Source organism: Micromonospora fulviviridis, assembly GCF_014648395.1.
GTDB classification, from domain to species: Bacteria; Actinomycetota; Actinomycetes; order Mycobacteriales; family Micromonosporaceae; genus Micromonospora; species Micromonospora fulviviridis.
Genome location: NZ_BMRA01000008.1, coordinates 292,138 through 342,266, shown reverse-complemented (window position 1 = coordinate 342,266; position 50,129 = coordinate 292,138). Strand labels below are relative to the sequence as shown.

General features: G+C 75.8%; 29 protein-coding genes (1 of these 29 running past the window's edge). 19 read left to right on the top strand and 10 right to left on the bottom strand.

Annotated features, from left to right (window positions below; genetic code table 11):
* Window positions 1-13 precede the first annotated feature (13 nt).
* From IEY96_RS22620 to IEY96_RS22590, 7 genes are all read left to right on the top strand, one after another.
* Complete coding sequence (locus tag IEY96_RS22620; RefSeq protein WP_229791801.1) at window positions 14-20,686, top strand: non-ribosomal peptide synthase/polyketide synthase; 20,673 nt, start codon at window positions 14-16, stop codon at window positions 20,684-20,686.
* Window positions 20,687-20,715: 29 nt separating this feature from the next.
* Window positions 20,716-21,411: a thioesterase II family protein gene (locus IEY96_RS22615; RefSeq protein WP_189196799.1), complete on the top strand. Its 696-nt coding sequence runs from the start codon at window positions 20,716-20,718 to the stop codon at window positions 21,409-21,411.
* The gene (locus IEY96_RS22610; protein WP_189196798.1) at window positions 21,408-22,265 is read left to right on the top strand and encodes an SDR family oxidoreductase; all 858 of its coding nucleotides are present in this window, start codon (window positions 21,408-21,410) and stop codon (window positions 22,263-22,265) included. The genes IEY96_RS22615 and IEY96_RS22610 overlap by 4 nt, the downstream gene beginning before the upstream one ends.
* 15 nt (window positions 22,266-22,280) lie before the next feature.
* The gene (locus IEY96_RS22605) at window positions 22,281-25,085 is read left to right on the top strand and encodes an amino acid adenylation domain-containing protein (RefSeq protein WP_229791800.1); all 2,805 of its coding nucleotides are present in this window, start codon (window positions 22,281-22,283) and stop codon (window positions 25,083-25,085) included.
* A gap of 75 nt (window positions 25,086-25,160) precedes the next feature.
* Window positions 25,161-25,799 carry a class I SAM-dependent methyltransferase gene (locus tag IEY96_RS22600; protein WP_189196797.1) on the top strand — a complete coding sequence of 213 codons (639 nt, stop codon included), beginning with the start codon at window positions 25,161-25,163 and terminating at the stop codon, window positions 25,797-25,799.
* Between the two features lie 179 nt (window positions 25,800-25,978).
* A complete protein-coding gene (locus tag IEY96_RS22595; RefSeq protein WP_189196796.1) occupies window positions 25,979-26,554 on the top strand; it encodes a hypothetical protein in 576 nt (191 codons plus the stop codon).
* A 191-nt stretch (window positions 26,555-26,745) separates the two neighbouring features.
* On the top strand, window positions 26,746-28,050 hold the full coding sequence (locus IEY96_RS22590) for a glycosyltransferase 87 family protein (protein ID WP_189196795.1): 1,305 nt from the start codon (window positions 26,746-26,748) through the stop codon (window positions 28,048-28,050).
* A gap of 118 nt (window positions 28,051-28,168) precedes the next feature.
* On the opposite strand, the gene IEY96_RS22585 is transcribed toward IEY96_RS22590, so the two are convergent.
* The 4 genes from IEY96_RS22585 to IEY96_RS22570 all read right to left on the bottom strand — a co-directional run bounded on the left by IEY96_RS22585 (window position 28,169) and on the right by IEY96_RS22570 (window position 32,392).
* Window positions 28,169-29,647: a tryptophan 7-halogenase gene (locus IEY96_RS22585; RefSeq protein WP_229791799.1), complete on the bottom strand. Its 1,479-nt coding sequence runs from the start codon at window positions 29,645-29,647 to the stop codon at window positions 28,169-28,171.
* Between the two features lie 278 nt (window positions 29,648-29,925).
* The gene (locus tag IEY96_RS22580) at window positions 29,926-30,582 is read right to left on the bottom strand and encodes a response regulator (protein ID WP_107077565.1); all 657 of its coding nucleotides are present in this window, start codon (window positions 30,580-30,582) and stop codon (window positions 29,926-29,928) included.
* Complete coding sequence (locus tag IEY96_RS22575) at window positions 30,579-31,835, bottom strand: sensor histidine kinase (RefSeq protein ID WP_229791798.1); 1,257 nt, start codon at window positions 31,833-31,835, stop codon at window positions 30,579-30,581. The genes IEY96_RS22580 and IEY96_RS22575 overlap by 4 nt, the downstream gene beginning before the upstream one ends.
* A 2-nt stretch (window positions 31,836-31,837) precedes the next feature.
* On the bottom strand, window positions 31,838-32,392 hold the full coding sequence (locus IEY96_RS22570) for a metal transporter (RefSeq protein WP_189196793.1): 555 nt from the start codon (window positions 32,390-32,392) through the stop codon (window positions 31,838-31,840).
* A gap of 118 nt (window positions 32,393-32,510) precedes the next feature.
* On the opposite strand from IEY96_RS22570, the gene IEY96_RS22565 reads away from it, so the two are divergent.
* Complete coding sequence (locus tag IEY96_RS22565) at window positions 32,511-33,416, top strand: ABC transporter ATP-binding protein (protein ID WP_189196792.1); 906 nt, start codon at window positions 32,511-32,513, stop codon at window positions 33,414-33,416.
* A 51-nt stretch (window positions 33,417-33,467) separates the two neighbouring features.
* Here IEY96_RS22565 and IEY96_RS22560 read toward each other — a convergent pair whose 3' ends face one another.
* Window positions 33,468-35,234, bottom strand: a complete 1,767-nt coding sequence (locus IEY96_RS22560) for a fatty acyl-AMP ligase (RefSeq protein ID WP_189196791.1) — start codon at window positions 35,232-35,234, stop codon at window positions 33,468-33,470.
* An 82-nt stretch (window positions 35,235-35,316) separates the two neighbouring features.
* On the bottom strand, window positions 35,317-35,538 hold the full coding sequence (locus IEY96_RS22555) for an MbtH family protein (protein WP_107077570.1): 222 nt from the start codon (window positions 35,536-35,538) through the stop codon (window positions 35,317-35,319).
* 417 nt (window positions 35,539-35,955) lie between these two features.
* Between IEY96_RS22555 and IEY96_RS22550 the strand changes: the two genes are divergently transcribed.
* On the top strand, window positions 35,956-37,284 hold the full coding sequence (locus IEY96_RS22550) for a cation:proton antiporter (protein ID WP_189196790.1): 1,329 nt from the start codon (window positions 35,956-35,958) through the stop codon (window positions 37,282-37,284).
* 44 nt (window positions 37,285-37,328) lie between these two features.
* On the opposite strand, the gene IEY96_RS22545 is transcribed toward IEY96_RS22550, so the two are convergent.
* Window positions 37,329-37,616, bottom strand: coding sequence for a chorismate mutase (locus IEY96_RS22545; protein WP_189196789.1), 288 nt, complete (start codon window positions 37,614-37,616; stop codon window positions 37,329-37,331).
* 185 nt (window positions 37,617-37,801) lie between these two features.
* Between IEY96_RS22545 and IEY96_RS22540 the strand changes: the two genes are divergently transcribed.
* Both IEY96_RS22540 and IEY96_RS22535 read left to right on the top strand, forming a co-directional pair.
* The gene (locus IEY96_RS22540; RefSeq protein ID WP_229791797.1) at window positions 37,802-39,745 is read left to right on the top strand and encodes an ArnT family glycosyltransferase; all 1,944 of its coding nucleotides are present in this window, start codon (window positions 37,802-37,804) and stop codon (window positions 39,743-39,745) included.
* Window positions 39,746-39,795: 50 nt separating this feature from the next.
* The gene (locus tag IEY96_RS22535; RefSeq protein WP_189196788.1) at window positions 39,796-40,854 is read left to right on the top strand and encodes an alpha-hydroxy acid oxidase; all 1,059 of its coding nucleotides are present in this window, start codon (window positions 39,796-39,798) and stop codon (window positions 40,852-40,854) included.
* Between the two features lie 34 nt (window positions 40,855-40,888).
* Here the strand turns inward: IEY96_RS22535 and IEY96_RS22530 are convergent, their stop codons facing one another.
* Entirely contained in the window at window positions 40,889-41,647 is a 759-nt protein-coding gene (locus tag IEY96_RS22530) for a class I SAM-dependent methyltransferase (protein WP_189196787.1), read from the bottom strand.
* A 247-nt stretch (window positions 41,648-41,894) separates the two neighbouring features.
* Between IEY96_RS22530 and IEY96_RS22525 the strand changes: the two genes are divergently transcribed.
* From IEY96_RS22525 to IEY96_RS22505, 5 genes are all read left to right on the top strand, one after another.
* Window positions 41,895-44,174, top strand: coding sequence for an FAD-dependent monooxygenase (locus tag IEY96_RS22525; RefSeq protein ID WP_189196786.1), 2,280 nt, complete (start codon window positions 41,895-41,897; stop codon window positions 44,172-44,174).
* 23 nt (window positions 44,175-44,197) lie between these two features.
* On the top strand, window positions 44,198-44,491 hold the full coding sequence (locus IEY96_RS22520) for a putative quinol monooxygenase (protein ID WP_229791795.1): 294 nt from the start codon (window positions 44,198-44,200) through the stop codon (window positions 44,489-44,491).
* Window positions 44,488-45,714, top strand: a complete 1,227-nt coding sequence (locus tag IEY96_RS22515) for a cytochrome P450 family protein (protein ID WP_189196784.1) — start codon at window positions 44,488-44,490, stop codon at window positions 45,712-45,714. The genes IEY96_RS22520 and IEY96_RS22515 overlap by 4 nt, the downstream gene beginning before the upstream one ends.
* 39 nt (window positions 45,715-45,753) lie before the next feature.
* Window positions 45,754-46,419, top strand: coding sequence for a TcmI family type II polyketide cyclase (locus IEY96_RS22510; protein ID WP_189196783.1), 666 nt, complete (start codon window positions 45,754-45,756; stop codon window positions 46,417-46,419).
* A 103-nt stretch (window positions 46,420-46,522) separates the two neighbouring features.
* Complete coding sequence (locus tag IEY96_RS22505) at window positions 46,523-47,188, top strand: DUF2238 domain-containing protein (RefSeq protein WP_189196782.1); 666 nt, start codon at window positions 46,523-46,525, stop codon at window positions 47,186-47,188.
* A 9-nt stretch (window positions 47,189-47,197) separates the two neighbouring features.
* Here the strand turns inward: IEY96_RS22505 and IEY96_RS22500 are convergent, their stop codons facing one another.
* On the bottom strand, window positions 47,198-47,365 hold the full coding sequence (locus IEY96_RS22500) for a hypothetical protein (RefSeq protein WP_187399457.1): 168 nt from the start codon (window positions 47,363-47,365) through the stop codon (window positions 47,198-47,200).
* A gap of 233 nt (window positions 47,366-47,598) precedes the next feature.
* On the opposite strand from IEY96_RS22500, the gene IEY96_RS22495 reads away from it, so the two are divergent.
* The gene (locus tag IEY96_RS22495) at window positions 47,599-47,982 is read left to right on the top strand and encodes a DUF1622 domain-containing protein (protein WP_189196781.1); all 384 of its coding nucleotides are present in this window, start codon (window positions 47,599-47,601) and stop codon (window positions 47,980-47,982) included.
* 22 nt (window positions 47,983-48,004) lie between these two features.
* On the top strand, window positions 48,005-48,490 hold the full coding sequence (locus tag IEY96_RS22490) for a macro domain-containing protein (RefSeq protein ID WP_229791794.1): 486 nt from the start codon (window positions 48,005-48,007) through the stop codon (window positions 48,488-48,490).
* A gap of 7 nt (window positions 48,491-48,497) precedes the next feature.
* On the opposite strand, the gene ygiD is transcribed toward IEY96_RS22490, so the two are convergent.
* On the bottom strand, window positions 48,498-49,367 hold the full coding sequence (gene ygiD / locus IEY96_RS22485; protein ID WP_189196779.1) for a 4,5-DOPA-extradiol-dioxygenase: 870 nt from the start codon (window positions 49,365-49,367) through the stop codon (window positions 48,498-48,500).
* Window positions 49,368-49,498: 131 nt separating this feature from the next.
* Between ygiD and IEY96_RS22480 the strand changes: the two genes are divergently transcribed.
* Window positions 49,499-50,129: the beginning of a heavy metal translocating P-type ATPase gene (locus IEY96_RS22480; protein WP_189196778.1), read on the top strand. 1,460 nt of this gene lie beyond the right edge of the window; 631 of the gene's 2,091 nt are visible here — the first part of the coding sequence; its start codon is at window positions 49,499-49,501; its stop codon lies off the right edge, out of view.

The window sequence follows — 50,129 nt, the reverse complement described above, 5'->3', positions numbered from 1 at the left end:
GGACAACACCCGGGTGTACGTCCTGGACGACCGCCTCCAGCCGGTCCCGGTGGGTGTGCCCGGCGAGCTGTACGTGGCCGGGGCCGGCGTCGCCCGGGGCTACCTGGGGCGGCCGGGGTTGACGGGGGAGCGGTTCGTGGCCGACCCGTTCACCGGCGGCCGGATGTACCGCACCGGCGACCAGGTCCGCTGGACCCCAGATGGGGAACTCCTCTTCGTCGGCCGCGCCGACGACCAGGTGAAGATCCGCGGCTACCGGGTCGAGCCCGGCGAGGTCGAGGCCGTGCTGGCCGCGCACCCCGCCGTGGCGCAGGCCGCCGTGCTGGTCCGCGAGGAAACCCCCGGCGACAGGCGCCTCATCGCCTACCTCGTCCCCGCCGAGACCGGCGAGCACGTCACCGACACCGTCCGGGCGCACGTCGAGGAGCGGCTGCCCGCGTACCTGGTGCCGGCCGCGTTCGTCGAACTCGACAGCCTGCCGCTGACCGGCAACGGGAAGCTCGACCGGGCCGCCCTGCCCGCCCCCGACTGGACCGCCGGCGGCACCGGTCGCGCCCCCGCCACCGCCCAGCAGGAACTGCTCTGCCAGGTCTTCGCCGACGTGCTCGACCTGCCCGCCGTCGGGTCGGACGACGACTTCTTCGCCCTCGGCGGGCACTCCCTGCTCGCCACCCGCCTCGTCGGCCGGGTCCGCGCGGTCTTCGGGGTGGAACTGCCCATCCGCGCCCTGTTCGAGGCGCGCACCCCGGCGGCGCTCGCCGACCGGCTCGCCCGGGCCGGCGCCGGCCGCGTCGCGCTGACCGCCCGGCCGCGCCCCGAGCGCGTACCGCTCTCCTTCGCGCAACGCCGGCTCTGGTTCCTCGGCCAGCTCGACGGGCCCAGCGCCACCTACAACATCCCGGTCGCGCTGCGGCTCACCGGCCACCTCGACCGGGCCGCCCTGGACGCCGCGCTCCGCGACGTCCTGGCCCGGCACGAGGTGCTGCGCACCGGGTACGCGGTCGCCGACGGCGAGCCGTACCAGCGGGTGCTGCCCGTCGCGGAGACCGGCTTCCGGGTCGAGGTCGTCGAGGTGGCCGCCGACGAGGTGGCCGCCCGGGTGGCCGGGGCCGCCGCGTACCCGTTCGACCTGGCCGCCGAGCTGCCGCTGCGGGCCACCCTCCTCGCCGTCGCCCCCGACGAGCACGTGCTGGTCCTCGTCGTGCACCACATCGCCGGCGACGGCGCCTCCATGGCCCCACTCGCCGCCGACGTCTCCGCCGCGTACGCCGCCCGGCTCCGCGGCGAGGCACCCGACTGGCCGCCGCTGCCCGTGCAGTACGCCGACTACGCCCTCTGGCAGCGCGAGCTGCTGGGCGCCGAGGACGACCCGGACAGCCTGGCCGCCGCCCAGCTCGACCACTGGCGGCGGGCCCTGGCCGGCGTACCCGAGGAACTGGACCTGCCCGCGGACCGGGCCCGGCCCACCGAGGCCGGCCACCGCGGCCACCTGGTCGACCTGGACGTGCCCGCGGAGCTGCACGACCGGCTGCACCGGCTGGCCCGCCGGCACGGCGTCACCCTCTACATGACCCTCCAGGCCGGACTGGCCGTGCTGCTGTCCCGGCTCGGCGCCGGCACCGACGTGCCGATCGGCGCGGCCGTCGCCGGCCGCACCGACCCGGCGCTCGACGACCTCGTCGGGTTCTTCGTCAACACCCTGGTCATGCGCACCGACCTCACCGGCGACCCGACGGTCGCCGAGGTGCTGGCCCGGGTGCGGGAGAACTCGTTGCAGGCGCTCGCCCACCAGGACGTGCCGTTCGAGCGGCTCGTCGAGGAGCTGGCGCCGGTCCGCTCGCTGGCCCGCCACCCGCTGTTCCAGGTGATGCTCACCCTGCAGAACGCGGACCGGTCCGGCGGTCCCCGCGCCGACCTGCCCGGCCTGACCGCCACCGTGGTGCCGACCGGCGCCGTGCCGGCCAAGTTCGACCTGGACGTCAGCTTCGACGAGACCTACGACGCCGACGGCGCCCCCGCCGGGCTGCGCGGCGCGCTGATCGCCGCCGCCGACCTGTTCGAGCCGGACACCGCCGCCCGCCTCGCCGACCGGCTGGTCCGGATGCTCGACGCGCTCACCCGCGACCCCGGGCGGCGGCTCAGCGCGCTGCCGCTGCTCGACGCCGACGAGCGCCGCCGGATCCTCACGGAGTGGAACGCCGCCCCGGTGCCGGTCCCGGACGTGACCCTGCCCGACCTCTTCGAGGCGCAGGCCGCCCGCACCCCCGACGCGGTCGCGCTCACCGACGGCGACACCCGGCTCACGTACGCCGAACTCGACGCCCGCGCCGACGCGGTGGCCCGCCGGCTCGTCGGGCACGGCGTCGGGCCGGAGTCCCTGGTCGGTGTCGTCATGGCCCGCACCGCCGACCTGGTGGTGGCGCTGCTCGGCGTGCTCAAGGCCGGTGCCGCGTACCTGCCGATCGACCCCGCGTACCCGGCCGAGCGGATCGCCTTCGTGCTCGCCGACGCGGCCGCGGCCTGCGTGCTCACCAGCACCGCGCACACGGCGGTGGTGCCGCCCGGCGGGCCGGTGCTGGTGCTCGACGAGCCCGACCCGGCCGCCGGGGCCGGCGCGGGTCGTGCGGCCCGCATTCGGCCGCTGCGCCCCGAGCACCCGGCGTACGTGATCTACACGTCCGGCTCGACCGGCACCCCGAAGGGCGTGCTGGTGCCGCACCGCGACGTGGTGGCCCTCTTCGCCGCCACCGGTGCCCTGTTCGACTTCCGCGCCGACGACGTGTGGTCCTGGTTCCACTCGTTCGCGTTCGACTTCTCGGTCTGGGAGATCTGGGGCGGCCTGCTGCACGGCGGTCGCGTCGTCGTGGTCCCGTACGCCGTCTCCCGCTCCCCGGAGGAGTTCGCCGACCTCGTCGCGCGCGAGGGCGTGACGATGCTGTCGCAGACCCCGTCGGCCTTCTACCAGCTTCTCGCCGCCGGCCTGCGGCCCGGCGCGCTGCGCGCCGTGGTCTTCGGCGGGGAGGCCCTCGACCCGGCCCGGCTGGCCGGCTGGTGGGCGCGGCACGGGGAGTCCGGGCCGCGGCTGGTCAACATGTACGGCATCACCGAGACCACCGTGCACGTCACCTACCAGGCCCTCGAACCGTCCGACGTGGACGCCGGCAGCGTGATCGGCCGCGGCCTGCCCGGCCTGCGCGTCCACCTGCTCGACGAGTGGCTCAACCCGGTGCCGCCGGGCGTGGTCGGCGAGCTATACGTGGCCGGTGCCCAGCTCGCCCGCGGCTACGTGGGCCGGGCCGGGCTGACCGGCGAGCGCTTCGTGGCCTGCCCGTTCGTGCCCGGGGAGCGGATGTACCGCACCGGCGACCGGGCGCGGTGGACGACGGACGGGCGGCTGGTCTTCGCCGGCCGCGCCGACGACCAGGTGAAGATCCGCGGCTTCCGGATCGAGCCCGGCGAGGTGGCGGCGGTGCTCGCCGAGCATCCCGCCGTCGGGCAGGCCGCCGTGGTGGCCCGCCGGGACACCGGTGACACCCGCCTCGTCGGCTACCTGGTGCCCGCCGAGGGCGCCGAGGAGGCCGACCTGGCCGGGTCGGTCCGCGACTTCGCCGCGGCGCGGCTGCCCGGGTACCTCGTGCCGTCGGCCCTGGTGGTGCTGGCCGCGCTGCCGCTGACTGTCAACGGCAAGCTCGACCGCAAGGCCCTGCCCGCGCCCGACTACGCGGGCGCGGCCGGCGCGGGCCGGGCACCGGCCACCGCGCGGGAGGAGCAGATCTGCCAGGCGTTCGCCGAGGTCCTCGGCATCGACCGGGTCGGCGTCGACGACGACTTCTTCGCCCTCGGCGGCCACTCCCTGCTCGCGGTGTCCCTGGTGGAACGGCTCCGCGAGCGGGGCGTCGGCCTCTCCGTGCGCGCCCTGTTCACCACGCCCACCCCGGCCGGGCTGGCCGCCGTGGCCGGCGGCGGCGCGGTGACCGTCCCGCCGAACCTCATCCCCGACGGCGCCGACGAGATCACCCCGGCCATGCTGCCGCTGGTCGACCTCACCGACGCCGAGGTCGCCACCGTCGTGGCCGCCGTACCCGGCGGCGCGGCCAACGTGGCCGACGTCTACCCCCTGGCCCCGCTCCAGGAGGGCATCTTCTTCCACCACCTGCTCGGCGACGGCGCCGACGTCTACGTCACCCCGACCGTGGTCCGCTTCGACTCCCGGGACCGGCTCGACGCGTTCCTGACCGCCCTTCGACGGGTGGTCGACCGTAACGACGTCTACCGCACCGCGATCGTCCACGAGGGACTGCGCGAACCCGTGCAGGTGGTGCTCCGGCACGCCCCGCTGCCCGTGCGCGAGGTCGCGCTCGACCCGGCCGGCGCCGACCCGGTCGACCAGCTGCTCGCCGCCGCCGGTGACCGGATGGACCTCGGCACCGCACCGCTGCTGCACGTGCACGTGGCCGGCGAGGCGGGCGGCGCCTGGCTCGCCCTGCTCCGCGTCCACCACCTCGTGCAGGACCACACCGCCCTGGACGTGGTCCTCGACCAGCTCCAGGCATTCCTCGACGGGCGCGGCGACGAGCTGCCGCCGCCGGTGCCGTTCCGCGAGTTCGTCGCCCAGGCCCGGCTCGGCCTCTCCCGGGAGGCGCACCAGCGGCACTTCGCCCGCCTCCTCGGCGACGTCACCGAGCCGACCGCCCCGTACGGCCTCACCGACGTGCACGGCGACGGCGCCGCGGCGGTGCACGCCCACGTCCCGGTCGACGACGCGCTCGCCGAGCGGATCCGGGCGGTGGCCCGTACCCACGGGGTCAGCCCCGCCACCGTGTTCCACCTGGCCTGGGCCCGGGTGCTCGGCACCGTCTCCGGCCGGGACGACGTGGTCTTCGGCAGCGTCCTGTTCGGCCGGATGAACGCCGGCGCCGGCGCCGACCGGGTGCCCGGCCTGTTCATCAACACCCTGCCGGTCCGGGTCCGGCTCGCCGGGCACGCCGTCGCCGAGGCGCTCGACGGCCTCCGCGAGCAGCTCGCCGACCTGCTGGTGCACGAGCACGCCCCGCTCGCCCTGGCCCAGGCCGCCAGCGGTCTGCCCGGCGGCAGCCCGGTCTTCACGTCGATCTTCAACTACCGGCACAACCAGGCCCCGGCCGGCGCGGGCGACGGCATGCGCGGCATGCACACCGTCTTCGCCCGCGAGCAGACCAACTACCCGCTCGACGTCGCCGTCGACGTGGACGGGCCGCGCTTCGGGATCACCGCCACCGCCGTGGCGCCGGTCGACCCGGCGCAGGTCTGCGCCATGCTCACCACGGCCCTGACCAACCTGGTCACCGCCCTCGACGAGGCCCCCGGCACGCCGCTGGCCGCCATCGGGGTGCTCGACGCCGACGAGCGGCGCCGGGTGCTGCCCGAGCCGCCGGCCGGTAGCACGCCCACGGCGACCGTGCCGGAGCTGATCGCCGCGCGGGCCGCCGCCGACCCCGGCGCGCTCGCCGTCGTCGGCGACGGCGTCGCGCTGACCTACGCCGAGCTGGACGACCGCTCCGCCCGGCTGGCCCGGGCGCTGCTGGCCCGCGGGCTCGGCGCCGAGTCGGTGGTCGGGCTCTGCCTGCCGCGCGGACCCGAGATGGTGGTGGCCGTCGTCGCCGCCTGGCGGGCCGGCGTCGGGTACGTGCCGCTGGACCCGGAGTACCCCCTCGACCGGCTGGAGTTCATGCTGGCCGACAGCGGCGCCGCCCTCGTGGCCGGCCCCGCCGAGCTGGTCGACCGGCTGCCCGGCCGGCCGGTGCTGCGCCTCGACGACCTCGGCCCGGACGACGCCGGCCGGCCGCTGCCCCGGGTCGCGCCCGAGCAGCTCGCGTACGTCATCTACACGTCCGGGTCGACCGGCCGGCCCAAGGGCGTCGCCGTCGCGCACGCCGCCCTGGCCAGCATGGCGGTGCACTACGGCCCGGTGCTCGGCGCGGCCCCCGGCGTCCGGGTGCTCCAGTTCGCCTCGTTCAGCTTCGACGCCTCGGTGCTCGACGTGGCCGTCACCCTGGTCGCCGGCGGCACCCTGGTGGTCGCCGCGCCCGCCGAGCGCGCCGACACCGCCCAGCTCACCGCCCTGGTCCGCGCGCAGGGCGTCACCGCCACCAGCGTGGTCCCGTCCCTGCTGGCCACCCTCGACCCGGCCGAACTGCCCGACGTGGGGACCATCCTGGTCGGCGCCGAGCCGATCAGCACCGCCCAGGCCCGCGCCTGGTCCGCCGGCCGGAACCTGGTCAACACGTACGGGCCGACCGAGGCGACGGTCATGGTCACCGCCGGTGCGGTCGACGTCGGCCCCGACGGGCGGGTACCCATGGGCGGCCCGGTCACCGGCAACCGCCTCGTCGTGCTCGACGACCGGCTCCAGCCGGTGCCCGTCGGCGTCACCGGCGAGCTGTACGTGGCCGGCCGGCAGCTCGCCCGCGGCTACGTCGGCCGGCCCGCCCTCACCGCCGAACGCTTCGTGGCCTGCCCGTACGCGCCGGGGGAGCGGATGTACCGCACCGGCGACCGGGCCTGGTGGACCGCCGACGGCCAGCTCGTCTTCGCCGGCCGGGCCGACGACCAGGTGAAGATCCGCGGCTTCCGGATCGAGCCGGGCGAGGTGCGGGCCGTGCTGGCCGACCACCCGGCCGTCGCGCAGGCCGCCGTGGTGGTCCGCGAGGACACCCCCGGCGACCCGCGGCTCGTCGCGTACCTGGTGCCCGCCGAGGACGGCGCGCCGATCGCCGACACCGTGCGGGAGCACGCCGCCGAGCGGCTGCCCGCGTATCTCGTGCCGGCCGCGTTCGTGACCCTCGACGCGCTGCCACTGACCGTCAACGGCAAGCTCGACCGGGCCGCCCTGCCCGCCCCCGACCTCGGCGGCCCGGCCGGCCGGGCCCCGGCCGACGCCCGCGAGGAACTGCTCTGCGCCGCCTTCGCCGACGTGCTCGGCCTCGACCGGGTCGCCGTGGACGACGACTTCTTCACCCTCGGCGGGCACTCGCTGCTCGCCACCCGCCTGGTCAGCCGGGTCCGGGCCCTGCTCGGGCTGGAGGTGCCGATCCGGGCGCTGTTCGAGGCGCGTACCCCGGCGGCGCTCGCCGCCCGGCTGCGCGACGCGCGGGCCGGCCGGGTGGCGCTGACCGCCCGGCCCCGGCCGGCGCGGGTGCCGCTCTCCTTCGCGCAGCGCCGGCTGTGGTTCCTCGGCCAGTTGGAGGGACCGAGCGCCACCTACGACATCCCGGTGGCGCTGCGGCTCACCGGCGACCTGGACCGGGCCGCCCTCGACGCGGCGGTGCGGGACGTGCTCGACCGGCACGAGGTGCTGCGCACCGTCTACGAGGTCGCCGACGGCGAGCCGCACCAGCGGGTGCTGGCGGTCGCGGAGACCGGCGTCCGGGTCGAGGTGGTCGAGGTGCGTCCGGCCGAGCTGGCCGCCCGGGTGGCCGAGGCCGCCGCGTATCCGTTCGACCTGGCCGCCGAGGTGCCGCTGCGGGTCACCCTCTTCGCCGTCGCCCCGGACGAGCACGTGCTCGTGCTCGTGGTGCACCACATCGCCGCGGACGGCTGGTCCATGGGCCCGCTGTCCCGCGACGTCGCCACCGCGTACGCGGCCCGCCGCGCCGGCCGGACCCCCGACTGGACCCCGCTGCCCGTGCAGTACGCCGACTACGCGCTCTGGCAGCGCGAGCTGCTCGGCGCCGAGGACGACCCGGACAGCACCGTGGCCCGGCAGGTGGCCCACTGGCGGGCGGTGCTGGCCGGCGCGCCCGAGGAGCTGGAGCTGCCCACCGACCGGCCCCGCCCGGCGCAGCCCTCGTACCGGGGGCACCTCGTCGAGGTCGACGTGCCCGCCGCGCTGCACCGCGACCTGGTCGGGCTGGCCCGCTCGGCCGGGGTGACGGTGTTCATGGCCGTGCAGGCCGCCCTCGCGGTGGTGCTGTCCCGGCTCGGCGCCGGCACCGACGTGCCGATCGGCGCGGCCGTGGCCGGGCGCACCGACCAGGGGCTGGACGACCTCGTCGGGTTCTTCGTGAACACCCTGGTGATGCGCACCGACCTGTCCGGCGACCCGACCGTGACGGAGCTGCTGGCCCGGGTGCGGGAGACCGCCCTGGACGCGTACGCCCACCAGGACGTGCCGTTCGAGCGGCTGGTCGAGGAGCTGGCCCCGGCCCGCTCGCTGGCCCGGCACCCGCTGTTCCAGGTGCTGCTCACCCTCCAGAACCTGGCCACCGGGGGCGGGACCGCGCCCCGGCTGCCCGAGCTGTCCACCGAGTCGTTCCCCACCGACGAGGTGCCGGCCAAGTTCGACCTGGACGTCAGCCTCACCGAGGCGTACGACCCGGACGGCGCGCCGGCCGGGATGAGAGGCACCCTGATCGCCGCCGCCGACCTGTTCGATCGGCACACCGTCGAGCGGGTCGCCGGCTACCTGGTCCGCGTCCTGGCCGGCCTCGCCGCCGACCCCGACGCCCGGCTCAGCACCGTCGACGTGCTCGACCCGGCCGAGCACCGGCGGGTGGTCGAGGAGTGGAACGCCACCGACGCCCCGGTTCCCGCCCGGCCCGTCGCCGACCTGATCCGCGACCGGGCCGCCGCCACCCCGCACGCCCTCGCCCTGCTCGCCGGGGAGACCCGGCTCGACCACGCCGAACTGGCCGCCCGGGTGGACCGGCTCGCCGGGTTCCTCGCCGCCCGGGGCGCCCGCCCCGGCGCGCTCGTCGCGATCTGCCTGGACCGGACCGCCGACCTGGTGGTCGCCCTGCTCGCGGTGCTGCGCACCGGCGCGGCCTACCTGCCGATCGACCCCGGGTACCCGGCCGAGCGGGTCGGCTGGATGCTCGCCGACGCAGCGCCCGCGCTGCTGCTCACCACGGTGCGGGCCCGCGCCGGCAACACCGCCCTCGCCGACGCCGCCGGCGCGCTGCTGCTGGACGACCCGGCCACCGTGGCCGAGCTGGCCGAGGCCGGCCCCGCGCCGGCGGCCGCGCCGCGCCCCGAGCACCCGGCGTACGTCATCTACACCTCCGGCTCCACCGGCCGGCCCAAGGGGGTGGTGGTCCCGCACGGCGCGCTGGCCAACTTCCTCGCCGCCATGGCCGCCACCACCCCGCTCACCCCGGCCGACCGGCTGCTCGCCGTCACCACCGTGGCCTTCGACATCCACGTGCTGGAGCTGTACCTGCCGCTGCTCGCCGGCGCCGCGGTGGTCCTCGCCGACGAGGCCGTGGTCCGCGACCCGGCGGCCGCCGCCGCGCTGATCCGCCGGGCCGGGGTGACCGTCGCCCAGGCCACCCCCGCCTGGTGGCACGCGCTGGCCGCCGGGCACGCCGACGCGCTGGCCGGGCTGCGGGTGCTGGTCGGCGGCGAGGCGCTGCCGCCCGCCCAGGCCGCCGCGCTGACCGCCCGGGCCCGCTCGGTGACCAACCTGTACGGCCCGACCGAGGTCACCGTCTGGGCCACCACCGCCGAGCTGGGCGGCGAGCCGGCCGGCCAGGTGCCGATCGGCCGTCCGCTGTGGAACACCCGGGCGTACGTGCTGGACGCCGCGCTGCGGCCCGTCCCGGTGGGCTGCCCCGGGGAGCTGTACCTGGCCGGCGACCAGGTGGCCCAGGGCTACCACGGCCGCCCCGACCTCACCGCCGAGCGCTTCGTGGCCTGCCCGTACGGGGCCGCCGGGGAGCGGATGTACCGCACCGGCGACGTGGTCCGCTGGCGGGCCGACGGCAGCCTGGCGTTCGTCGGCCGCGCCGACGACCAGGTGAAGATCCGCGGCTTCCGGATCGAGCTGGGCGAGGTCGAGGCCGCGCTGGCCGGGCACCCCGCCGTCGCCCGGGCCACCGCCGTGGTCCGCGAGGACAGCCCTGGCGACCGGCGGCTCGTCGGCTACGTGGTGCCGGCCGGTGCCGCCGGGGTGGACGTCGCCGCGCTGCGCGGGCACCTGGCCGGGCGGCTGCCGGCGTACCTGGTGCCGTCCACCGTGGTGGTGCTCGACGCGCTGCCGCTGACCGCCAACGGCAAGGTGGACCGCCGGGCGCTGCCCGCCCCGGACCACGCCGGCGCGGCCGGGGCCGGCCGGGCCCCCGCCGACGCCCGCGAGGAGCTGTTCTGCGCCGCCTTCGCCGCCGTGCTCGGCCTGCCCGCCGTCGGGATGGACGACGACTTCTTCGCCCTCGGCGGGCACTCGCTGCTCGCCGTCGCCCTGGTCGAGCACCTGCGCGGGCTCGGCGTGACCGTGCCGGTGCGGGCGCTGTTCACCACCCCCACCCCGGCCGGCCTGGCCGCCGCCACGGGCGTCGCCTCGGTGCCCGTGCCGCCCAACCGGATCCCCGACGGCGCCCGGGAACTCGGCCCGGAGATGCTCCCCCTGGTCGACCTGACCCCGGAGGAACTCGCCACCGTGGTCGCGGCGGTCCCGGGCGGGGCGGCCAACGTCGCCGACGTCTACCCGCTCGCCCCGCTCCAGGAGGGCATCCTCTTCCACCACCTGATGGCCGACCGGGACGGCGACGACGTCTACGTGCTGCCCACCGTGCTCCGGTTCGCCACCCGGGACCGGCTCGACGACTTCCTCGCCGCCCTGTCGGCGGTGGTGCGGCGGCACGACATCTACCGCACGGCCGTGGTCTGGGCCGGGCTGCGCGAGCCGGTGCAGGTGGTGGCCCGGCACGTCGAGCTGCCGGTGGAGGAGGTGAGCCTGGCAGGCGCCGCGGACCCGGTCGCCGCGCTGCTCGCCGACGGCGGCGCCTGGCTGGCGCTGGACCGCCCGCCGCTGCTGCGGATGCGGGTGGCCGCCGAGCCGGGCACCGGCCGCTGGCTGGGCCTGCTGCGCATCCACCACCTCGTGCAGGACCACACCGCCCTGGAGGCGCTGCTCGCCGAGGTGCTGGCGTTCCTGACCGGGCGCGGCCACGAGCTGCCCGACCCGCTGCCGTTCCGGGAGTTCGTGGCCCGGGCCCGGCACGGCGCCTCCCGCGACGAGCAGGAGGCGTACTTCCGGGCCCTGCTCGGCGACGTCACCGAGACCACCGCCCCGTACGGCCTCACCGACGCGCACGGCGACGCGGCCGACCTGCGCGGCGCGCAGCGCCTCGTCGCCGACGACCTGGCCACCCGGGTACGCCGGCTCGGCCGCTCCCACGGGGTCAGCCCGGCCACCCTGTTCCACCTGGCCTGGGCGCGGGTCCTCGGCACCCTGGCGGGCCGGGACGACGTGGTCTTCGGCACCGTCCTCTCCGGCCGGCTCGGCGCCGGCGGCGGCGACGCCCGCGTCCTCGGCCCGTTCATCAACACCCTGCCCGTGCGCGTCCGGCTCGACGACGGCACCGGCGACGCGCTGGCCGCCCTGCGCGTCCAGCTCGCCGAGCTGCTGGCGCACGAGCACGCCCCGCTCACCCTCGCCCAGACCGCCAGCGGGGTGCCGAACGGGCAGCCGCTGTTCACCGCGCTGTTCAACTTCCGGCACAGCGCGCCGCCGGCGGGCGGGCCCGCCGACGACGGGGTGGACGGCATCGAGCAGGTGGCCTCCCGGGAGCGGAGCAACTACCCGGTCACCGTCTCCGTCGACGACCTGGGGGAGCGGTTCCTGCTCAGCGTCGACGCGGTGGCTCCGGCCGACCCGGACGACGTGTGCGCGCTGCTGCACACCTGCCTGGCGCACCTGGTCGACACGCTCACCGACGCCCCGGAAACCCCGCTGGCCGCGGTGCCGGTGCTGGACGACGACGGGTACCGGCGGCTGGTCGAGGAGCCGAACCGCACCGGCCGGGGCGTGCCGGCGCTGACCGTCCCGGCCGCGTTCGCCGCGCAGGTCGCGCGTACCCCGGACGGGGTCGCCCTGGTCGACGCGGCCGGCGCCTGGACGTACGCCGAACTGGACGCCCGCGCCGGCCGGCTGGCGCGGCTGCTGCGCGACCGCGGGGTCGGGCCGGAGACCGTGGTCGGCGTGCTGCTGGACCGCTCCGCCGAGCTGGTGGTGGCGCTGCTGGCGATCCTCAAGGCCGGCGGCGCCTACCTGCCGGTCGACCCCGGCTACCCGGCCGGCCGGATCGCCGACATGGTCGCCGACGCCGCGCCGCGACTGCTGCTCACCACGGGCGCGGTGACCACCGCGCTGCCGGTGGCGGCCGACCGGCTGGTCCTCGACGACCCGGCCACCCGGGCCGCGCTCGACGCCGCCGACCCGGCCGGACCCGCCGGACTCCGCCCCGACCACCCGGCGTACGTCATGTTCACCTCCGGCTCCACCGGCCGGCCCAAGGGGGTCGTGGTGCCGCACGCGGCCATCGACCGGCTGGTCCGCGCCCCCGGGGTGGCCCCGCTCGGCCCCGGCGACGTGGTGGCGCAGCTCGCCTCGGTCTCCTTCGACGCGGCCACCTTCGAGATCTGGGGCGCCCTGCTCACCGGCGCCACGCTGGCCGTGGCCCCGCCCGGGGCGCTGTCCGTGGCCGAGCTGCGCGCCTTCCTCACCGACCAACGGGTCAGCACGCTCTGGCTGACCGCCGGCCTCTTCCACGAGGTGGTCGACGCCGACGTCACCGCGCTGGCCGGCCTGCGCCGGCTGCTCGCCGGCGGCGACGTGCTCTCCCCGGCGCACTGCCGCGCCCTGCTGGACCGGCTGCCGCAGGTCCAGCTCGTCAACGGGTACGGCCCCACGGAGAACACCACCTTCACCACCGTCCACCCGGTACGCCCCGACGAGCTGTCCGGGGCCGTGCCGATCGGCGCGCCGATCCCGGACACCAGCGTGTACGTCCTCGACGAGGCGCTGCGACCGGTCCCGGCCGGGGTGGTCGGCGAGCTGTACACCGCCGGCGCCGGCCTGGCCCGCGGCTACGCCGGCCCGCCGGGCCTGACCGCGGAACGCTTCGTGGCCTGCCCGTTCACGCCGGGGGAGCGGATGTACCGCACCGGCGACCGGGTGCGCCGCGACCCCGACGGGCGGCTGGTCTTCGTCGGCCGGGCCGACGCGCAGGTCAAGCTGCGCGGCTTCCGGGTCGAGCCCGGCGAGGCCGAGGCGGTCCTCGCGGGCCACCCGGAGGTGGCCCGCGCCGTGGTCACCGTCCGCGAGGACACCCCAGGCGAGAAGCGGCTCGTCGCGTACGTGGTGCCGGCCGACCCGACCGCGCCGGGCGACGCCCTGGTGGCCACGCTGCGCGCGCACGCCGCCGACCGGCTCCCCGACTACCTGCTGCCGGCCGCCGTGGTGCCGCTGCCGGCGCTGCCGCTGACCGCCAACGGCAAGGTCGACCGGGCCGCCCTGCCCGCCCCCGAGCAGGGCGCCGGCAGCGGCCGGCCGGCGGCCACCGCCCGGGAGGAGATCCTCTGCGGCATCTTCGCCGAGGTGCTGGGCCGGCCCACGGTCGGGCCGGACGACGACTTCTTCGCCCTGGGCGGCCACTCGCTGCTGGTCACCCGGCTGGTCAGCCGGGTCCGGGTGGTGCTCGGCGCGGAACTGCCCATCCGCGCGGTGTTCGAGGCGCCCACGCCGGCCGGCCTGGCCGACCGGCTCGCCCGCGCCGCCGCGCCGGACCGGCCCGCGCTCACCGCCCGGCCCCGACCCGACCGGGTGCCCCTGTCGTACGCGCAGCGGCGGCTGTGGTTCCTCGGCCGCCTCGAAGGGCCGAACGCCACCTACAACATCCCCCTCGCGCAGCGCATCGACGGTCCGGTGGACACCGACGCGCTGGCCGCCGCGCTGCGCGACGTGGTCGGGCGGCACGAGGTGCTGCGCACCGTGTTCCCGATCGCCGACGGCGAGCCGTACCAGCGGGTGCTGCCGCTCGACGGGTGCGGCTTCGCACTCACCGTGGTCCGGACGCCCGCCGACCGGCTCGCCGACGCGGCCGGCGAGGCGGCGGCCACCCCCTTCGACCTCGCCGTCGACCTGCCGGTGCGCGCCTGGCTGTTCACCGCCGGCCCGACCGAGCACGTGCTCGTGCTGCTGGTGCACCACGTCGCCGGCGACGGCTGGTCGATGGCCCCGCTGGCCCGCGACCTCGCCACCGCGTACGCGGCGCGCCGCGCCGGCCGGGCTCCGGAGTGGACCCCGCTGCCGGTGCAGTACGCCGACTACGCGCTCTGGCAGCGGGACCTGCTCGGGGCCGACGACGACCCGGAGAGCGTGCTGGCGCGGCAGGTCGCCTACTGGCGGGCCGCCCTGGACGGCGCGCCGGAGGAACTGGAGCTGCCGGTCGACCGGCCCCGCCCCGCCGAGGCCGGCCACCGGGGCCACGACGTGCCGCTGCGGGTGCCCGCCGAGGTGCACGAACGGCTGCGCGAGGTGGCCCGCGCCGAGGGCGTCACCGTCTTCATGGTGCTCCAGGCCGCCTTCGCGACCCTGCTGTCCCGCCTCGGCGCCGGCCGGGACGTGCCGATCGGCTCGGCCATCGCCGGCCGCACCGACCAGGGGCTCGACGAGCTCGTCGGGTTCTTCGTCAACACCCTGGTGATCCGCACCGACCTGAGCGGCGACCCCACCTTCCGGCGGCTGCTGGCCCGGGTCCGCGCCACCGGCCTGGCCGCCTACGAGAACCAGGACGTGCCGTTCGAGCGGCTCGTCGAGGAACTGGCCCCGGCTCGCTCGCTGGCCCGGCACCCGATCTTCCAGGTGATGCTCACCCTCCAGAACACGGCCGCGGCCGGCGGTGAACTGGCCGGAGCCCGCACCGGCGGCCTGCCGGTCGGGCTCACCGCGGCCAAGTTCGACCTGGAGGTGACCGTCGGCGAGGCGTTCGACGCCGACGGCACGCCCGCCGGGCTGCACGGCGCGCTGATCGCCGCCGCCGACCTGTTCGACCCGGCCTCGGCGGAACGGATCGCCGACCGCCTGGTCCGGGTGCTCGACGCCGTCACCCAGGACCCGGACCTGCGGGTCAGCCAGGTCGACGTGCTCGACAGCGACGAGCGGCGGGCGGTGCTCGCCGGCTGGAACGACTCGGCCCTGCCGGTGCCGTACACCACCGTGCCGGCGCTCTTCGCGGCCCAGGTGGCCCGCACCCCGGACGCGACGGCGGTGACCTGCGGCGCGACCCGGCTGACCTACGCCGAGCTGGACGCCCGGGCCAACCGGATCGCCCGGCACCTGGTCGGCCGGGGCGTCGGACCCGAGTCGGTGGTGGCGGTCTGCCTGCCCCGCTCCGCCGACACGATCGCCGCCCTGCTGGGCGTCTGGAAGGCCGGCGCCGCGTACCTGCCGGTCGACCCGGCGTACCCGGCGGACCGGATCGGTTTCCTGCTCGGCGACGCCGAGGCGGTCTGCGTGCTCACCGCGACCGGTGCGGCGGCGGCGCTGCCCGCCGGCGCCCCGGCGACCGTGCTGCTGGACGACCCGGCCGTCGCGGCCGAGCTGGCCGGCCTGCCCGCCGCCGACCTCACCGACGCCGATCGGCGGGCCCCGCTGCTGCCCGGGCACCGGGCGTACGTCATCTACACCTCCGGCTCCACGGGTCGGCCCAAGGGCGTGGTGGTCGAGCACCGCACGGCGGTCGGCCTGCTCACCTGGGCGGCCGGGGCGTTCACCCGGGAGGAGTTCTCCCGGGTGCTCGCCGCCACCTCGCTCAACTTCGACGTGTCGGTCTTCGAGCTGTTCGGGCCGCTGGTCTCCGGCGGCAGCATCGAGGTGGTCCCGGACCTGCTGGCGCTCACCGACCGGTCGGGCGCCGGCTGGTCGGCGAGCCTGATCAGCGCGGTGCCCTCCGCGCTGTCCCGGGTCCTCGGCGACGGCGTGCGCGCCTCCGCCCGTACCGTGGTGCTGGCCGGCGAGGCGCTCACCGCGTCGGCGGTCAACCGGGTCCGCGGCGCGCTGCCCGGCGTCCGGGTGGCCAACATCTACGGCCCGACCGAGGCCACCGTCTACGCCACCGCCTGGTGGACCGACGACGACGTGGCCGGCGTCCCGCCGGTCGGCCGGCCCATCGCCAACACCCGCGCGTACGTCCTCGACGACCACCTCACCCCGGTCCCGCCGGGCGTGGTCGGCGAGCTGTACCTGGCCGGCAGCCAGCTCGCCCGCGGCTACCTGGGCCGGGCCGGGCTCACCGGCGAACGCTTCGTGGCCTGCCCGTTCGACACCGGCGGGCAGCGGATGTACCGCACCGGCGACCGGGTCCGCTGGTCGGCCGACGGCCAGCTCGTCTTCGCCGGCCGGGTCGACGAGCAGGTGAAGATCCGCGGCTTCCGGATCGAGCCGGGCGAGGTGCAGGCCGCGCTGGCCGCCCACCCGGACGTGGCCGAGGCCGTGGTGCTGGCCCGCCAGGACGTGCCGGGCGACCCGCGACTGGTCGGCTACGTCGTGCCGGCCCGCCCGGACGTCGACGCCGCCGGCCTTCCCGAGGCGGCCCGTGGGCATCTCGCCGGGCGGCTCCCGGCCTACCTGGTGCCGGCCGCGGTGGTGGTCCTCGACGCGCTGCCGGTGACCGCCAACGGCAAGCTCGACCGGCGCGCCCTGCCGGCCCCCGAGTTCGGCTCCGGCGCGGGCGCCGGGCGCGGCCCGGAGACCCCCCGCGAGGAGATCATCTGCGCGGTCTTCGCCGAGGTGCTCGGGCTGCCGGCGGTCGGCGTGGACGACGACTTCTTCGCCCTCGGCGGGCACTCGCTGCTGGCCGTCACGCTGGTCGAGCGGCTGCGCCAGCGCGGCGTGTCGGTGTCGGTGCGGGCGCTGTTCCAGACCCCGACGGTGGCCGGGCTGGCCGCCGCCGTCGGCCGGGAGCAGCTGGCCGTGCCGGCGAACCGGATCCCGGCCGGCGCGGACCGGATCACCCCGGAGATGCTGCCGCTGGTCGAGCTGACCGACGAGGAGATCGCCGCGGTGGTCGCCACCGTGGCGGGCGGCGCGGCCAACGTCGCCGACGTCTACCCGCTCGCCCCGCTCCAGGAGGGCATGCTCTTCCACCACCTGATGGCGGGCCAGGACCGGGAGGACGTCTACGTCATGCCGGCCCTCGTGGAGTTCGACTCCCGGGCCCGGCTGGACGCCTTCGTGGCCGCGTTGCAGCAGGTCATCGACCGCAACGACGTGTACCGCTCGGCGGTGGTCTGGGAGGGGCTGCGCGAGGCGGTGCAGGTGGTGTGGCGGCAGGCCACGCTGCCGGTGCACGAGGTGACCCTCGACCCGGGCGACGGCGACCCCGCCGACCGGCTCCGGGACACCGTCGGGCTCGCCATGGACCTGGGCGCCGCGCCGCTGCTGAGCATCCACGGCACGCCCCGCCCCGACGGCACCTGGCTGGCGCTGCTCCGGGTGCACCACATGGTCCAGGACCACATGGGCCTGGAGGTGCTGCTCGACGAGGTCCGGGCGATCCTGCTCGGCCGCGGCGACCAGCTGCCCCCGCCGGTGCCGTTCCGCGACTTCGTCGCCCAGGCCCGGGGTGGGATCTCCACCGACGAGCACCAGCGCTACTTCGCCGACCTGCTCGGCGACGTGACCGAGCCGACTGCCCCGTACGGCCTGCTCGACGTGCACGGCGACGGCGCCGGCCTGGTGCGCGCCGGGCTGCCGCTGGCGCCCGAGGTGTCCGCGCGGGTCCGGGACGTGGCCCGCCGGCTCGGGGTGAGCCCGGCGACCGTGCTGCACGTGGCCTGGGCCCGGGTCCTCGCCGCCGTGGCCGGCCGGGACGACGTGGTGTTCGGCACCATCCTCTTCGGCCGGTTGAGCACCGGCGCGGACCGGGTGCCCGGCCCGTTCATCAACACCCTGCCGGTCCGGGTCCGGGTCGGCGGCACCGGCGCGGCGGCCGCGGTCACCGCCATGCGGGACCAGCTCGCCGCGCTCCTGGAACACGAGCACGCGCTGCTCACCACCGCCCAGCAGGCCAGCGGCCTGGCCGGCAGCGCGCCGCTGTTCACCGCGCTGTTCAACTACCGGCACAACACCCCCGGCCAGGCCGCGGCGCACGCCGACGAGGAGATCGAGGGCATCCGCGCGCTGTCCATGCGGGAGCGCACCAACTACCCGATGTCGGTCGCCATCGACGACGACGGCGCGGGGCTGCGGGTGAACGTCAACGCCGTCTCCCCGGTCCGCCCCGACGCGGTCTGCGCGCTGCTGGCGACCGCCACCGCGAACCTGGTGGACGCGCTGGAGGCCGGGCTCGACGGTGGACCCGACCTCCCGCTCACCGGCGTCGACGTGCTCGACCGGGCCGAGCGGCGGCAGGTCCTGGTCGACTGGAACGACACGGCCACCCCGGTGGCGGACGTGTCGGTGGCCGAGGCGTTCGCCGCCCGGGTGGCGGCGGACCCGGACGGCATCGCCGTGGTGGCCGGCGACGTGTCCCTGTCCTACGCCGAGCTGGACGCGCGGGCCGAGCGGCTGGCCCGCCGGCTGGTCGCGGCGGGCGTCGGCCCGGAGTCGCCGGTGGCCGTGGTGCTGGAACGCTCCGCCGAGCTGCTGGTGGCGCTGCTGGCCGTGGTCAGGGCCGGCGGCGTCTACCTGCCGCTGGACGTGGCCTGGCCCCTGGCGCGGATGCGTACGGTGGCCGCCGACGCGGGCGCCCGCGTGGTCCTGGTGCACGCGCCGACCGCCGCGCACGAGTTCGTCACCACGGCCGGCGACGCCGTGGTCCTCGCGGCCGACACCGACGAGGACGCGCCCGGAACCGCGCTGCCCGCGGTGCCCCCGTCGGCGGCCGTGTACTCGATGTACACCTCCGGCTCGACCGGCGTGCCGAAGGGCGTGGTCACCACCCACCGGGACGTGGTGCGCCTGGCGTACGACCGGGGGTGGGGTGCGACGCCCCGGGTGCTGTTCCACGCGCCGCACGCCTTCGACGCGTCGACGTACGAGATCTGGGTGCCGCTGCTCTCCGGCGGGACCGTGGTCGTCGCCCCGGCCGGGGCGATCGAACCGGCGGTGCTGCGCGACCTGATCACCGGCCACGACCTCACCCACGTGCACGTCACCGCGGGCCTGCTGCGGGTGCTCGCCGAACAGGACCCGGCCTGCTTCGCCGGGCTGCGCGAGGTCCTCACCGGCGGCGACGTGGTGCCCGCCCCGGCGGTCCGCCGCGTCCTGGACGCCAACCCGGGGGTCCGGGTCCGGCACATGTACGGCCCCACCGAGATCACCCTCTGCGCCACCCACCACGAGGTCACCGACCCGGCGCGGGTCGGCGACGTCCTGCCGATCGGCCGGCCGCTGGACAACACCCGGGTGTACGTTCTCGACGACCGGCTCCGGCCCGTCCCGGTGGGTGTGCCCGGCGAGCTGTACGTGGCCGGGGCCGGGGTGGCCCGCGGCTACGCGGGCCGGCCGGGGCCGACCGGCGAGCGGTTCGTGGCCGACCCGTACGGCGGTGCGGGGGAGCGGATGTACCGCACCGGCGACCAGGTGCGCTGGACCCCGGACGGGGAACTGGTGTTCGTCGGCCGGGCGGACGAGCAGGTGAAGATCCGCGGCTACCGGGTCGAGCCCGGCGAGGTCGAGGCCGTGCTGGCCGCGCACCCGGCGGTCGCGCAGGCCGCCGTGCTGGTCCGCGAGGACACCCCGGGCGACAAGCGCCTCGTGGCCTACCTGGTGCCCGCCGAGGCCGGCGAGCACGTCACCGACACCGTGCGCGCGTACGTCGAGGAGCGGCTGCCCGCGTACCTGGTGCCGGCCGCGTTCGTCGAGCTCGACAGCCTGCCGCTGACCGGCAACGGGAAACTCGACCGGGCCGCCCTGCCCGCGCCCGGCACCCCCGGCGCGGGCGGCGGGACCGCCCGGGTCGCCCCCGGCCCCCTCGCCGTGCTGGAGGAACGCATCTGCGAGGCGTTCGCCGAGGTGCTCGGCCTGCCCACGGTCGGCGTCGACGACGACTTCTTCACCCTCGGCGGGCACTCGCTGCTCGCCGTGGCCCTGGTGCAGCGGCTCAAGGTCCGCGGCATCGCGGTCACCGTGCAGGAGGTGATGGCCAGCCCCACCGTCGCCGGTCTGATGAACGCCCTGAGCCTCTCCTCGGTGCGGGCCTCGCTGGACGTGCTGCTGCCCATCCGCACCGGCGGCGACCGGCCCCCGCTGTTCTGCGTCCACCCCGCCGGCGGCCTGAGCTGGTGCTACATGCCGCTGGCCCGGCACGTGCCGGAGGCGTACCCGATCTACGGCCTCCAGGCCAGCGGCCTCGACGGCGTCGGGGCGCTCGCGCCCTCGCTGCGCGAGATGGCCGCCGACTACGTGGCGCGGATGCGGGCGGTGCAGCCGTCCGGGCCGTACACCGTGGTGGGCTTCTCCTTCGGCGTGGCGCCGGCCCACGAGATCGCCGTGCAGCTGCGCGAGCAGGGCGAGCAGGTGTTCCTGGTCATCATGGACTCCTACCCGCCCGACGAGGACGACGAGCCCGAGACCACGGCCGAGGACGTGCCCTGGGAGGAGCTGATCCGGGCCGAGTTCGGGCACGTGATCGCCGGCTTCTCCGACGAGGAGGTCGGCCTCCTGGCCCGCGTGGTGCAGAACAACACCGCGGTCCGCGCCGGGCACCGCTACCGGGTGTTCGACGGCGACGCGCTGCTGCTCACCTCCACCGACAGCGCCCCCGACGGCGAGCCGGTCGCCGGCCGATGGGCCCGGCACGTCACCGGCGCCGTCACCGAACGGGCCCTGCCCTGCTCGCACGACGAACTGGTCCGCCCCGACATCCTCGGCCAGGTCTGGCAGGCCGTCGCGGCCTGGCTGCCCGACGACGGACCGTCGGCCTGACGCCCCACCCCAACGGAGAGAGGAACGACATGCAACCCACCTCGCTGGTGTGCGTACCCTTCGCGGGCGCCGGCGCCTCCTTCTTCCACCCGTGGGCCGCGCTCGTCGGGGAGCGGCTGCGGATCGTCGCGCTGCAGCCGCCCGGGCGGGAGTGGCGGCTCGCCGAGGAGCCGTACACCGACGTGGCGACGGCCGCCGACGGGCTGCTGCCCGGCCTGGTCGAGCAGGTCGACGGGCCGGTCGCGCTCTTCGGGCACAGCCTCGGGGCGGTGCTCGCGTACGAGCTGGCGCACCGGCTGGTCGCCCGCGGCGTCCCGGTCACCCGGCTGATCGTCAGCGGCAGCCCCGGCCCGTGGACGGCAAGGACCAACCGGGCCACCGGCCTCGCCGACGACGACTTCCTGCTCCGGGTACGCGAGTTCGCCGGCTACGACCACGAGGCCCTCGCCGACGAGGAGATGCGCGAGCTGATCCTGCCCATCCTCCGCGCCGACGTGGAGATGCACGAGAACTACCGGCCGGGCGGCGACGAGCCGCTGCCGGTGCCGATCACCGCCGTGCACGGCCGGGACGACGAACTGGTCACCACCGCGCAGACCGGCGAGTGGAGCAAGGCGACCAGCGGCGAGTTCACCCAGGTCGAGGTCGACGGCGGGCACATGTACCTCACCGAGGACGCCGCCGGGCTGCTCCGGCTCGTCGAGAGCGAGCTGGCCCGCGGATGAGCGCCGACGCCACCACCACCGCCGGCGGGGCGCGGCTCGCCGGGAAGACCGCCATCGTCACCGGCGCGGCGCGCGGCATCGGCCGGGCCTGCGCCACCGCCTTCGCGGCCCAGGGTGCCGACCTCGTGCTGCTTGACCGCGCCGAGGACCTGCCCGGGGTGCCCTACCCGCTCGGCACCGCGAGCCAGCTCGCGCACACCGTCGCGCTCTGCCGCGACCTGGGCGCCGCCGTGCTGCCGGTCCGCGCCGACGTCCGCGACCTGGCCGCGCTGGTGGCCGCCGTGGAGCAGGCCTGCGAGCGCTTCGGCACGGTCGACGTGCTGGTCAACAACGCCGGCATCGCGGCGCCGTCCGGTAAGACCGCCGACGAGATCACCGAGGACGAGTGGTCCCTCATGATCGACGTCGACCTCTCCGGGGCCTGGCGGATGACCAAGGCCGTCGGCAAGGTGATGACCGGCCGGCGCGCCGGCAGCATCGTCAACGTCGCCTCCACCGCCGGGCTGGTCGGCTACCGGCACTTCGCCGGCTACGTGGCGGCCAAGCACGGCATCGTCGGCCTCACCCGGGCCACCGCGCTGGACTACGCCCCCATGAAGGTCCGGGTCAACGCGCTCTGCCCCGGCTCGGTCCGGGACGACCACGCCGTGGAGGGACGGATGCTCTCCGAGATCGCCCGCTCCCTCGACGTGCCGGTCGCCGAGCACGAGGAGACCTTCCTCCAGGCACAGCCGATGAACGCCCTGATCGAGCCGGAGGACGTCGCCTCGGCCGCCGTCTGGCTGGCCTCCGACGAGTCCCGGCAGGTCACCGGCTCCGTCCTCACCGTCGACGGCGGCTTCACCACCCGCTGAACCCAGGGAGAGCATGTGCGTACGCTCCAGCCGTCCCCGCCGAGCACCCGACCGGCGACCGGGCCGGCCCGCCGGCACCCCGCCGCACCGGCCGGCGCGCCGGACTGCCACGCGCTGCGGATCCGGCTCGACCCGCCGGTCGACGACGACCTGGTCGGTGCGCGGCTCGCCGCCCACGCCGGCGCCGCCCGGCTCTGGGTGGAGCCGGTCGCCGACGCCGCCGACTCACCGGCCGCCGCCCGCCGCCGCGACCGCGAGCTGGCCCGGCCGGTCGCCGCCGGGCTGCGGGCGGTGCTGATCCGGTACGCCGACGACCCCGCCGACCTGGTCCTGGTGGCCCGGCGGGACACCTGGGACCCGCCCGCGCTGCGCCGCCTCGGTGCGGCGTTCCGGGGCGGCACGGCCGACCCGGCGCCCACCCCGGCCACCGACCGCCCGACCGCCCCGGCCGGCGGCGGCCCCGCCTGGGGGCTCGGCGACCCGCGCGCCGGTGACGCCTGGGGCGAGGACCGCACCGTCCTGCCCGGACACCCGGCCGGCGATCCGGCGAGCTGGCTGGCCGCCCTGGCCGTGCTGCTCGCCCGCTACCAGCCGGAAGAGACCCCGGTGGTGGGCGCGCTCGGCGTCCGCGCCGGGGAGGACGTCACCGTGCTGCCCGTGGCGACCCCGGATGACCTGCCGTTGGACGCGCTCACCGCGCGGCTGCGCGACCGCCTCGCCGCGCCGGCCGAGGCGGCGCCGGAGCAGCCGGCCGTCCCGGTCGGCCTCGCCTTCGACCTCGGCGACCCGGCCGACGAGTACGTGCCCTGCCTCGCCCCGCGCTTCCCGCTCACCGTCGTCGTCGGCCGGGACGCCGACGGGCACGTCGAGCTGCGCTGGCGGCACCGGCTGCGGGCCGTGTCACCGGCCGTCGCCGCCCAGGTCGTGCGGCACCTCGCCCACCTGCACCGGCAGGTCACCGCCGCCACACCGCCCCCGGTCGCCGCCGCCAACCTCGACAACCCCGCCGAACGGGAGAAGGTCGCCGTCCTCGGCCGGCCGGCCCGGGCCCTGGCGAGCACACCGCGCCGGCTGCCCGAGGTCTTCGCCGACCGGGTGGCCGAGCAACCCGACGCGGTGGCCCTCTCCGCCGAGGACGCCCGGGTCAGCTACCGGGAGCTGGACGAGTGGTCGAACCGGCTGGCCCACGGGCTGCGGGCGCGCGGCGTCCGGGACGGCGACCTGGTCGGCGTCTGCCTGGACCGCTCCGCGGAACTCGTCGCGACCCTGCTCGCGGTGCTCAAGGCCGGCGCGGTCTACGTGCCCATGGACACCGCGTACCCGGCCGACCGGCTCGCGTACACGGTCCGGGACTCCGGGCTCGCCGTGCTGGTGACCACGCACGCCGAGTTCCCCCGGGTCGACGGGGTCACCGCGGTCACCCCGGCCGCGCTGGCCGAGGCGGGCGCCACCGGGGTGGGCAGGCCGCCGGCCGTCACCGGGGGCCCGGCGGACCCGGCGTACGTCATCTACACCTCCGGCTCCACCGGCCGGCCGAAGGGCGTGGTGGTCCCGCACGCCAACGTGGTCGCCCTGCTCGACGCCACCCGGGACGACTTCGGGCTCGGGCCGGCGGACGTGTGGACGTTCTTCCACTCCGCCGCGTTCGACTTCTCGGTCTGGGAGATCTGGGGCGCGCTGCTCACCGGCGGGCACCTCGTCGTCGTGCCGTACTGGGTGTCGCGCTCCCCGGAGCAGTTCCACGAGCTGCTGGTCGAGCGCCGGGTCACCGTGCTCAACCAGACCCCGTCCAGCTTCGCCCAGCTCGTCGAGGCCGACCGGGAGGCGGCCGGCCCGCTCGCCGTACGTCTGGTGATCTTCGGGGGTGAGCCGCTGGACGCGCGGAGCCTGCTGCCCTGGTTCGACCGGCACCCGGAGTCGGCGTGCCGGCTGGTCAACATGTTCGGCATCACCGAGACCACCGTGCACGTCACCGCGGGCGACGTCACCCGGGCCGGGGCGCTGGCCGCCTCACGTTCCGTCGGCCGGCCGCTGCCCGGCTGGTCCGTCCGGGTCCGCGACTCCGCGGGCCGGCCCGTCCCGCCCGGCGTGCCCGGCGAGATCCACGTCGGCGGCGTCGGGGTGGCCGCCGGCTACCTGGGCCGGCCCGACCTGACCGCCGAGCGTTTCGGTGTCGACCCGGAGACGGGGGAGCGGACCTACCGGTCGGGGGACCGGGGCCGGCTGCTGCCCGACGGCACCCTGGAACACCTCGGCCGGATCGACAACCAGGTGAAGCTGCGCGGCTTTCGGATCGAGCTGGACGAGATCCGCTCGGTGCTGACCGAGTGCCCTGGCGTGGCGGCGGCGGCCGTGGTGCTGCGCCGCACCGACCCGGACGACCCGGCCACCGGCCGGATCGACGCCTACGTGGTGCTCACCGAGGGCGGGGCCGCGCCGCTGCGCGAGCGGCTGCGCCGGATGCTGCCCGAGTACATGCTCCCCGCCACGATCACCGTGCTGCCGGCCCTCCCGACCACGGCCAACGGCAAGGTCGACCGGGACGCCCTGCCCGAACCGGCCGCCGTGCCGGCCACCCCGGAGGCGCCTGCCGAGGGGGCCGGGGACGACCTGGCCGGCGGTCTGCTCGGCGTCTGGCAGCAGGTCTTCGGCCGCCCGGTGGGCATCGCGGACAACTTCTTCGAGTTGGGCGGCAACTCGCTCCTGGCCGTCCGGATGGCGGCCATCATGCGTGAACGCGGGCTGCCCCGGCTGCACCCGCGCACCCTCTACCTGAACCCGACCCTGCGCGGCCTCGCCGACGCGCTGCGCAGCGGTTAGCGCCGGCCACCGGGTCGTGGGATGCTGGTCGGGCCCGGGGTTCCGCCGTCGAGCCGGTCGTCCAGGGGGTCCGCGATGAGCGCACGCGACGCGACGCCCTATGACATCGACTACGACGAGGTCTACCGCGACACCGCCGACTCGGGCGGCCCGCCGTGGGACATCGGCGGTCCGCAGCCGGCCCTCGCCGCGGTGCTCGACCGCGGGGTGAAGGGCCCGAAGGTGCTCGACATCGGCTGCGGCGCCGGTGATCTCGCGATCGCCCTCGCCCGCCGCGGCCACCAGGTGACGGCGGTCGACATCTCACGGGTGGCGATCGAGCGGGCCCGGGCCAAGGCCGCCGGCGAGGGCCTGACGGTGCGCTTCGAGGTCCAGGACGCCACACGCCTGTCGCTGCCGTCGGCGCCGTTCGACTCGGTGTTCGACTCCGGTCTGCTGCACAGCCTCGTCCGGCGCGGCGGTGACGCCGCGGACGCCTACCTCGCGGCGCTGCCGGGCCTCGCCGCGCCGGGCGCGACCGTCTTTGTGCTGGCGGTCTCGCTGGCGGACGGCCAGGGCTGGGGCGTGACCGAGGAGCTGCTGCGGGCCGGGTTCGCCGAGCCGGAGTGGGTCGGCACGGAGGTCGAGGAGATCCAGGTGGCCGCGGAGACCGGCGGACAGCGGCTCTCGCTGCCCGGCTTCCTGCTCCGCACGGTCCGCGCGCTCGACGCCTGACCGGCGTCGCACCCCGTCCGGAGTGGACGGAAGTGTGCGAACGCATTCGTGTCGACCATTCTCTGTTTGTGGTACCCATGTGCTGCGCCCGCGTGATGTCGAAATGGCGTCCCCGGCGATTCCCGTCGGGGCTTCCGGGGCGCGGGACCGTTTTCCGAATCGCATGGAAAGGGCCACTCATGGCTGCACACGTTCGTCGGTTCACGGGGGTCGGCCTGGTGGCGCTGCTGGCGCTGGCCGGCTGCGGCACGACGTCGGGCGAGGCCTCCGGCCGGTCCTCGTCGTCGGCGGCCGCCCCCTCGGCCGTGGCGACCACCGACCCCGCGGCGGCCGCGTCCGTGCAGGAGGGCGTCGACGTCTACCTCAAGCTGCTCGACACCTTCGTCGCGGCGAGCAACGCCGGCGCCGCCGACGCGCCGGACCTGCCGAAGTACGCCTCCGGCCAGGCGCTGCTCACGGTCAAGACCATCCTCACCACCTACCGGTCGCAGGGCGTGAAGACCCAGGGCAACCCGAAGATCGGCAAGCCGGTGGTCACCGCCTTCAGCCCGGCCACCGCACCCACCAGCGCCAAGCTCACCGGCTGCTTCGACAACTCCGACTGGCCGTTCGTGAAGGCCGACGGCAAGCCGGTCGACAACCTCGGCCCGCAGCAGCAGGCCCAGGGGCCGAGCGCCGTCAACGCCACCCTGGCGAAGGCCGCCGAGGGCTGGCGGGTCACCGAACTGACCATCGAGGGGGCCTGCCCGGCCTGAGAGACCGCCGGGCCAGCCCGACAGTCTCCCAGCGCCCCGCCCCGTTCCGTCGCCGTGCGACTGCCGCAGATCCGCGGTCGCACGGCGACGCTCCCGTCGTATTCCGGCCGCTTTTCCGCAGCCGTCGAAAACGCCGGGCGGAAAGCCGGCGTGGTCGCCGGAAAAGGTACGCGGAATCGACGGGAGGACCCATGGACGCGGACGGTCGAGGCACGGCACCCGAGCGACCCCCGACCCGGACCCGCCGGGGCGTCCCGACGCTCCCGCTCGTCGCCACGGTGCTCACCTTCGCGGTCGGCTTCGCGCAGAAGTGGCCCTGCCACTACGCCGGCTGGCCGTGGGACACCCGGCTCGCCTTCGGCAGCTACTGCTACAGCGACATCCCCATCCTGTTCCGCGGTCGCGGGCTCATCGACGGCGCCTTCCCGTACGCGCCGCAGCCCGCCGGGCCGCCGCTGGAGTACCCGGTCGGCAGCGGGTACCTCATGGACCTGACGGCGCGGCTGTCCCGGCTGTTCACCCCCGGCGCCGATGAGGCCACCGCCGCGCAGGCGTACTTCCTGGTGAACCTCGTGGTGCTGCTGGCGCTGGCGCTGGCCACGGTGTGGGCGGTGCACGCGGTGCTGCGCCGCACCGGCGGGCGCACCCGGGACGCGCTGCTGGTGGCGGCCGCCCCCACGCTCGCGCTGGCCGGCACCATCAACTGGGACCTGCTGGCCGTGGCCGCCGCCGTGCTCGCGGTGCTCGCCTGGGCGTACGACCGGCCGCTGCTGGCCGGCGCCATGATCGGCCTCGGCACCGCGGCGAAGCTGTTCCCGCTCTTCCTGCTCGGGCCGCTGCTGCTGCTCTGCCTGCGGGACCGCCGGCTGCGCGAGTTCGCCCGCACGCTGGCCGCCGCCGTCGCGGTCTGGCTGGTCCTCAACGCCCCGGTCATGGTGCTCTACCCGGACGGCTGGTGGGAGTTCTGGCGGTTCAACGCCGCCCGCGAGGCCGACTTCGGCGCCGTCTGGTACGCCCTCCAACTCCTCGGCACGCCGGTGCCGGCGGTCAACGAGGTGGCCCTCGGCGTGCTCGTGCTGCTCCTGTTCGGCGTCGCCGCGCTGGCCCGCTACGCCCGCCGCCCGCCCACCCTGGCCCAGCTCGGCTTCCTCACCGTGGCGGCGTTCCTGCTCACCAACAAGGTCTACTCGCCGCAGTACGTGCTCTGGCTGCTGCCGCTGCTGGTGCTGGCGCGCGGACACGTGTCGGGGCGGCGGGTGCTGCGGGACTGGGCGCTGTGGCAGGCCGCCGAGGTGCTGCACTGGGTGGCCGTGTGGCGCTACCTGGGCGAGGCGCTGACCGCGGACTGGCAGTATCCGGCCGCCATCCTGATCCGGGTCGCGGTCACCGCGTACCTCTGCGGCCAGGTGGTCCGCGACGTCCTCACCGCCCCCGCCGAGGTCCCGGCCGAGCCGCGTGCCGCCACGGCACCCACACCCGCCCCTCAGCCCGCCTGACCCTCCGCCGCCGCGTCCGTCGGCGACGGACGCGGCGGAGCCCGTGAGGCGTGCCGGGGGAGCGGACAGCGCGACGCCCCCGGCCGCCGAGGGCGGGCCGGGGGCGTCGGGGTGGGCGTCAGTTCTTCGGTTCGGTCCACATGAGGCCGTTGCCGGCCGTGGCGAGCCCGCCCTCGAACAGCGGCGGCTCCTGCGGCGCGTCCTCGCCGAACAGCACCCCCGCCTGGATCTGCGAGCCCTCGAACATCGCGTCGGCGACCAGGCTGGACCGGCCCAGGAAGCCGCTGCCGGCGGGGCTGATCGCGTTCACCGCCGCGCCCAGCTCGGCCGTGTGCTCGCTCTGCCGCCGGATCAGGTCGGTCGAGCCGGCCAGCGCGTCCTCGCCGGAGGCGACGCCGCCGACCAGCTCGATGAAGGACTGCATGTCCGGGGCGCTGCTCCTGGTCACCTTGCGGGCCTGCCAGAAGTAGGAGTTCTCGTCCACGTGCAGGTCGTAGAAGCTGACCAGGAAGTCGTGGAAGACGGAGTACTCGCGGCGGTAGCGCTGCTCGAACTCCGTGAAGGCCCGCTCCTCGTTCACCGCGCCGGCCAGCACGCTGTTGATCGACCGGGCGGCCAGCAGCGCGCTGTAGGTGGCCAGGTGCACCCCGGAGGAGAAGACCGGGTCGATGAAGCAGGCGGCGTCGCCGACCAGGCAGATGCCGGGGCGCCAGAACGAGGTGTTGCAGTACGAGTAGTCCTTGCGGACCCGTACCTGCCCGTAGTCGCCCTCGGTGACCCGGGTGGCGTCGGACAGGTATTCGGCGATCAGCGGGCACTCGGCGATCAGGTCGTGCAGCGCCTGCTCCTGGTCGCCCTGGACCTTGTGCGCCATCTCCCGGCGGACCACCGCGCCGACGCTGGTCAGCGAGTCCGACAGCGGGATGTACCAGAACCAGCCGGCGTCGAAGGCCACGCAGAGGATGTTGCCGCTGTTCGGCGCGGGCAGCCGCTTACCGCCCTCGAAGTAGCCGAAGAGCGCCAGGTTGCGGAAGAACGGCGAGTATTCCCGCTGCCCGCCGACGCTGCCGTGCAGGCTGCCCTTGTTGCCGGAGGCGTCGACCAGGAAGCGGGCGTGCGCCGTGCGGCTCTCCCCGCCCTGCGTGAACCGTACGCCGCGGACCCGCTCGTCGTCGGCGATCACCTCGGTGACCGCGCAGTTCTCGCGGACGTCCACGCCGAGCCGGCGGGTGTTCTCGAGCAGGATCTGGTCGAAGCGGCGCCGCTCCACCTGGTACGCGTGCGACGTCGGCCCGGCCATCCGGGGCGAGACAGCGAACGCGAACGTCCACGGCTCGGGGCTGGTGCCCCACTTGAAGGTGCCGCCCTGCTTCTTCATGAAGCCGGCCGCGGCGATCTCGTCGCCCACGCCGAGCAGGTTGCAGATGCCGTGCACGGTCGAGGGGAGCAGCGACTCGCCGATCTGGTAGCGCGGGAAGGTCTCCCGCTCCAGCAGCAGCACCTTCGCCCCGGCCTTGGCGGTCAGCGACGCGGCGGTCGACCCGCCCGGCCCTCCACCCACGACGATGACGTCGAACTCTTCCGGTTGGCTTGCCACGAATCCTCCTGCCCTGCACGCGGCCGGGGCCCGGGACACGGCAGACACCGTCCCGCCCACGGCGGCTCGTCGGCGTGGGTCACCCGTCGCCCCCGCGGGCGACCACCCGAGCAGCATGATCGGTGTTCCCGGCGGGTGTTCGCCAGGCCGGCGGGAGGGACGCCGGACACGGTCGGGGATCGTTCGACCGGCGGGCGTCGGCGGTTGCACGGATCGGCGACTGTCGACGCCCGGCGGGTGGCGCGGACGCCGGATCCCGGCCAGGATGGAGGGGCCGGTCAGCTGCTCTCCACCACGCGGTTCTCCCACGCCCACGCGGCGACCTCGACCCGGTTGCGCAGCCCCAGCTTGGTCTGGATGCCGGAGAGGTGGCTCTTGACCGTGCTCAGCGAGATGAACAGCTCGGCGGCGATCTCCTGGTTGGTGCGTCCCCGGGCGATCGCCCGGACCACCTCGATCTCCCGCTCGGAGAGGTTCGGGGTGGGCCGGCCGCGGGCCGGTCTGCCGGCCGTGGTGACGTGCTTGAGCAGCCGCAGGGTCACCGACGGCGAGACCAGCGCGTCGCCGTTGTGGGCGGCGCGGACCGCCTCCACCAGAAGGGCCGGCCCGGCGTCCTTGAGGATGAAACCGACCGCACCGTTGCGCAGCGCGCCGTAGACGTACTCGTCGAGGTCGAAGGTGGTGACCACGATGACCCGCATGGGGTTGGGCACCCCCGGGCCGGCCAGCGCCCGGGTCACCTCGATGCCGTCCAGCCGGGGCATCCGGATGTCGACCAGGCAGACGTCCGGGCGCAGCCGGCGGGCCTGGGCGATGGCGTCGACGCCGTCGGACGCCTCGGCCACCACGCTGATGTCCGGCTGGTCCTCGAGGATCAGCCGCAGGCCGCCGCGGATCATCGCCTGGTCGTCGGCGAGCAGCACCCGGATGGTCATCGTGCCGTCCTGGAGGAGAGAGGGAGGGTGGCCAGCACGCACCAGCCGCCACCGGCGCGGGGACCGGTCCGCAGCGTGCCGCCGAGGGTCTGGACGCGCTCGCGCATTCCGACCAGACCGTACCCGCTGCGGTGTCCCTTGCGGGCGGGGCCCGGCGGCGCGTCGTCCACCACCTCCACCGAGATGCCCTGCGCGTCCTGGCCGACCGTGACGGTGACCGACCGGGCGTGCGGGGCGTGCCGGGACACGTTGGTCAGTGACTCCTGGACGATCCGGTAGACCGTGGTGGTCACCTCCGGCGGCCACTCCGCGGCCGGCTCCGGCATCCGCAGCCGCACCGGCGGGCCGTGCCGGTTGAACCGCTCGACCAGGGCGCTGAGCTGCTCGGGGCCGGGCGAGGCGGGCGCCGCGTCGTCGGTGTCGCGCAGCAGCCCGACCACCCGGCGCATGGCCGCGAGGGCGTCCGAGCCGGCCAGTTCGATCCCGGCCAGGGTGGCCGGCAGCTTCTCCGGGTGCTTGCCGGCGACCAACTGGGCGGCCTGGGCCTGCACCACGATGCCGGTGATGTGGTGGGTGACCACGTCGTGCAGCTCGCGGGCCAGCTCCAGCCGCTCGTCCTGGCGTACCTTGTCGGCGGTGGCACGGTTGCGGGCGTCGACCAGGCGCAGCGAGAGCCCGACCCCGACGGCGACCAGCCAGGCCAGCCCGTCCAGGGCGGCCACCGAGGCGATGCCGGACGGCGACGGGCGGGCGGCGAACTGGCTGCCCACCACGAGGGCGAGACCGGCGGCGCCCACCGCGCCCGCGGGCATCGGCGGCAGGGTACGCAGCGCCGCGCCGACCAGCACCGCCAGCGCGAGCGCCATGGCCGGCCCCGGCTCGGCCGGCAGGTGGGCCAGCCGGGCGACCAGCACGGTCACCGCCGCGGCGACGAGCCCGGCGACGGCCAGCCAGCCCCGGTGCCACCGGCGCAGCAGCGCGAGCACGCCCACCACCACGGCGGCCAGCCCGCCGAACAGCCAGTACCGGGCGCCCCAGGTCTGCGCGATGGCGACCGCCTCGACCGCGAGCGCGAGCAGGAACGCGAGGGCGAATCCCAGGTCGGCGGCGGTGCCGGCGAGCCGGTCCCAGATCTTCACCCCGCCCACGTTACGGAAGTCCGGCCCGCCGACGGCGCCGGCCGGACGGGAACGGCGGGTGCCGTCCGCCCGGCCGGCGCCGGTCAGCGGGGAGAGCTGGTCGAGATCGGACACGCTCACCGGGCCCGCGCGGACGGCGTCCAGGCGGCGGGGGCCGGTGCGGCGCCGGTGCGCGCGTCACTGCCGCGCAGGGTCAGCCCGGCCGCCACGGCGGCCAGCCAGCCCAGCGCGTCCAGCACGGTCACCGCGCTGAACCCGCTCTGGTTGTCCAGTGCGGACAGGTAGCTGCCGACGACCACCAGCAGGCCGCCGGCGCCGATCGCGGCGGCCGTCTGGAGCGGCAGGGTACGTAGCGCGGAGCCGACCAGCACGGCCAGCGCCAGCCCGGTGATCGGGCCGGGCTCCTGCGGCAGGTCGGCGACCAGGGAGACGACGACGGCGGCGGCGGCGAGGCCGATCCCGGCCACCGCCGTGCGGAACCGGTCCACGCCGCGCAGCAGGGCCAGCAGGCAGACGAGCACGCCGACGGCGCCGTTGAAGATCGCGTACCCGGTGCCCCAGCTGTCCGAGATCATGAACGCGGTGAAGGCGAGGCCGAGCACGAACACCACGCCGAGGCCGACGTTGAAGAGGATCCCGGCCACACCGGCCGGTCGATTGGTGTTGGTCATGACGCCCAGGCTAGGAAAAACCCGGGCCGGGCGAACCGGTCAAAAGTACGGTCGCGGGCGCGGCGAACCGTGCTTTGGGCCGATGCTGCCGCCCGGCCGGGTTCGCAGGATGGGTGCCATGCCACACGACGACTCCCCGCCGGTCCTGCAGGCCGAGGGCCTGACCAAGCGGTACGGCAGCCGGACGGCGCTGACGGACTGCCACCTGAACGTCCCGCCCGGGCGGGTGATCGGGCTGGTCGGCCCGAACGGCGCCGGCAAGTCCACGCTGCTGAACCTCGCGTGCGGCCTGATCGCGCCGACGGCGGGCCGCCTGCGGGTGCTCGGCGCGCCGCCGGCGTCGGACGCCGCGCACCTGGCCCGGGTGGGCTTCGTCGCGCAGGACACCCCGGTGTACGCGGGCTTCACGGTGGCCGAGCACCTGCGGATGGGCGCCCGGCTCAACCCGACCTGGGACCAGGGCCTCGCCGAGCGGCGGATCACGCAGGTCGGCCTGAACCCGGCGCAGAGGGCCGGTGGCCTCTCCGGCGGCCAGCGTGCCCAGCTCGCCCTGACCATCGCTGCGGCGAAGCGCCCCGAGCTGCTGATCTTCGACGAGCCGGCCGCCGCCCTGGACCCGCTGGCCCGCAACGGCTTCCTCCAGAACCTGATGGAGTTCGTCTCCGAGTTGGGCGCCAGCGCGATCCTCTCCTCGCACCTGCTCAGCGACGTGGAGCTGGTCTGCGACTACCTCATCGTGCTCTGCGACGCCCGGGTGCAGGTCGCCGGCGACGTGGCCGACCTGCTGGCCGGCCACCACCGGGTGGTCGCCCCGCGCGGCGAGCTGGACCTGCTGCACCCGGGGGTCGAGGTGATCGGGATGGAGCACACCGGCCGGTACAGCCGGGCGGTGGTCCGGGCCGAGCGCCTGCTGCCCGACCCGTCCTGGACCGTCGAGCCGGTCCGCCTGGAGGAGCTCGTGCTCACGTACATGACCCGCGCGGCGGGCGCGCCCGGCGGCCGGCTGGTCGGCGCCGGGCGGTGAGGCACACGCCCGGGGGTCGCCGCGGACGGCGGCCCCCCGGCGCGGCGCGGGTCAGGCGGGGGAGCCGGCGGGCAGCTCGTCGCGGAGCGCCGGTTCGAGTTCGGCGTGCAGCGCGGTGAGGTCCCCGGCGAGGAACCGCTCCCGCATGGCCATCCGCTTGATCTTGCCGGAGGTGGTCCGGCGGACCGTGCCGCGCCGCACCAGCACCACGTTGCGCACCGGGACGCCGAACGACACGGTGAGCCGGCGGGTGACCGCGCTGGCCACCCCGGGTAGGTCGGCCCGGGGAGTCTTCGGGTCGACCTCGTGGACCAGCACGATCCGCTCGTCCGGGGCGGCCACGCCGAAGGCCGCGCCGAGCTGACCGCCGAGCGCGTGGTGCGCGGCCCGGGCCTCCTGCTCGACGTCCTGCGGGGCCACGTTGCGGCCGTGCACGATGAGCAGCTCCTTGAGCCGGCCGGTGATGAACAGCTCGCCGTCGAGCAGCGCGCCGAGGTCGCCGGTGCGCAGCCAGTCGCCGTCCCCGCCGTCGGCCAGCCGGGCCGCGAAGGTGGCCGAGCTGGCCTCCGGCCGGCCCCAGTAGCCACGGCCGATCCCCGGCCCGCGCAACCAGATCTCGCCGATCCGGCCGGCCGGCAGCTCGCGGCGCGTGCGCGGGTCGACGATGCGGGCGGTGAACGGCACCGGCCGCCCCACCCCGACCATCGGCCTGCCGCCCGCGTCGACGGGGTGCAGGGCGGGTTCCCCGGCCGACTCCAGCCGGGCCCGGTCGACCTGGCGTACGGTCGGCGGCTCGTCGGCCAGCTTGGTGCTCACGTAGATCGTGCACTCGGCCATCCCGTACGCGGGGGCCACCGCGTACGGGGGCAGCCCGATCCGGGCGAAACGCTCGGTGAACGCGGTCATCGTGGGCCCGTGGATCGGCTCCGAGCCGTTCCAGGCGTACCGCAGCGCCGACAGGTCCAGCCCGTCGAGCTGGTCGTCGCGGACCAGCCGCAGGCACAGGTCGTACGCGAAGTTCGGCGCGGCCGTGGCGGTGATCCGGTGTCGGGAGAGCAGCCGGAACCACTCCACCGGCCGCCGGACGAACTGCGCCGGCGGCATCAGCACCACCGGGGCGCCGATCAGCAACCCGGCGGTGAGCTGGGCGAAGAGCCCCATGTCGTGGTGCAGCGGCAGCCAGCCGCCGAACCGGTCGTCCGGGCCGAGGCGATCGTGCCGGGTCAGCGCGGCGAGGTTGTCCAGCACCGCGCCGTGGGTCAGCACGACCCCCTTGGGCGAGCCGGTCGAGCCGGAGCTGTACTGGAGCACGGCGACGGTGTCCCGGTCCGGCCGGCGGTCGGCCGGCACCGGCTCCGAGGCGGCGCCCTCGCCGGCGTCGCCCACCGCCTCGACCGGCAGCCCGTCCAGACCGTGCCCGGCCAGTTGCGCGGTGACCGCGGCCAGGTCCTGTTCCGTGGTCACCACGAGACCGGGGGCGCAGTCGGTGGCGATCGCCGCCACCCGCTCGGTGGCGGTCGCCGAGCCGCCGGGCACCGGGGCCGGTACGGCCACCAGGCCGGCGCGCAGGCAGGCCAGGTAGAGCTCGGCGAACTCGGTGCCGGTCGGCAGCGCGATCACCACCCGGGCGCCCGGGGCCAGCCGACCGGCCAGCGCCGCCGCGCGCCGGTCGACCCGGCGGGCCAGCTCCCGGTAGGTCAGCTGCTGCTCCTCCGCCGGCCCGTGCGCGACGGTGAGCGCGGTCCGGTCGGGCCGGGCCGCGACGCGGGCGGCGAACGCGTCGCTGAGGCTCCGGTACCCGTCGAGGTCGATCGTCATGACGTGCCCCCTCAGGTCGTGGCGCCGGCCCGACGCCGGGTCGCGGGCCGCGCCGCCGGTGACGGCGCGGCGGCCCCGCGGGTCAGTTCCGCGACTGCTTCTCCATCGCCTCGACGAGGCTCTTCGGCCGCATGTCGGTCCAGGACTTCTCGATGTAGTCGAGGCAGTCCTGCCGGCCGGCCTCGCCGAAGACCGTCTTCCAGCCGTCGGGGACGTCGGCGAAGACGGGCCAGAGCGAGTGCTGGCCCTCGTCGTTGACCAGGACCAGGTAGGTGGCGTCGGGGTCTTCAAACGGATTCGGCACGGCGTCGCCCTCCATCGAACGAAACGGATCACGGTGGTGGCGGGTGGTCGCCGAACGCCGCCGCGCGGAGCCGCCGGCGGCGTGGCCACGGCCCGCCCGGACGGCGCGGCCACGGCTCCACCGCGAGCACTATGGACCAGCCCCGCGTGACCGAACAAGAGCGCCCGGTGGCCGCCCGTGGGGCGTACAACTGCGTCGCCGGGACGGTTGGACAGCGGGCGCCGCAGCGCGTTGACGCCTCCTCCGGCCGGCTGGAACGCTGACGCGGCCGGCCCGACGCCCGTACCGCCGCCGAGCCGCTCGCCGCCGCCGGCGTCACCGGGACTCCCCGGCGCCGGCCGGAGCCGGGCGTCGTCCCGCGACCGGCGCGCGCGGCCGGATCCCCACGGCACCCGGCCCCCGAGGAGCGCTGCCACGATGCCCAGTACCGTCGCCCCGATCGGCGCCGACCAGGTCCTGCTCCTGCTGCTGCAACTGGGCGTGCTGCTCCTGCTCGCGCTGCTGCTCGGCCGGCTCGCCGTCCGGCTGCGGCTGCCGGCCATCGTCGGCGAGCTGTCCGCCGGCGTCCTGCTCGGACCGTCGGTCCTGGAGCCGTTGGCGCCCGGCGTCTCCGACTGGCTGCTGCCCCGCGATATTGGCCAGTTCCACCTGCTCGACGCCGTCGGCATGGTCGGCGTGCTGCTGCTCGTCGGGATCATCGGCACCGAGCTGGACTGGCGGATGGTCCGCCGGCAGGGGGCCACGGCCGCGCGGATCAGCCTGGCCGGCTTCCTGCTGCCGCTGCTGCTCGGCACCGCCGTCGGCCTGGTGCTGCCGGCGTCCTTCGTGGCCGGCGCCGGCGACCGGACGGTCTTCGCGCTGTTCCTCGGCGTCGCGCTCTGCGTCACGGCGATCCCGGTGATCGCCAAGACCCTGCTCGACATGAACCTCATGCACCGCAACGTCGGGCAGCTCACCCTGGCCTCGGGCGCCATCGACGACGTGCTCGGCTGGCTGATGCTCTCGGTCGTCGCCGCGATGGCCACGACCGGCGTGCGCGCCGGCCAGGTGGCGATGTCCGTGCTGCACCTGGCGGTGATCCTGCTGGTCGCCGTGGTGGTCGGCCGGCCCGTGGTGCGGTGGACGTTCCGGGCCACCACCCGGTCGGCGGAGCCCGGCCCGACGCTCACCGCGGCGGCGGCGATCGTCTTCCTCGGTGCGGCCGGCACCCACGCGCTGGGCATGGAGCCGGTCTTCGGCGCCTTCCTCTGCGGCATCCTGATCAACGTCTGCGGCGGGCTGGAGCCGGCCCGGCTGGCGCCGCTGCGGACCATGGTGCTCGCCGTCTTCGCGCCGCTCTTCTTCGCCACGGCCGGGCTGCGGATGGACCTCACCGGCCTGGCCGACCCGCTGGTGCTCCTCGCCGCGCTCGCGGTGCTCGCCGTCGCCGTGGTCAGCAAGTTCGCCGGCACGTTCGTCGCCGCGCTGGGCAGCCGGCTCAACCGGTGGGAGGCGCTCGCGATCGGCGCGGGGATGAACTCCCGGGGCGTGGTCCAGATGATCATCGCGATGGTCGGGCTGCGGCTGGGCGTGCTGAACACCCAGTCGTACACCGTGGTCATGCTGGTCGCCATCGTCACCTCGCTGATGGCGCCGCCGGTGCTGCGTGTCGCGATGCGGCGGGTGGAGACCACCGCCGAGGAGCAGCTGCGGCAGGCCGCCCGGGCCGTGCCGGCGCCGGAGCTGCGGTCGGCGCCGCCCCGGTGACCGGCGGCCTCCGCGCCGGTCCGGCCACCGGGGACGGTACGCCGTCAGAGCGGCCCGCGGCCGGCCCGCAGCACGAGCAGCGCGAGCTGGGTGCCCTCGTCACCGATGCCGGCGCGGAACCGGGCCAGGATCTCCTGCTCCCGGGAGAGGACCAGGCGGGTGCCGCCCGAGGCGAGCCGCATCCGGCCGATCTGCCGGGAGAGCCCGGCGCGCTCCTGCCACAGTCCGATGATCGTCTCGTCGATCTCGTCGATGCGCCGTCGCATCGACGAGATCTCGGGGGGCCGGCCGTCGGCCGGTCGGGTCGGCGTGCCCGTCGTCTCGTCCACCATCGACCTCCTCGTGCGGTGTCGGGGCCGGTGCCGATGCTGACCGTCCGCGCCCGATCCGGGAAGCGGGTCGCCGTTCGACTGCGTCGGGGCGTCAGTCGTACGCGTGCCGGCGCGCTGCCCAATCGGGACGCCAGCCCCTACAGTGCTTCCGGCATGCATCCCGACCGATCCCTGGAGGGAGCGCCGTGGCCGACGCCGGAACCGTGACGCGCGCCCAGCCGGCGCCGGAGCGCGCCGTCGACGCCCCGACCCGGGCGTCCCGGCTGCGCTTCTGGCGGTCGCCGGCCGACCAGCCGCGCTGGGCCCGCCCGGCGCTGCTCGCCGTCGCCGCGCTCGCCGCCGTCGTCTACGGCTGGCAGATCCGGCACGCCGGGTACGCCGAGTACTACGCGGTCGCGGTGCGGAGCATGTCGGTGAGCTGGCGGGCGTTCCTGTTCGGCGCGTTCGACCCGGGCGCCACGGTGACCGTCGACAAGCTGGCCGGGGCCTTCCTTCCGCAGGCGCTCGCCGCCCGGGTGTTCGGCTTCCACCCGTGGTCGCTGGCGCTGCCCCAGGTGGTCGAGGGCGTGGTGTCGGTGCTCGTCCTGTACCGCCTGGTCCGCCGCTGGTGCGGCGCGTCGGCCGGGCTGCTCGCCGCCGCGACGTTCGCCCTCACCCCGATCGTCGCGTCGATGTTCGGGCACCCCATGGAGGACGCCGCGCTGACCATGTGCCTGGTGCTGGCCGCGGACGCGTTCGTCGCCGCGCTGTCCGGGGCGCGTACGGGCCGGCTCGTGCTCGCCGGGGTCTGGGTCGGTCTCGGCTTCCAGGCGAAGATGCTCCAGTCCTGGCTGGTGCTGCCCGCGTTCGCGCTGACCTGGCTGGCGTTCGCCCCGGCGTCCCGGCGGCGCCGGCTCGGGCAGGTGGCGCTGGCGGGGGCGGTCACCGTGGCGGTGTCGCTGGCCTGGGTGCTGCTGCTCACCGTCGTGCCCGCCGGGGACCGCCCCTACGTGGACGGCACCACGAACGACAGCGCGGTCGCCATGGTCTTCGGCTACAACGGCCTGGACCGGTTCGGCGGGCACGTGCCGGGCGCGGTCCGATCCGGGTTCACCACACCGGACCCCGCGACCCCTGCCGGCCCTGATGACCCGGCGGCGCCCGCCGAGTCCTGGCACAAGCTGGTGGACGCCGGGTACGCCACCCAGATCGGCTGGCTCTACCCACTGGCGCTGGCCGGCCTGCTGGTGGGGCTGCTGCGGCACCGCCGTGCCGGCCCGGCCGACCCCACCCGGGCCGGTCTCGTGCTCTGGGGCGGCTGGCTGGCCACGGCCGTGGTGGTGTTCAGCGGGATGACGTTGACCCACCGGGCGTACCTCGCCACGCTGGCCCCGCCGCTGGCCGCGCTCGCCGCCGCCGGGATCGTGCTGTCCTGGCGCGCGCTGCGGGACCGGTGGGCCACCTGGCTGCTCCCGGCGGTGCTGCTCGTCCAGCTCGCGTGGACGGCTCACCTGGCCGGCCGGTACGCCGGGTTCCTGCCCTGGCTGACCTGGCCGGCGCTGGCCGCCGCCGGGGTGGCCGCCGTGGCGCTGGTCGTCGTGGGCCGGCGACCCGGGCGGTCGTGGCGTGCCGCCGCCGCCCTCGGCCTGGCGGCCGTGCTGGCCGTTCCGGCCGCCTGGGGCCTGTCCGTCCTCGACCGCCGCTACGCCGGCACCGCGTTCGAGGCCGGCGCCGGCCCGAGCGGACCGGTCGGCCTCGCCTTGGACGCCGACACCACAGACACCCTCACCGACCCGCGGCGGCGCCTCGACGACTACCTGCTGGCGCACCGCGACGGCGCGCGCTACGTAGCGGCCACCTCGTCCTGGCGGGCGGCTTCGGCCTTCGTGCTCCCCACCGGGCAGCCGTTCCTGCCGCTGGGCGGGTACAGCGGCCTCGTGCCCCAGCCGACCCTCGCCGAGCTGCGCGTACTGGTGGACGCGGGGGAGCTGCGGTTCGTCCTGCTCGGCGGGGTCGGTGGCCTCGGCACCACCGATTCCGAGCTGTCGCGGATCATGACCTGGGTGCTCTCCGCCTGCCGGGAGGTGCCGGCGGCCGAACACGGCGGCGGCGAGGAACTGCTGGTCTACCGCTGCGGGCCGGGCGCGTGACGGGCTACCACGGGCGGCCGGTCGCGGCGCCCCCGCCGGGAGGAGAGCGCATGACGTCCCTGCTGACCCTGCACGACTACGCCGCCGAGGCGTCCCGGCGGCTGTCCCCGCCGGTGTGGGACTTCATCGAGGGCGGCCAGGGCGACGAGCGGAGCCTGCGGGCCAACCGGGAGGCGTTCGAACGGGCCACGCTGGTGCCCCGGGTCCTCACCGGAACGGCCGAGCCGGAGACCGGCACGCGCGTCCTCGGCGAGGACTGGGCGGTGCCGTTCGCCATCGCCCCCACCGCGTTCCACGCCATGGTCCACCCGGACGGCGAGCGGGCCACCGCCCGCGGCGCCGCCGCCCTGCCGGTGCCGTACGTGGTGAGCACCATGGCCTCCGTGCCGTTCGCGGACATCGCGGCGGTCGCCGGGGGGCCGCTCTGGTTGCAGCTGTACGCCTTCGCCGACCGGAAGGTCACCCGGCACGTGATCGCGCAGGCCGAGGCGGCCGGCATGAGCGCGCTGATGCTGACCGTGGACGCCCCGCGGCTGGCCCGCCGCCTGCGCGACCTGCGCCGGGACTTCCGGCTGCCGCCGGGCATCCGGGCGGTCAACCTGCCCGACGCCGACCTCGTCTCGCCCGGCGAGCACAGCCGGCGGGCGTTCGCCCCGGCGCTGGACTGGGGCGAGCTGGCCTGGCTGCGCTCGGTGACGGAGCTGCCGGTGCTGCTCAAGGGGGTGGCGGCGGCCGAGGACGCCGCCCTGGCGGTCGCCCACGGTGTCGACGGGATCGTGGTGTCCAACCACGGCGGTCGCCAGTTCAGCGCGGCCCCGGCGACGCTCGACCTGCTGCCGGCGGTCGTCGACCGGGTGGCCGGCGCGGTGCCGGTCCTGCTCGACGGCGGGATCCGCGGCGGCTCGGACGTGCTCGTCGCGCTCGACCGGGGCGCGGACGCCGTGCTGGTCGGCCGCCCGGTGCTGCACGGCTTGGCGGTCGGCGGGGCGGGCGGCGTACGCGGGGTGCTCGACCTGCTGGCCGAGGAGTTGAGCGAGGCGATGCTGATGGCCGGCCGCCCGCGGGTCCGGCCCGCCCCCGCCCGGTCCCGGGTGCCGTCGCCGGCCTGAGCCGACGGCGCGGGGCCGGGCGGGGAGGGGCGGGTCAGCGTACGGCGGCCACGGCGGCGTCGGCGGCCCCGCGCCAGAGCACGCCGACCTCGGCGAAGCCGGCCGTGCGCAGGGCGTCGAGGTGCCAGGCCGCCGGCGGGGTCCACTCGGGGCTGTGCCCGGTCGGGTAGATCTGCTGCCGCTTCTCGACCAGCGGCCCGAGCACCGGGTCGGCGGCGGCCTGCGCCCACCAGTCCGCCCAGGACAGCGCGGCGCCCGCGCGGTGGCGGGCGTGCCGGCCGGCCCGGGCCCGCTCGGCGAGCCGGGTGGTGAGCGTGGGCAGCGCGTCGTCGGGCATGTGGTCGGCGTTGACGAACACCCCGCCCGGCCGCAGCACGTCACGGAGCTCGCGGTAGAGAGCGGCCAGGCGGGGCCCGTCCAGCCAGTGCAGGGCGGTGGCGGTGAGCACCGCGTCGTAGTCGCGGTGGGGGAGCGCCCGCGCCCAGTCGGTCTGGTTGAGGTCGGCGGTGACCACGGTGGCGCGGCCGGCGAGGGACGCCTCGGCGAGGGTGAGCAGGACCGGGTCCAGGTCGAGCACGGTGACCTCGGCGTCGGGCCGGCGGGCGAGCGCCCGCAGGCTGATCGAGCCGGTGCCTCCGGCGAGGTCGAGCAGGCGCGGGGGCCGGTCGCCGGCCACGGCCTCGGCGGCGTCGAGCAGCGCGGCGAAGCGGTGTTCGCGGTCCGGCAGGTACGCCTCCTGCTGCCGGTCCCAGCTCTCCTGCCATGCCCGCGCGTCCAGTCCGTAAGGAGTCATGGCGCTGACGATAGTTACCGGAGGGGTGGCCTGTCGAGGCTTGTTGCCAAGGTTTTGCAATAACGGCGAGCCGCCTCGTAGCGGCGTCCCGTCCCCGGGGCGTCACCGGGCGGGGACGTCGCGGGGGTCGCCGGTGACGGCGGGTTGACGCGACCTCCGGCAGGGTCGCAGCGCGACGACGTGGTGGCCCGGGTGGCACCGGACGCGACAGCCCCACCGTCTCCCGCAGGCCGTCGAAGGGGACCTCATGATCAGGACGATGCTCCGGATGCGCGCGCGTCAGGGCTGCGAGCCCGCCGTGCGGTCCGCGTGGCGCACGGTCGCGGGGCGGATCGGCGGGCTGGCCGGCAATCTCCGGCACGAGCTGCTGCTTGACGCTCTGGACCCGCGCGGGTTCGTCGTCGTGACCGAGTGGGCCGACGAGGCGGCGCTGCGCGCGTACCGGGACGGGCCGGTGGCCGCCCGGCTGGCCGAGCTGGTCCGGCCGCTGACCGAGCCGGAAGGCCCGGCCGACTACCCGGTGCTGCGGGAGAACGGTACGGGCGACTCGACGGTCTACGTGGACGTGGAGCTCACCGTGCCGGCGCCCCGGCTCGCCGAGTTCCACCGGGGCTACCCCGAGGTCAGGGCGCGGATGGCCGGGATACCCGGGTACCGGCGCGAGCAGTTGCTGCGCGAACCCGGGTCGGACGTGCACCACATCTTCGCCGAGTGGAACAGCGCCGCGGAGTTCCTCCGCTGGATCGCCGACCCGGCCCACGCCTCCGCGCAGGCCGGGCCGATCGCGCCGTTCCTTCTCGACATCCGGCGCCGCCTGTTCCACGTCGTGCCCGACGAGGACGGCAGGCGACAACCCACCACGGGCAGGGAGGCCGACGTGCACAGGGAAACGGACGTACTCGTCGTCGGGGCGGGGCCCACCGGGCTGACCGTCGCCGTCGAGCTGGCCCGGCGCGGCATCGGGTGCCGGGTGATCGACAAGCTGGCCACCCCGGCCGGGCAGGCCGACAAGGCGATCGGCGTGCACTGCCGCACCATGGAGATCTGGGAGGAGCAGGGCGTCGTCCGGGAAGCCATGGACGCCGGCATCTGGCTGACCGGCAACATGGTCTTCGTCAACGGGGTGGAGACCCACCGGATGAGCTGGGAGTTGCCCGGCCTGCCGTACGCGCACCTCGGCCTGCCCCAGTACGAGACCGAGCGCATCCTCACCGCCCGGCTGGCCACCCTCGGGGTACGCCCGCAGCGCGGCGCCGAGCTGGTCGACTTCACCCAGGACGACGACGGCGTGACGGCCACGGTCAGCACGGCCGACGGCGGCACCGAGACGGTCCGCGCGCAGTACCTGGTCGGCTGCGACGGCGCGCACAGCCGGGTCCGGGAACTGCTGGGGCTGACCTTCACCGGCGGGCTGGGCCGGTTCCCGCAGCTGTTCATGCTCGGCGACGTCGACGTGGACTGGGACATGCCCGACGGTCACCTGCTGCGGTTCCTGCACGAGACCGACGGCCGGATGGACGGCATGCTGGTCTGCGTCCCGCTGCGCGGCGAGCGCCGGTACCGGGTCGCCACCCTGGCCCCGCCCCGGTTCTTCGCGCAGACCGGCGGGCAGGACGCCCCGCCCGGGTTCAGCGCGGAGCTGGGCGCGCCGGCCCTGGCCGACGTCCAGGCCGCCCTCGACCACCTCGCTCCGCCCGGCACCCGCGCGTCGAACCTGCGCTGGTCGTCGGTGTTCCGGATCAGTCACGGCATCGTGGACCGCTACCGCGAGGGCCGGGTTTTCGTGGTCGGCGACGCGGCCCACCTGCACCCGCCGGCCGGCGGCCAGGGCATGAACACCGGGATCCAGGACGCCTGGAACCTGGCCTGGAAGCTGGGCCTGGCGGTCCGCGGGCTCGCCGCGCCCGGCCTGCTGGACAGCTACGAGACCGAGCGGCGGCCGGAGGGCGAGGAGATCGTCGGCCGCGCCGTGCGGATGGCGTTCACCGACGAGCTGGACCGCGAGGACCTGAAGCGGCAGTTCCTCCAGGAGATGTCGATGCTGCTCAGCTACGCGAGCAGCCCGCTGGTCGGCGAGTGCCTGTCCGATCCGGACGCGCTGCGCGAGGCCCCCCGCCCCGGCGACCGGGCCCCCGACGTGGACGGGCTGCTCCGGCGCGGCGTCGGCCACCCGCTGCGGCTGCGGGACCTGACCCGCGGCACCCGGCACACGCTGCTGCTCTACGCCGACGCGTCGGCCGACGAGGCGGTGCTGCGCGGGATCGCCGACCTCTGCGCCGACGTACGGCGGCAGACGGCCGGGGAGGTCGACGCGTACCTGCTGCTCAGCCCGGACGCCGGCGAGCCGCGGCTGCTCGACCCGCCGGTGCTGTGCGACGCCGACGGCCGGTTCCGCGCCACGTACGGGCTGACCGGGACCGGGCTGTACCTGATCCGCCCGGACGGGCACGTCGGCTTCCGCAGCCAGCCGGTCGACCCCGACGCGCTCCGCAAGCACCTGCACCTGGTGTTCGGGGGTGCCCGGTGACCCGGGTGCGCACCGTCCTCGCGATGCGGACCCGCGAGGGCTGCGAGGAGCGCTTCGAGGCCGAGTGGCGCACCGCGGCCGAGGAGATCCGCACCCTGGACGGCTGCCTGCACCAGGACCTGGTCCGCGACGCCGACGACCCGCGCAGCTACCTGATCATCAGCGACTGGGCGGACCGCGAGCGGCTGGACGCCTTCGGCCGCAGCGAGCACCGGGACCGGCTCCTGCGCATGATTCGCGAGCTGCGCGAGTCCGCGCAGCGGCACACCTACCAGGTGCTGCACAGCGTGGGCGGCGCCCCCGAGGAGGACCGATGACCGAGGACGCCGTGCCGGCGGGCGAGCTCTACACCGACGGGTTCGCCGCCGACCCCTATCCGACCTTCGCCCGGCTGCGCACCGACCGTCCGGTGTGCCCGGTCAGCTCCCCGCGCTTCGACTCCTGGCTGATCACCCGCTTCGACGACGCCCGGGCGGCGCTGACCGACCCGCGGCTGTCCAAGGACCTCTACGGTCCCGAGCAGCACTACCTGCGGATCTTCGGCCCGAACTCGGAGGGCCTGAACCGCAACATGCTCAACTCGGACCCGCCGGAGCACACCCGGCTGCGCCGGGTGGTGTCCCAGGCGTTCGCGCCCCGGCGGATCGAGGCGCTGCGGCCGCGGGTGGCGCAGATCGTCGACCAGCTGATCGACAAGATGCTCCCGCAGGGCCAGGCCGAGCTGATGCACGACTTCGCCATCCCGCTGCCCATGACGGTCATCTGCGAGCTGCTCGGGGTGCCGCCGGCCGACCACGACCGGGTGCTGGACTGGACCCAGGTGATCCGCACCTCCGGCTCGACCCGCCGGCCGCCGCAGGAGGAGCGGGCGGCCGTGCAGGAGGCCCAGCTGCGGCTGCACCACTACTTCGCGAACCTGGTACGCGCCAAGCGCGACGACCCGGCCGACGACATCATCGGGGCGCTCATCGACGCGGTTGACCGCGACGGGACGCTCTCCGAGGCGGAGCTGGTCACCACCACGTTCCTGCTGGTGTTCGCCGGGCACCAGACCACCGCGGACTTCCTCGGCAACGCGGTGCTGGCCCTGCTCACCCACCCCGAGCAGTTGGAGCTGCTGCGCGCCACGCCCCAACTGCTGCCCGCGGCGATCGAGGAGCTGCTCCGGTTCGACGGCCCGTTGCCGGTGGCCAGCCCGCGGATCGCCACCGAGGACGTCGAGTACGAGGGGGTGTGCATCCCGCGCGGCTCGATCGTCGGCGTGGCGATCAACGCGGCGAACCACGACCCCGCCCACTTCGCCGACCCGGACCGGCTGGACCTGCGCCGGGTCCGCGGCCCGCACCTCGGCTTCGGGCACGGCGTGCACTACTGCCTCGGCGTCTCGCTGGCCCGGATGGAGGCGCAGATCGCGCTCTCCGCGCTGCTGCGCCGGCTGCCCGGCCTGCGGCTCGGGGTACCCCTCGCCGAGGTCCGGCGGCTGCCGGCCGCGTCGCCGTTCCGCGGCCTGCTGGAACTGCCGATCACCTTCGCCGCCTGAGCCTGAAGCCCGCCCACTCGAATCCACCAAGGAGCAGCCATGGTCTTCCGGAACGTGATCGTCTGCCACATGGTTCCCGGCAGCGACAAGATCGTCGGAGACGTCTTCGGCCACTACGACCGGGCCACCCGGCCGCAGGACCTCGGCGTCATCGGGCGCATCCTGCTGTCCCACCACGACCTCTACATCCACGTCATCGAGCGCGAGCAGGACCCGCGGATCTCGGGCCAGACCCGGGGGCTGCCCGCGTTCCAGAAGATCGCCGAGGCCATCGGCCCGTACGTGACGCCGTACCCGAGGTACTGGAAGAACCCGTCCGACTCGGTGGCCAAGGAGTTCTACCACTGGGCGCCGGAGGGGGAGCCGCCCGCGGACACCACGCTGACCGTGATCGTCGGGCGGATCAAGCCCGGCGCCGAACCGGACGTGGCCCGGGTCTTCGCCGAGTCCGACGCGGGCTCGCTCCCGAGGGAGCTGGGCGTCACGGGGCGCTGGCTCTACTCGATCGACGACGTCTACGTCCACCTGCTCGAACAGGAGACCTCGGCCGCCGAGGCGACCCGGAACAACCACGACGAGAAGCCGGTCTTCGCGAAGGTGATGCAGGACCTCGCCCCCTACGTCAGCCCGTACCGGCCGGAGGAGTGGCACGGCCCGCAGGACTCGGTGGCCACGGTGTTCTACCGCTGGCAGGCCGAGGACTGAGCCGCGCGGCGGGGGCGTCGGAGGGCGCCCCCGCCGCCCGCTATCGTCAGCCTCTCCGGACGGCGCCGGGCCGCACCGGGTGAGACGCGGACAGGCGGTCGCGGTGTCCCGAGCACGCAGATTCGTCCCACCGGCGCTGCTGTTCCTGGTCCTCGCCGCCCTGGTGGCCTCCGGCATCCGGCCGTACGACCGGCTGACCTGGCTGCTGGAGACCGTCTGGGTGCTCGTCGGCGTCCCGCTGGTGCTGCTCACCTGGCGCCGGTTCCCGCTGACCACGCTGCTTTGCTGCCTGCTCGCCGCGCACGCGCTGATCCTCGTGGTGGGCGGCCACTACAGCTACGCGCGCACGCCGGTCGGCGACTGGGCGCGGGAGGTGTTCCACCTGTCCCGCAATCCGTACGACCGGCTGGGCCACTTCGCCCAGGGCTTCGTGCCGGCGATCCTGGTCCGCGAGATCCTGGTCCGCCGGTCGCCGCTGCGCGGCAGCCGCTGGCTCGCCCCGCTGGTGGTCTGCGCCTGCCTGGCGTTCAGCGCCCTGTTCGAGATGATCGAGTGGTGGGCGGCGCTGGCCGGCGGGTCGGCGGCCGACGACTTCCTCGCCACCCAGGGCGACGTCTGGGACACCCAGTGGGACATGTTCCTGGCGCTGGTCGGCGCGACCACCTCGCTGGCGCTGCTCAGCCGCCTGCACGACCGCCAGTTGCCGGCGCCCGCGCCGGCCGCCGCCGAGGTCCCGGCGGCCCGGACCGGCGGGTCGCCGGAAGCCTGAGCGCGAGGCTCACTCGTCGCCGACGGTCTCCGTCTCGCCGTCGTGCTGGAACCGGGCGGGCAGGTGCTCGTCGGGCTGCGGCGCCTGCGCCAGGTTGTGGTGGGGATCCCCGTCCGCGGAGTACAGCACGTCGTCGGTCTTCTTGCTCTTCTCCTGGTCCTCTTCCGGCTGCGTCACGTCCGCTCCTCGCCAGGTGCCGTCGGTGACCACCCGCCGGTGGCGGGACGGTCCGGTCCGATTTCCACCCTAGGCGCGGCGGCGGGCCGGGGTAGGCGAATGCCGGCGAGGCCCGCCGTCCGGGCGGGCTCGGGCGAAAGCCACCCGCCCCCAGCGGCGATGCGACAGGGTGGTGCTGCGGACGGCCCGCGCGTTGCCGTCGCGGGGTGCCGCCGGCGGTACGGGGGTGTCGGGTGCCGACGAAGGAGATCATCCAGCACATCGGCACGTTGCTGGACCTGGCCGGGGTGCTGGTCATCGCGGTCGGCGTCGCGGTCGCCACGGTCGTCTTCGGGCTGCGCTGGTGGCGCACCCGGCAGGTCGTCGACCACTACCGGGCGTACCGCCAGGGGGTCGGCCGGGCCATCCTGCTCGGCCTGGAGTTCCTGGTCGGCGGGGACATCATCCGGACCGTGGCGGTGTCGCCCACCTTCACCAGCGTCGGGGTGCTGGCGCTGATCGTGCTGGTCCGGACGTTCCTCAGCTTCTCGCTGGAGGTGGAGCTGGATGGCCGCTGGCCGTGGCAGGGCAAGGAGCCGGTCGGCGGCTCCAGCGTGGGGGCCCGACCGGAGCGCTGAGGTGTCGTACCGGCCGGGCAGGATGGTGGCCGTGACACCGCTCCGGATCATCAAGGGCGACGCGACCAGCCCGCAGGCCAAGGGCCGCAAGGTGATCGCGCACGTCTGCAACGACCTGGGCGGTTGGGGCAAGGGCTTCGTGCTGGCGGTCTCCCGCCGCTGGCCGGAGCCGGAGCGCGACTACCGGGAGTGGCACCGGCACCGGGCCGGCAACGACTTCGGGCTCGGCGCCACCCGCCTGGTGCGGGTCGCGCCGGACGTGTGGGTGGCCAACATGGTCGGCCAGCGCGGGATGCGGCGGGGCAGCGCCGGGCCGCCGATCCGCTACGACGCGGTCGAGCGATGCCTGTCCGCCCTGGCCGATCGGGTCGACGAGCTGGGCGCGTCGGTGCACATGCCCCGCATCGGCTGTGGACTGGCCGGTGGCACCTGGGACCGGATCGAGCCGCTGGTGGTCCGCGCCCTCTGCGCCCGGGACATCCCGGTCACCGTCTACGACCGGGACTGAACCGGGGTCAGATGTTGGCGGAGTCCGCCGGCACCCCGCCCGGCAGCGACGGTGCGCCGCCGGGCGGCTGCTCGCCCCGGCAGCGCAGCCCGAGGGTGTACGCGGTCATCGACAGCGACCCGTACGCGTACCCGTCGACCAGCACGTCGGGGCGGTCCCCGGCGGCGCCGGCCAGCCCGGCCAGGTAGAGCAGCGGGATGAAGTGGTCCGGGGTCGGCACGGCGAGGTCGAAGTCCCGGTGCCCGTCCAGCCGGGCCGCCTCGGTCGGCGCGTCCTGGACCGTCTCCCGGGCGGCGTCGTCGAAGCGGCGCGCCCAGTCGAAGCCCTCGTCGGCCAGCCGCGGGTCGACCCCGCCCAGGTTGTGCACCACGTTGCCGCTGGCGATTACCAGCACGCCGCGCTCGCGCAGCGGGGCGAGCCGGGCGCCCAGGTCGAGGTGGTAGTCGAACGGCTTGAACGCGTTGATGCTCAGCTGCACCACCGGGATGTCGGCGTCGGGGAACGCGTGGGTCAGCACCGACCAGGTGCCGTGGTCGATGCCCCAGGAGTCCAGGTCGGCGCCGACCCAGGTGGGGTGCACCACGTCGCTGACCTCCTCGGCCAGCTCCGGGAGCCCGGGCGCCGGGTAGCGCACGTCGAAGAGTTGCCGCGGGAAGCCGTAGAAGTCGTGGATGGTGCGCGGGCGGGGCATGGCGGTGACCGCGGTGGCGCCGATGTACCAGTGGGCGGAGACCACCAGGATGGCCCGGGGCCGGGGCACCGACCGGCCGAACTCCCGCCAGGCGGCGGTGTAGCGGTTGACCTCCAGCGCGTTCATCGGGTTGCCGTGCCCGAAGAACGCCGCCGGCAGCACCGTCTGGGTGTTCTGCTCGTCCATCTCGCTCCCCGGGCCGGCCGTGCCCCGAGGCTAACCCGGAGGCCCCTCGCGTGTCCGGCCACCGGCCGGGTGGGCCGGCGAGTTGGCATATACCCCCTAGGGGTATATGGTGGCGGCGGAGGTGGAGTTCGATGGAACACGAACACGGGCACCACGGCGCGGGCCACGACCAGCACGCGGGGCACGACCAAAACGCGGGCCACGACCGGCACGCCGGGCACGACAAGCACGCCGGGCACGACCCCGAGCAGTTTCGCCGCAAGTTCTGGCTCAGCCTGGCGTTGACCGTGCCGATCGTGCTGACCAGCCACATGGTCATGGACTGGCTCGGCTACTCGCTGGACTTCCCGGGCGTCCGCTGGGTCGGCCCGGTCCTGGGCACGGTCGTCTTCTGGTACGGCGGCTGGCCGTTCCTGGTCGGCGGCGTCCGCGAGGTGCGCGACCGGGCGCCCGGCATGATGCTGCTCATCTCGATGGCGATAACCGTCGCCTACGCGGCCTCGGTGGCCACCAGCCTCGGCCTGTTCGACCTGGACTTCTGGTGGGAGCTGGCCGCCCTGGTGACGATCATGCTGCTCGGTCACTGGCAGGAGATGAAGGCGATCGGGCAGGCGCAGGGCGCCCTGGCGGCGCTCGCCGCGCTGCTGCCCGACGACGCCGAACGCCTCGACGAGTCCGGTGCCGTGCACCGGGTGCCGGTGGTCGACCTGCGGGTCGATGACCTGGTGCTGGTGCGCTCCGGCGGCCGGGTGCCCGCCGACG

Coding starts and splice junctions, on each gene's coding strand:
- IEY96_RS22615 (WP_189196799.1), top strand. CDS start 20,716: ATGCAACCCACCTCGCTGGTGTGCGTACCCTTCGCGGGCGCCGGCGCC.
- IEY96_RS22610 (WP_189196798.1), top strand. CDS start 21,408: ATGAGCGCCGACGCCACCACCACCGCCGGCGGGGCGCGGCTCGCCGGG.
- IEY96_RS22600 (WP_189196797.1), top strand. CDS start 25,161: ATGAGCGCACGCGACGCGACGCCCTATGACATCGACTACGACGAGGTC.
- IEY96_RS22595 (WP_189196796.1), top strand. CDS start 25,979: ATGGCTGCACACGTTCGTCGGTTCACGGGGGTCGGCCTGGTGGCGCTG.
- IEY96_RS22590 (WP_189196795.1), top strand. CDS start 26,746: ATGGACGCGGACGGTCGAGGCACGGCACCCGAGCGACCCCCGACCCGG.
- IEY96_RS22580 (WP_107077565.1), bottom strand. CDS start 30,582: ATGACCATCCGGGTGCTGCTCGCCGACGACCAGGCGATGATCCGCGGC.
- IEY96_RS22570 (WP_189196793.1), bottom strand. CDS start 32,392: ATGACCAACACCAATCGACCGGCCGGTGTGGCCGGGATCCTCTTCAAC.
- IEY96_RS22565 (WP_189196792.1), top strand. CDS start 32,511: ATGCCACACGACGACTCCCCGCCGGTCCTGCAGGCCGAGGGCCTGACC.
- IEY96_RS22560 (WP_189196791.1), bottom strand. CDS start 35,234: ATGACGATCGACCTCGACGGGTACCGGAGCCTCAGCGACGCGTTCGCC.
- IEY96_RS22550 (WP_189196790.1), top strand. CDS start 35,956: ATGCCCAGTACCGTCGCCCCGATCGGCGCCGACCAGGTCCTGCTCCTG.
- IEY96_RS22545 (WP_189196789.1), bottom strand. CDS start 37,616: ATGGTGGACGAGACGACGGGCACGCCGACCCGACCGGCCGACGGCCGG.
- IEY96_RS22535 (WP_189196788.1), top strand. CDS start 39,796: ATGACGTCCCTGCTGACCCTGCACGACTACGCCGCCGAGGCGTCCCGG.
- IEY96_RS22530 (WP_189196787.1), bottom strand. CDS start 41,647: ATGACTCCTTACGGACTGGACGCGCGGGCATGGCAGGAGAGCTGGGAC.
- IEY96_RS22525 (WP_189196786.1), top strand. CDS start 41,895: ATGATCAGGACGATGCTCCGGATGCGCGCGCGTCAGGGCTGCGAGCCC.
- IEY96_RS22520 (WP_229791795.1), top strand. CDS start 44,198: ATGCGGACCCGCGAGGGCTGCGAGGAGCGCTTCGAGGCCGAGTGGCGC.
- IEY96_RS22515 (WP_189196784.1), top strand. CDS start 44,488: ATGACCGAGGACGCCGTGCCGGCGGGCGAGCTCTACACCGACGGGTTC.
- IEY96_RS22510 (WP_189196783.1), top strand. CDS start 45,754: ATGGTCTTCCGGAACGTGATCGTCTGCCACATGGTTCCCGGCAGCGAC.
- IEY96_RS22490 (WP_229791794.1), top strand. CDS start 48,005: ATGGTGGCCGTGACACCGCTCCGGATCATCAAGGGCGACGCGACCAGC.
- ygiD (WP_189196779.1), bottom strand. CDS start 49,367: ATGGACGAGCAGAACACCCAGACGGTGCTGCCGGCGGCGTTCTTCGGG.